Annotated in this window: 47 protein-coding genes and 1 tRNA gene; 19 read left to right on the top strand and 29 right to left on the bottom strand. The window is 70.5% G+C overall.

What is annotated here, in order from left to right; genetic code table 11:
* Positions 1-198 (top strand): HNH endonuclease (locus ABH927_RS32695; protein ID WP_370028069.1); only part of this gene is annotated, 198 nt, incomplete at its 5' end.
* 19 nt (positions 199-217) lie between these two features.
* Here the strand turns inward: ABH927_RS32695 and ABH927_RS32700 are convergent.
* Both ABH927_RS32700 and ABH927_RS32705 read right to left on the bottom strand, forming a co-directional pair.
* The gene (locus ABH927_RS32700; RefSeq protein WP_370028171.1) at positions 218-838 is read right to left on the bottom strand and encodes a response regulator; all 621 of its coding nucleotides are present in this window, start codon (positions 836-838) and stop codon (positions 218-220) included.
* A 5-nt stretch (positions 839-843) separates the two neighbouring features.
* On the bottom strand, positions 844-1,998 hold the full coding sequence (locus tag ABH927_RS32705; RefSeq protein ID WP_370028071.1) for a GAF domain-containing sensor histidine kinase: 1,155 nt from the start codon (positions 1,996-1,998) through the stop codon (positions 844-846).
* 107 nt (positions 1,999-2,105) lie between these two features.
* Here ABH927_RS32705 and ABH927_RS32710 point away from each other — a divergent pair, with 107 nt between their 5' ends.
* The 4 genes from ABH927_RS32710 (at position 2,106) to ABH927_RS32725 (ending at position 5,007) form a co-directional block, all read left to right on the top strand.
* Complete coding sequence (locus tag ABH927_RS32710) at positions 2,106-2,768, top strand: SDR family NAD(P)-dependent oxidoreductase (RefSeq protein WP_370028073.1); 663 nt, start codon at positions 2,106-2,108, stop codon at positions 2,766-2,768.
* A complete protein-coding gene (locus ABH927_RS32715) occupies positions 2,765-3,730 on the top strand; it encodes an S-adenosylmethionine:tRNA ribosyltransferase-isomerase (protein WP_370028075.1) in 966 nt (321 codons plus the stop codon). Before ABH927_RS32710 ends, ABH927_RS32715 begins: the two co-directional genes overlap by 4 nt.
* Positions 3,731-3,844: 114 nt before the next feature.
* Positions 3,845-4,339 carry a hypothetical protein gene (locus ABH927_RS32720; RefSeq protein WP_370028077.1) on the top strand — a complete coding sequence of 165 codons (495 nt, stop codon included), beginning with the start codon at positions 3,845-3,847 and terminating at the stop codon, positions 4,337-4,339.
* A gap of 110 nt (positions 4,340-4,449) precedes the next feature.
* Entirely contained in the window at positions 4,450-5,007 is a 558-nt protein-coding gene (locus ABH927_RS32725) for a hypothetical protein (RefSeq protein ID WP_370028079.1), read from the top strand.
* Between the two features lie 45 nt (positions 5,008-5,052).
* On the opposite strand, the gene ABH927_RS32730 is transcribed toward ABH927_RS32725, so the two are convergent.
* Entirely contained in the window at positions 5,053-5,961 is a 909-nt protein-coding gene (locus ABH927_RS32730; protein ID WP_370028081.1) for a lysophospholipid acyltransferase family protein, read from the bottom strand.
* Entirely contained in the window at positions 5,958-6,665 is a 708-nt protein-coding gene (locus ABH927_RS32735; RefSeq protein ID WP_370028083.1) for a GNAT family N-acetyltransferase, read from the bottom strand. Before ABH927_RS32735 ends, ABH927_RS32730 begins: the two co-directional genes overlap by 4 nt.
* A gap of 135 nt (positions 6,666-6,800) precedes the next feature.
* On the opposite strand from ABH927_RS32735, the gene serB reads away from it, so the two are divergent.
* The gene (gene serB / locus ABH927_RS32740) at positions 6,801-8,009 is read left to right on the top strand and encodes a phosphoserine phosphatase SerB (protein ID WP_370028085.1); all 1,209 of its coding nucleotides are present in this window, start codon (positions 6,801-6,803) and stop codon (positions 8,007-8,009) included.
* Here serB and ABH927_RS32745 read toward each other — a convergent pair.
* The 5 genes from ABH927_RS32745 to ABH927_RS32765 form a co-directional block, all read right to left on the bottom strand.
* On the bottom strand, positions 8,006-10,045 hold the full coding sequence (locus tag ABH927_RS32745) for an FUSC family protein (RefSeq protein WP_370028086.1): 2,040 nt from the start codon (positions 10,043-10,045) through the stop codon (positions 8,006-8,008). The genes serB and ABH927_RS32745 overlap by 4 nt on opposite strands.
* A complete protein-coding gene (locus ABH927_RS32750) occupies positions 10,042-10,503 on the bottom strand; it encodes a histidine phosphatase family protein (RefSeq protein WP_370028088.1) in 462 nt (153 codons plus the stop codon). The genes ABH927_RS32745 and ABH927_RS32750 overlap by 4 nt, the downstream gene beginning before the upstream one ends.
* A gap of 157 nt (positions 10,504-10,660) precedes the next feature.
* On the bottom strand, positions 10,661-12,985 hold the full coding sequence (locus ABH927_RS32755; protein WP_370028090.1) for a sodium-translocating pyrophosphatase: 2,325 nt from the start codon (positions 12,983-12,985) through the stop codon (positions 10,661-10,663).
* A 340-nt stretch (positions 12,986-13,325) separates the two neighbouring features.
* Positions 13,326-13,748, bottom strand: a complete 423-nt coding sequence (locus tag ABH927_RS32760) for an ATP-binding protein (protein ID WP_370028092.1) — start codon at positions 13,746-13,748, stop codon at positions 13,326-13,328.
* 16 nt (positions 13,749-13,764) lie between these two features.
* A complete protein-coding gene (locus ABH927_RS32765) occupies positions 13,765-14,115 on the bottom strand; it encodes an STAS domain-containing protein (RefSeq protein WP_203881757.1) in 351 nt (116 codons plus the stop codon).
* 140 nt (positions 14,116-14,255) lie between these two features.
* Here ABH927_RS32765 and ABH927_RS32770 point away from each other — a divergent pair, with 140 nt between their 5' ends.
* Positions 14,256-16,589 (top strand): DEAD/DEAH box helicase, encoded by a 2,334-nt coding sequence (locus ABH927_RS32770; protein ID WP_370028094.1) that lies wholly within the window; start codon positions 14,256-14,258, stop codon positions 16,587-16,589.
* On the opposite strand, the gene ABH927_RS32775 is transcribed toward ABH927_RS32770, so the two are convergent.
* The 10 genes from ABH927_RS32775 to ABH927_RS32820 form a co-directional block, all read right to left on the bottom strand.
* Complete coding sequence (locus tag ABH927_RS32775) at positions 16,565-17,599, bottom strand: hypothetical protein (protein WP_370028096.1); 1,035 nt, start codon at positions 17,597-17,599, stop codon at positions 16,565-16,567. The two genes, ABH927_RS32770 and ABH927_RS32775, sit on opposite strands and share 25 nt — an antisense overlap.
* 156 nt (positions 17,600-17,755) lie before the next feature.
* Positions 17,756-18,964, bottom strand: a complete 1,209-nt coding sequence (locus tag ABH927_RS32780; RefSeq protein WP_370028098.1) for a cytochrome P450 — start codon at positions 18,962-18,964, stop codon at positions 17,756-17,758.
* Positions 18,965-19,038: 74 nt separating this feature from the next.
* Positions 19,039-19,395, bottom strand: coding sequence for an Rv3654c family TadE-like protein (locus ABH927_RS32785; protein ID WP_370028100.1), 357 nt, complete (start codon positions 19,393-19,395; stop codon positions 19,039-19,041).
* Entirely contained in the window at positions 19,392-19,745 is a 354-nt protein-coding gene (locus tag ABH927_RS32790; protein WP_370028102.1) for a TadE family type IV pilus minor pilin, read from the bottom strand. The genes ABH927_RS32785 and ABH927_RS32790 overlap by 4 nt, the downstream gene beginning before the upstream one ends.
* A 4-nt stretch (positions 19,746-19,749) precedes the next feature.
* Positions 19,750-20,001, bottom strand: a complete 252-nt coding sequence (locus ABH927_RS32795) for a DUF4244 domain-containing protein (RefSeq protein ID WP_370028104.1) — start codon at positions 19,999-20,001, stop codon at positions 19,750-19,752.
* Positions 20,002-20,193: 192 nt separating this feature from the next.
* Positions 20,194-20,952, bottom strand: coding sequence for a type II secretion system F family protein (locus ABH927_RS32800; protein WP_370028106.1), 759 nt, complete (start codon positions 20,950-20,952; stop codon positions 20,194-20,196).
* On the bottom strand, positions 20,949-21,686 hold the full coding sequence (locus tag ABH927_RS32805; RefSeq protein WP_370028108.1) for a type II secretion system F family protein: 738 nt from the start codon (positions 21,684-21,686) through the stop codon (positions 20,949-20,951). Before ABH927_RS32805 ends, ABH927_RS32800 begins: the two co-directional genes overlap by 4 nt.
* Complete coding sequence (locus ABH927_RS32810; protein WP_370028111.1) at positions 21,674-22,846, bottom strand: TadA family conjugal transfer-associated ATPase; 1,173 nt, start codon at positions 22,844-22,846, stop codon at positions 21,674-21,676. The genes ABH927_RS32805 and ABH927_RS32810 overlap by 13 nt, the downstream gene beginning before the upstream one ends.
* Positions 22,843-23,883, bottom strand: a complete 1,041-nt coding sequence (ssd, locus tag ABH927_RS32815; protein WP_370028115.1) for a septum site-determining protein Ssd — start codon at positions 23,881-23,883, stop codon at positions 22,843-22,845. The genes ABH927_RS32810 and ssd overlap by 4 nt, the downstream gene beginning before the upstream one ends.
* A 643-nt stretch (positions 23,884-24,526) precedes the next feature.
* The gene (locus ABH927_RS32820) at positions 24,527-25,303 is read right to left on the bottom strand and encodes an oxidoreductase (RefSeq protein WP_370028118.1); all 777 of its coding nucleotides are present in this window, start codon (positions 25,301-25,303) and stop codon (positions 24,527-24,529) included.
* A gap of 205 nt (positions 25,304-25,508) precedes the next feature.
* Here ABH927_RS32820 and acs point away from each other — a divergent pair, with 205 nt between their 5' ends.
* From acs to ABH927_RS32845, 5 genes are all read left to right on the top strand, one after another.
* The gene (gene acs / locus ABH927_RS32825) at positions 25,509-27,497 is read left to right on the top strand and encodes an acetate--CoA ligase (protein ID WP_370028120.1); all 1,989 of its coding nucleotides are present in this window, start codon (positions 25,509-25,511) and stop codon (positions 27,495-27,497) included.
* 107 nt (positions 27,498-27,604) lie between these two features.
* Complete coding sequence (nhaA, locus tag ABH927_RS32830) at positions 27,605-28,831, top strand: Na+/H+ antiporter NhaA (RefSeq protein WP_370028122.1); 1,227 nt, start codon at positions 27,605-27,607, stop codon at positions 28,829-28,831.
* A gap of 23 nt (positions 28,832-28,854) precedes the next feature.
* Positions 28,855-29,319: a phage holin family protein gene (locus tag ABH927_RS32835; RefSeq protein WP_370028125.1), complete on the top strand. Its 465-nt coding sequence runs from the start codon at positions 28,855-28,857 to the stop codon at positions 29,317-29,319.
* Entirely contained in the window at positions 29,309-30,229 is a 921-nt protein-coding gene (locus ABH927_RS32840) for an alpha/beta fold hydrolase (protein WP_370028128.1), read from the top strand. Before ABH927_RS32835 ends, ABH927_RS32840 begins: the two co-directional genes overlap by 11 nt.
* Positions 30,230-30,258: 29 nt before the next feature.
* Positions 30,259-30,738, top strand: coding sequence for a DUF309 domain-containing protein (locus ABH927_RS32845; protein ID WP_370028131.1), 480 nt, complete (start codon positions 30,259-30,261; stop codon positions 30,736-30,738).
* A 127-nt stretch (positions 30,739-30,865) separates the two neighbouring features.
* Here ABH927_RS32845 and ABH927_RS32850 read toward each other — a convergent pair whose 3' ends face one another.
* Positions 30,866-32,050: a MarP family serine protease gene (locus ABH927_RS32850; protein WP_370028134.1), complete on the bottom strand. Its 1,185-nt coding sequence runs from the start codon at positions 32,048-32,050 to the stop codon at positions 30,866-30,868.
* Between the two features lie 71 nt (positions 32,051-32,121).
* Here ABH927_RS32850 and ABH927_RS32855 point away from each other — a divergent pair, with 71 nt between their 5' ends.
* Complete coding sequence (locus ABH927_RS32855) at positions 32,122-32,673, top strand: HEAT repeat domain-containing protein (protein WP_370028137.1); 552 nt, start codon at positions 32,122-32,124, stop codon at positions 32,671-32,673.
* Here ABH927_RS32855 and ABH927_RS32860 read toward each other — a convergent pair.
* Both ABH927_RS32860 and nth read right to left on the bottom strand, forming a co-directional pair.
* Positions 32,620-33,264, bottom strand: a complete 645-nt coding sequence (locus ABH927_RS32860; protein ID WP_370028139.1) for a CoA pyrophosphatase — start codon at positions 33,262-33,264, stop codon at positions 32,620-32,622. The two genes, ABH927_RS32855 and ABH927_RS32860, sit on opposite strands and share 54 nt — an antisense overlap.
* 12 nt (positions 33,265-33,276) lie before the next feature.
* The gene (gene nth / locus ABH927_RS32865) at positions 33,277-33,996 is read right to left on the bottom strand and encodes an endonuclease III (RefSeq protein WP_370028141.1); all 720 of its coding nucleotides are present in this window, start codon (positions 33,994-33,996) and stop codon (positions 33,277-33,279) included.
* Positions 33,997-34,028: 32 nt separating this feature from the next.
* Here nth and ABH927_RS32870 point away from each other — a divergent pair, with 32 nt between their 5' ends.
* Complete coding sequence (locus ABH927_RS32870; protein WP_261585354.1) at positions 34,029-34,727, top strand: Crp/Fnr family transcriptional regulator; 699 nt, start codon at positions 34,029-34,031, stop codon at positions 34,725-34,727.
* Here ABH927_RS32870 and ABH927_RS32875 read toward each other — a convergent pair.
* From ABH927_RS32875 to ABH927_RS32895, 5 genes are read right to left on the bottom strand one after another with little or no spacing between them, the layout of a single operon-like run.
* The gene (locus ABH927_RS32875; protein WP_370028144.1) at positions 34,724-35,515 is read right to left on the bottom strand and encodes an MBL fold metallo-hydrolase; all 792 of its coding nucleotides are present in this window, start codon (positions 35,513-35,515) and stop codon (positions 34,724-34,726) included. The genes ABH927_RS32870 and ABH927_RS32875 overlap by 4 nt on opposite strands.
* Positions 35,512-36,261, bottom strand: a complete 750-nt coding sequence (locus tag ABH927_RS32880; RefSeq protein WP_370028147.1) for an NUDIX hydrolase — start codon at positions 36,259-36,261, stop codon at positions 35,512-35,514. Before ABH927_RS32880 ends, ABH927_RS32875 begins: the two co-directional genes overlap by 4 nt.
* Complete coding sequence (locus ABH927_RS32885) at positions 36,258-36,722, bottom strand: RidA family protein (protein WP_370028150.1); 465 nt, start codon at positions 36,720-36,722, stop codon at positions 36,258-36,260. The genes ABH927_RS32880 and ABH927_RS32885 overlap by 4 nt, the downstream gene beginning before the upstream one ends.
* Positions 36,722-36,874 carry a DUF4177 domain-containing protein gene (locus ABH927_RS32890; RefSeq protein WP_076440089.1) on the bottom strand — a complete coding sequence of 51 codons (153 nt, stop codon included), beginning with the start codon at positions 36,872-36,874 and terminating at the stop codon, positions 36,722-36,724. The genes ABH927_RS32885 and ABH927_RS32890 overlap by 1 nt, the downstream gene beginning before the upstream one ends.
* A 9-nt stretch (positions 36,875-36,883) precedes the next feature.
* Entirely contained in the window at positions 36,884-37,807 is a 924-nt protein-coding gene (locus ABH927_RS32895) for a slipin family protein (RefSeq protein WP_370028153.1), read from the bottom strand.
* 133 nt (positions 37,808-37,940) lie between these two features.
* On the opposite strand from ABH927_RS32895, the gene ABH927_RS32900 reads away from it, so the two are divergent.
* Together ABH927_RS32900 and ABH927_RS32905 are read left to right on the top strand one after the other, a co-directional pair.
* Positions 37,941-38,957, top strand: coding sequence for an ArsA family ATPase (locus ABH927_RS32900; protein ID WP_370028156.1), 1,017 nt, complete (start codon positions 37,941-37,943; stop codon positions 38,955-38,957).
* 13 nt (positions 38,958-38,970) lie between these two features.
* Positions 38,971-40,101 carry an ArsA family ATPase gene (locus ABH927_RS32905; protein ID WP_370028159.1) on the top strand — a complete coding sequence of 377 codons (1,131 nt, stop codon included), beginning with the start codon at positions 38,971-38,973 and terminating at the stop codon, positions 40,099-40,101.
* 8 nt (positions 40,102-40,109) lie between these two features.
* Here ABH927_RS32905 and ABH927_RS32910 read toward each other — a convergent pair whose 3' ends face one another.
* Positions 40,110-40,406 (bottom strand): WhiB family transcriptional regulator, encoded by a 297-nt coding sequence (locus ABH927_RS32910; protein WP_036326687.1) that lies wholly within the window; start codon positions 40,404-40,406, stop codon positions 40,110-40,112.
* 249 nt (positions 40,407-40,655) lie between these two features.
* Between ABH927_RS32910 and ABH927_RS32915 the strand changes: the two genes are divergently transcribed.
* Positions 40,656-42,893, top strand: coding sequence for a transglycosylase domain-containing protein (locus ABH927_RS32915; protein ID WP_370028163.1), 2,238 nt, complete (start codon positions 40,656-40,658; stop codon positions 42,891-42,893).
* A 42-nt stretch (positions 42,894-42,935) separates the two neighbouring features.
* Here the strand turns inward: ABH927_RS32915 and ABH927_RS32920 are convergent, their stop codons facing one another.
* Positions 42,936-43,391, bottom strand: a complete 456-nt coding sequence (locus tag ABH927_RS32920; RefSeq protein ID WP_370028166.1) for a GatB/YqeY domain-containing protein — start codon at positions 43,389-43,391, stop codon at positions 42,936-42,938.
* A gap of 80 nt (positions 43,392-43,471) precedes the next feature.
* Between ABH927_RS32920 and ABH927_RS32925 the strand changes: the two genes are divergently transcribed.
* Together ABH927_RS32925 and ABH927_RS32930 are read left to right on the top strand one after the other, a co-directional pair.
* Positions 43,472-44,374 (top strand): metallophosphoesterase, encoded by a 903-nt coding sequence (locus tag ABH927_RS32925; protein ID WP_370028168.1) that lies wholly within the window; start codon positions 43,472-43,474, stop codon positions 44,372-44,374.
* Between the two features lie 62 nt (positions 44,375-44,436).
* A tRNA-Pro gene (locus tag ABH927_RS32930) sits at positions 44,437-44,510 on the top strand.
* Positions 44,511-44,607 lie beyond the last annotated feature (97 nt).

Genomic DNA, 44,607 nt, shown 5'->3' on the forward strand with positions numbered 1-44,607 from the left:
TACAGCTCCGACCTCGACCACACCCGCCCCCACCACCACGGCGGCCCAACCACCGACGCCAACCTCGCCGCACTCCACCGCCGCCACCACAAGATCAAGGCCCTGCCCGGCACCCACGTCACCCAACCCAGACCAGGCACCCTCCTATGGCGCACCCGCACCGGCGACTGCTACCTCGTCACCCCCGACGAGTTCTAGTAGCCCGGGGGGGCGAAGGTCACGCGAGGCCGTGGCGTACGGCGTAGAGGGCGGCCTGGGTTCTGTCCTGCACGCCGAGTTTCATGAGGACGTTGGAGACGTGGGTCTTCACCGTCTTCTCCGCCACGACCAGCTCTCGGGCGATCTCCCGGTTGGAACGGCCGGCCGCGATCAGGCGAAGCACCTCGCGCTCCCGCTCGGTCAGTACGGCTCCCGCCTCGGCCTGGGCATGGGCCGGGCCGGTCAGCATGGCGTCCGCAGCCTCGGGGGCCAGCAGCACCTGGCCGCCGTGGACCGCCCGGATCGCCTGGACCAGCGCGGCCGGGTCCACGTCCTTGTAGAGGAAGCCCGCCGCTCCCGCCCGCATGGCCGGGGCCACATCGGCGCGGTCGCTCATCGAGGTCAGCACGATCACCCGCACGTCCAGGCCGCTGAGCCGGGTGAGCGCGCCCAGCCCGTCGAGCACGGGCATCTTGAGATCGAGCAGCAGCACGTCAGGCGCGAGGGATGCGGCCAGGGCCACCGCCTCGGCGCCATCGGCCGCCTCTCCGACCACGGTCAGGTCCTCCTGGACGTCGAGGAACGTCCGTAGGCCCTGCCGGACGACCGGGTGGTCATCGGCGATCAGCACGCGGATCAGCGTGGTCACGCGGGCACCTCCAGGCGGACCGTCGTCCCGTGGCCGGGACGTGAGGCCACCGCGAGCGACCCTCCGGCCGCCTCGGCACGGTCGCTCATCGACGGGAGCCCCAGCCCATGCACACCGGCCTCGTCGAATCCCGTTCCGTCGTCGCTCACCTCAAGAGTCAATCTCGCCCTCGCGTGCGAGAGCCGTACGCCGATGTGGGTGGGGTCCGCGTGCCGCAGCGCGTTGTGCAGCGCCTCCTGCGCGACCCGGAGCACAGCGACCTCGATCGGCGGAGGCAGAGGGCCGGGCGTGTCCCCCTCGAACGTGAACGCGATCGTCACGGGATGCAGGCGGTCGAGCAGTTGGACGTGCTTGCGCAGGGTCTCGACGAGCCCGTGCCGGTCCAGCTCTGCCGGGCGCAGCTCCACGATCACGGCGCGCAGCTCGGCGAGGGCCTCTCCGGCCAGTCGCTCGACCCGTTCGATCTCCCGGGCCGCGCGTTCCGGGTCCGAGCGCATGAAGGCGGCGGCCGCCTGGGCGGTCAGCCGCAGCGAGAACAGCTTCTGGTTCACGGCGTCGTGGAGGTCGCGGGCCATCCGCGTGCGCTCCTCGATCAGCGTGAGCTCGCGCCCGCGCTCGTACAGCCGGGCGTTGGTGAGCGCGATGGCGGCGTGCGCGGCGAACATCGTGAGCAGCCGCTCGTCGGCCTGGGTGAACCCGCCGGGCGTCCTCTTGTTGGACAGAAAGATGATCCCCAGCACCTCGGAGCCATCGCGGATCGGCACGCCGATGAAGTCCTTGAGCACGGGATGGGCCCTCGGCCACCACTCGAACCGGGGGTCCTTGCGGATGTCGGCCAGCCGTACCGGCGCGCCCTCCCGGAGCATCGCGCCCAGCATGCCGTGCTGCCGCGGGGTCGGCCCGATGGCCTCCCACTCCTCGTCGGAGATGCCTTCGGCGACGAACTCCTCGAACGCGCCCTGATCGTCCGGCACGCCCAGCGCCGCGTAGCGGGCGTCGAGGAGTTGCCGCGCCGACCGCACGATGACCTGGAGCACCTCGCGGACCGACAGGTGCCGGGTGACCGCGAGCACGGCCGAACTGACCGCGTGCAGCACGGCGTCCCGCTCGTGCGGGCTCATGGTCCCCATGGTCTCGGTACGGTCGGACACGCCTCACACACTAAGGTCTCGGCCGGTGGGCTTAGGCCGAAGTGCCCACCTGTGAGCCGGTCCGCGGGCCGATGTCGGGCCGCCGCCAGGTTCCTAGCGTGAAGCCCATGAAACAGGCGCTCATCACCGGAGCCTCCCGAGGGCTGGGACTGGCCCTCGCCAAGGCTCTCGCCGCGGACGGCTGGTCTCTCCTCCTTACGGCCAGGGGCGGGGAGGACCTGTTCTCCGCGGCCTTCGACCTCGACGCCAGGGCGATCGCCGGGGACGTCACCGACCCCGCGCATGTCGCCCGGCTGGCGGAAGCCGTACCGGAGCTTGATCTTCTCGTCAATAACGCGGGCGGCCTCGGGCCGGTCCCGCTGCCCAGCGTGGCCGGCTACCCGCTCGACGGCCTCCGGGAGCTGTTCGAGGTGAACGTGATCGCCCCGCTGGCGCTGGTCCAGGCCACGCTCCCGGCGCTGCGCAAGCGGCAGGGGGCGATCCTTAACGTCTCGTCGGACGCGGCCGTGGAGGCCTACGAGGGGTGGGGCGGGTACGGCTCGACCAAGGCGGCGCTCGACCAGCTCTCCCACGTGCTGGCCGCCGAGGAGCCGGATATCGCGGTCTGGTGGGTGGACCCGGGCGAGATGAACACGGACATGCTGGCCGACGCCGTCGGACGCGACGAGGCGTCCTCCGCGTCGCCGCCCGGCGAGGTGGCCCCCTCCCTGCTCCGTCTGATCGGCAGCCGTCCGGCCAGCGGGCGCTTCACCCGGGGAACGCTCGAATGACCGGCAGGGAAGCGCCCGAGCCGCCGGAGGCCCGCGGCCTGCGCCGCGACGAGGTCCGGCTGCTCGTCGCGCGCCGCGACACCGGTGAGATCACCCATCGCACCTTCGCCGACCTGCCGCGGATCCTGTCCCCCGGCGACCTGCTGGTGGTCAACAACTCGGCGACGATGCCCGCGGCCGTACGGTTGGACCGCCTCGCCGTCCACTTCTCCAGCCGGCTGCCGTCCGGCGAGTGGCTGGTCGAGCTCCGGCGCCGTACGGCTGTCGCGACCGAGCCCTACTCCGGCGGGGCGCCCGGCGAGTGGCTGCCCCTGCCCGGCGGGGCCACGCTGAGGCTGCTCGGCAAGGAGACGCCGCGGTTGTGGCGGGCGTCCCTGGACCGGGACGTGCTGTCCTTCCTGCGCGAGCACGGCGTGCCGATCCGCTATTCGTACGTGAAGCGGGACTGGCCGCTCTCCGACTATCAGACGGTGTTCGGCGTGGTGCCCGGGAGCGCCGAGATGCCGAGCGCCGGCCGGCCGTTCACGCCCGAACTGGTCACGGCCCTGGTCTCGCGCGGGATCTCGGTCGCCCCCATCACCCTCCACACGGGCGTGGCGTCCCCGGAGAAGGACGAGCCGCCCTATCCGGAGCGGTTCTCCGTCTCCCCTCACACGGCCCGCCTGGCGGCCCTCACCCGCGAGAGCGGCGGCCGGGTCATCGCGGTCGGCACGACGGTCGTCCGGGCCTTGGAGACGGCGGCCCTGGGCCGCACCGACGGGTGGACCTCCCACATCGTCACGCCGGCGGAGGGAGTCCGGGCCGTGGACGGGCTCATCACCGGGCTGCACGAGCCGCGGTCCAGCCACCTGCTGATGCTGACCGCGGTCGCGGGGCCGGAGCTGCTCTCCCGCTCCTACGAAGCCGCGCTGCGGGAGGGATATCTGTGGCACGAGTTCGGCGACACTCATCTGATCGTTTAGCGAGCGGTCCCACATCTGTGATCTGACCGCAATGAAACGCTGATTTTCGACGTAAAAGCTGACCGCATGCGAACCCTCATCGTCAGGCTCACGACACTTATCGCGGCCCCGCTAATGGCTGCCGCAGTCCTCGCTCCCAGCCCTGCCGCGGCGTCGCCCGCAGCCGCCCCGTCCGCGACCACGGCGTCGTCGGCCCCCGTCCGGATCCTGGTGAACTACCCGTTCCGGGTGCGTACGGGGCAGGTCGTGTCCTACAAGGTCAGGCTCATCAACAAGCTCCAGACCAAAACGCATCCGATCTTCCTCGCGGCCAAGTTCCCCAAGGGCGTCTCGAAGGTCCGGATCTACGTGCCCAGCGGCTCCCACTACCGCGAGGGGTGCACCCGCGAGCAACTGCGGGCCCTGTGCCTCCTCCCGGGCCTCAGCAAGGGCAAGAGCTACACCTTCTGGGTGAAGGCATGGGTCAGCGGGTCGGCCCGCGGCAAGCTCTACGGCTATTTCGGCGGCGCGGTGACCGACGCCTCCCTGGACACCGACCCCAAGGAGTTGCTCAGCGAGTTCGGCGGCGACATCAGCTGGATCAAGACGCACTCCACAATCGTGCGTTAGGCGGCGCCAGAATAAGATCTTTACGGACAAGGCAAAGAGATGGTAAAAACTTTCTCCGATTAACGGGGGTTTATCCGTTTCCCCCCTCGTCCTCAGGGAGACATGCGCACATGCGTCACCCGATCACCAAGATCGCCAGCCTCGCGCTGGTCGCGCCGCTCGCGGGCGCCACGTTCTTCGCCGCCGCCCCGGCCTCGGCCGCTCCGGCGTCGGTGAAGACCGCGGCCACCAAGGCGGACGACCCGTACTCCGTGTTCAAGGTCAAGGTCAGCGTCCCCAAGGTCGCGAAGGTCAACCGGAAGCTGACCTACAAGATCGACGTGACCAACACGGGCCCGTTCGACGCCAACTACTACTGGCTGGGCGGCACGCTGCCCAAGGGCGTCAAGAAGCTGTGGTTCTCCGGCCCCAAGGGCACGGAGTGCGACTACGCCGGCCGCACGATCGTCTGCTGGACGCCGTACGTCCTCGAGGTCGACGACTCCGACTACCTCGACATCACCGTGCAGTTCAAGAAGGGCTACACGGGCAAGGCCACGGCCAAGCTCGGCGCGATCGTGTTCGACGTGCCGACCGGCGCCGAGGACCTCGACCGCCGCGCGCTCAAGGAACTGGGCTACAAGAGCTGGTTCTACAGCCGGACGGTCACGACCAAGATCGTGAAGTAAGGCAGGGAAACGCCCGCCTGGACCTCCAGGCGGGCGTTTTCGCTTTCAGGCGGCCGCCACGGTCTCCGTCTCCCGGTGCGGCTCGACGACTCCGGCGCGGACCTGCGCCTCGGCGACCCTGGCGAGCGTCCTGCGGGCCTCGTGCGGCCGCCCCGAGTGAATATCGCGGCGCCTGAGCCGTACACCGGGGAAGAAGGTCACCTCGGCCCTCAGATCCCTGATCGCGGTGACCCGCAGGATCGACGCGAGGAGCGTGTCCTCCCCGACATAACCCGGCGCGGTCGACAGCCCCTCGCCCTCCAGGAACCGCAGCGCCATCGGCTGTACGGGCACACCCGCGTCGATGGCCGCCTGGAACACCGCCGGGCGGAAGGGGCCCATCTCCCGCCCGCACCACGTGGTGCCCTCGGGGAAGGCCACCACGGTGTCCCCCGCGCGCAGGGCCTCGGCGACGGCCTCGACCGCCTCCGGAAGGGCCGACAGCCGGTCCCTGTCGATGAACAGCGCCCCGCCGCCCGTCGCGAGCGTGCGGATCAGCGGCCACTCACCGACCTCCCTCTTGGCCAGGAGGCGACCCGGGGTGGTGGCGGCGACCACGAGCGGGTCGAGCCACGAGACGTGGTTGCCGACGAGGAGCGTCCCGCCGTCCGGTACGGCATGGGCCTCCACGGCCCCGCCGACCGAGCCGCCCATGAACGCGAACCCCCGCCGGGTCTCGATCCGGATGCCCAGCGCCCTGACGAGCAGCCGCGACCAGATCATGGTGACCCGCGCGCGCCGTGCCGTACTGACCCAGCGGGCGCCGAGGGCGAGCGGGACGCCCGCGAAGATCACCGAGATCGCGCCCAGGAGCCGCGCCGCGCGGCGGACGGGGCCCGCGAGGACGGCGGGCTCGTCCACGCACGCGCCGGGCGTGCACGGGGAGACGGGGAGCCAGGGAGACGTGGCGTTCACAGCGTGTCTCCCAGGAAGTACCGCAGGTAGCGCATGTCCACATTGGCCATGGAGAGAAGGACGAAGAAGTCGGCGGTGCCGAAGTCGGGGTCGTGCGCGGGGGCGCCGCAGATCCAGGAGCCGAGGCGCATGTAGCCGCGCAGCAGGGGCGGGAGCACGAACCGCTCGGGCGGGGCCGCTCCGGCGGCCCGCCACGGGTTCCGGGGGGTGACGCGGTAGTCCTCGGGGCCGAGCGGCACCCGGTCGACCACCCCGGCGGCGACGGCGCCGCCGTCGTCCAGCGGGACCGAGCAGCACCCGGCCAGCCAGCCGTACCCGCCGTTCACCATGTACTGCGCTATGCCCGCCCACATGAGGCCGACGACCGCCCCGCCCCGGTGGTCGGGGTGCACGCAGGTGCGGCCCACCTCAACCAGGTCGCGCCGGATTCCCGCGAGCCCGCGGAGCTCGAACTCGGTGTCCGAGTACAGCCGGTCGGTCCGTCCGGGCGGCAGCAGCCGGTAGGTTCCCACGACCGTGCCGCCCTCCCGGATCAGGAGGTGGTCGCAGTACGCGTCGAACCGGTCGGCGTCGAGCCCGCTCACCGGGGAGTCGAGCCGGGCGCCCATCTCCTCGGCGAACACCTGATATCGCAGTCGCTGGGCGGCTTGGACATCGGCAGCGCTCTCGGCCAGCCCGATCGTGTATTGCGCGGTGATCGTCATAGTGCGCGTCCTTCCTTCCGCACGGGGCCGCTCCACCATGACGACATGCGGAAATGGCCGAAACCTGGCAGTGAGACGTCCGCATGGTGAACCTCATGCACAGTTGGGACGAGGCGCCCAGTAACCTCAAACAACGTGAACCAGCGCACGCTCCTGATCACGCTGACCGGTCCCGATCGTCCAGGTGTCACTTCGCGGCTCTTCACCGTGCTCGCCAGGTTTCCCGTGACGGTCGCCGACGTGGAGCAGGTCGTCATCCGCGGCCGGCTCACGCTCGGCGTGCTGGTCGCCTACGCGGGCGGACAGCCCACCGGCACCGGCAGCACCATCGGCGGCCTGTGGACGGCCGTCGAGCAGGCGGCCGCCGACCTCGACATGGATCTAGAGATCGCGACCGGCACGACGTCGCAGGAGAAGCGGCGCCGCGGCCGGCTGCACGTCACCGTGCTGGGCGCGCCGCTGCTGCCCGCCGCGATGGCCGGCATCGCGGGCCGGATCGCGGCGAGCGGCGGCAACATCGACCGCATAGAGCGGCTGTCGAGCTACCCGGTGACCTGCATCGAGATGGGGGTCTCCGGCGCCGATCCGCAGGCGATGCGGGTGGAGCTCGCCGCCGAGGCCGCCCTGCAGCAGGTCGACGTCGCCGTCCAGCGCAGCGGCCTGCACCGCCGCGCCAAGCGGCTCATCGTCATGGACGTCGACTCGACGCTGATCCAGGACGAGGTCATCGAGTTGCTCGCCCGGCACGCTGGCTGCCTCGACGAGGTCGCCCGGGTGACCGAGCAGGCCATGCGCGGCGAGCTCGACTTCGCCGAGTCGCTGCACAAGCGCGTGGCGCTGCTCGAAGGCCTCTCCGAGGAGGTCTTCGAGAGAGTCGTCAAGGAGGTCGTCCTCACGCCGGGCGCGCGGACGCTCGTGCGGACGCTCAAGCGGCTCGACTACCGCTTCGCGATCGTGAGCGGGGGTTTCACCCAGATCACCGACGCCCTCGTCCAGGATCTCGGCATCGACTACTCCGCCGCCAACACGCTGGAGGTCGTCGACGGCAGGCTCACCGGCCGGGTGGTCGGCGAGATCGTGGACCGGCCGGGCAAGGCGCGGGCGCTGGAGCGGTTCGCGGCCGAGTCCGGCATCCCCCTCAGCCAGACCGTGGCGATCGGCGACGGCGCCAACGACCTCGACATGCTCGCCGCCGCCGGGCTGGGCATCGCGTTCAACGCCAAGCCGGTCGTACGGCAGGCCGCCGACACGGCCCTCAACGTGCCCTACCTGGACTCGATCCTCTACCTGCTCGGAATTTCCCGCGAGGAGGTCGAGGCCGCCGACGCCGAGGACGGCGTCTAGGCGGTAGCCGCCTCGCAGAGGCGGGCCGCGTCGTCGCGAAGGGAGCGCAGCACCTGGTCGGCGGCGGTGGTGCGGAGCAGGGCCCGCCGCACCTCGGTCCGCGTGTCCCCCGGATCCTCGTCGAGCTCCGCGAGACGCCGCTCGGCCAGGGCCCCGAGCGACGCGGACACGTCGGCCAGCCTCTCGTCCACGTCTCCCGTGAACTCGTGCGGCTCCCCCGCCTGTACGGCTTCCGCCGCCGCCTCCAGCCGGTCCGCGACCATGTCGAGGACCTCGGGGACGGGGCCGCCCTCACCCGGCTCCTCGTGAAGGACGGAGGTGAGCGTCATGAGGTCGTCGCGCACCCGCTGCGCCGCCTCGACCGCCTCCTCGACGGCGCGGGGAGCGCTCCCGCCCGGCTCGTGCGCGATGTAGCCCAGTGAGCCGGTGACGACATCGGCCGCCAGCGCCGCCTTCCCGATCTGCTCGGCCCCCTTCTCCGCGGCGGCCTTCCCGCGGCTGATCTGCCCGAGCGTCCGCGTCGCCGCGGCGTGGGCGGCGAGCATCCGGGCCACCCGGTCGGCCAGCCTGACGGTCTCGCCGCGTGGCCACAACAAACGCGTGCAGGCGATGGCGATGAGCCCGCCGAGGATGGTCAGCACCGCCCGCGACTCGGCCACCCTGGCGGTCTGCGGCACCTGGAAGTCGAGGAGCAGCAGGACGCACATCGTCATGAACGTCGCCCAGTAGGCGTGGTGGACCGACGACAGCCCGAACGCCAACGCGGCGGCGAGGCCGATCAGCGGCACGAGCACCCAGTGGCCGGGCGCGAAAGTGAGGATCCCCGCCGTGATGATCGCGCCGACCGTGCTGCCGCCGACGCGGGCCCACACCCTGGCCCGCGTCTCCCCATAGGTCGGCTGCAGGGTCACCAGCACCGCGATCACCAGCCAGTGCGGAAATGCCGGCCGGTAGAACACGATGATCAGCGAGGCGAAAGCCGTACCGAGGAAGACTCGCAGCGCGTGCCTGACCTGGGGATCGTCGAACGACAGCCGGGGCCGCGCGGGCAGGGTCGGCAGGGCGAGGCCGGGCACGCACATCTCGCGGGCGGCGTCCCACGCCCCGGACAGGGCCTCCCTGATGCGGTCGGCGGAGTGGCCGATCTGCCGCAGGAGGACCACGACGAGCAACTCCCGCTCCCCGTGCGGGCGTTCGGCGCGGAAGTCGTCGACCCGGGCCGTGAAGTCGACGCCCGGCACGGGAGGGCGGTTCGCCATGAAGGACCGCAGCGCGTGGGCGATGGAGCCGGCCAGCTCCTGGAGGCCGACCTTCTCTCCCGCGTCCGGCGCCTGACGGCGGAGCGCCGTGCACAGGCCGCGCAGCGCGACGATCTCGTAGAACACCCGCCGGAGCGCCGCGGCGGCCTTCTCTGCCGCCCGGGAGCGCTGCTGCCAGCTGCTGATCCGGGTCGTCCGGGCCTCCCTGAGAGCGGCGGCGGCCTTTCGGCGGAGCTCGTCCCACTGCTGGGGCTCGGCGCCGGGAGCCGCCTCGGCCAGCGCCGCCAGCGCGTGGGCCGCCTCCTCCAGCGTGGTGGCCGGCGGGCGGGTCCGCCGCCACGGCCACGGCACCGTCAGCATCACGGCGGACAGCAGCCCCCCGAGCAGCTGCAGGCCCGTGTGCGGGACGGGATCGATGGGCAACGGGTTGGAGGCCGTCAGCAGCAGGGTGAGCGCGGGCGTGATGCCGATGGGCCGCACGAAGACACCGAACCCGCCCACCATCGAGGCGACCAGCACCATGAGCCAGCTATGGCCCGAGAGCAGGACCCCGAGGGAGGTGCCCACGCCGACCGAGACGACCACGCCGAGCAGGTACGGCGTGCTCACCCCGGACGGATCCGTGATGGCCCGTGCGGCCACCAGCCAGGCGCCGAGGCCGACTATCGCGCCGCCCGCCGGATGGCCGGTGACGACGCCGACGACGAGCGGAATCACGAGGCACGCGGCACCCGCCAGGCCGAAGCCCAGCCCGAGACGGGTATCGCCGAGCCTCATGGAAAGTGAGTGCTGACCAGACGCCCCTCTCCCGGAGCGGCCTCCGGCCAGGGGCCCGGAAGCTCGATCACGGCGAACGCCCCGGGCGGGAAGTGATCGCCCGCCGTTCCGGTGAGGGTGAGCACGAGCTGGTGGACGCCCGGATTGTGCCCCACGAGCACGACCGTCTCCACGTCCGAGTCGGTACGGCGGAGCAGGTCGAGCAGCTCCTCCGGGTAGGCCTCGTAGATGTCGCGCTCGAACTCGATGGGCGCGTCCAGGCCGAGCAGCTCAGCGGTCTGGCGGGTGCGGACCGACGGCGAGGCGAGGATGAGGCCGGGGGCGAACCTGCCGATGAGGTCTCCGGCTTCGCGGGCGTTGCGCTCGCCGCGGGCGGTGAGGGGGCGGTCCCAGTCGGCCAGGCCCCCGTCGTGCGCGGCCTTGGCGTGTCTCAGCACGATCACCGTGAGGCCGCTCATCCGGCCGCCCATACCGCCAGGCCGATGATCACGGCGAACATGGCGACCATGGCCAGCAGGATCAGCGCCAGGGTCCTGCCACCGGTCGGCTTGTCCATAACTGGAAAGTTTAAGGGCCCCCCACCCCCGGTGGGTGGAGGGCCCAGGGCTGAACGGATCAGCGGCCGACGGGCTCCGAGGTCCGCTCCTCCTGAGTGTCGCCCGCCGCCGGGGCGATGCTCGTCGACCGGCGCTTGGAGACGACGACCGCGCCCACGACGACGGCCACGGCGACGACCGTGGCGCCGATGCGGACCGCCGGGTTGCCGGCGTACGTGACGACCGCGGGGGCGATCAGCAGCGCGACCAGGTTCATCACCTTGATCAGCGGGTTGATCGCCGGGCCCGCGGTGTCCTTGAACGGGTCGCCGACGGTGTCGCCGATGATCGTGGCCTCGTGGGCCGGAGAACCCTTGCCGCCGTGGTGGCCGTCCTCGACCAGCTTCTTGGCGTTGTCCCACGCGCCACCGGAGTTGGCCAGGAACACCGCCATCAGCGTGCCGCAGGCGATCGCCCCGGCCAGGTAGGCGCCGAGCGGCGCATACCCGAGGGCGAACCCGACCGCGATCGGCGTGAGGACGGCCAGCAGGCCCGGGGTGGCCAGCTCCCGCAGCGAGTCACGGGTGCAGATGTCCACCACGCGGCCGTAGTCGGGCAGCTCCGTGCCGTCCATGATCCCCGGCTTGGTCCGGAACTGTTCGCGCACCTCGTAGACGACCCGCCCTGCCGCTCGGCCGACCGCGCTGATGGCCAGGCCGGAGAACAGGAACACCACAGCCGCGCCGATGATCAGCCCGACGAGGACGTTCGGCGAGTCGACGGACAGGCTGAAGTTCGCGAACGATCCCAGCGCGTCCTTGACGCCCTGGGACGCCTTGCCCAGCTCGCTCTCGACCGCCGTGCGGAAAGAGCCGAACAGCGCGGTCGCGGCCAGTACGGCTGTCGCGATCGCGATGCCCTTGGTGATGGCCTTGGTGGTGTTGCCCACGGCGTCCAGGGAGGTGAGCACGCGGGCGCCCTCCCCCTCGACGTCGCCGGACATCTCGGCGATGCCCTGGGCGTTGTCCGAGACCGGCCCGAAGGTGTCCATGGAGACGATCACGCCGACGGTGGTCAGCAGGCCGGTGCCGGCCAGGGCGACGGCGAACAGCGCCACCGTCACGTTGCCGAAGCCGAGCAGGAACGCGCCGTAGACCGCGCCGCCGATCAGCAGCGCCGAGTAGACCGCGGACTCCAGACCGACCGAGATGCCGGACAGGATGACGGTCGCCGGGCCGGTGAGCGAGCTCTCGCCGATGTCCCTCACGGGGCGGCGGTTGGTCTCGGTGAAGTAGCCGGTGAGGATCTGGATCGCGCTGGCCAGAACGAGGCCGATCAGCACGGCGCCGATCGCGATCAGGCGCGGGTCGGAGCTGAGCGCCTTGATCTCCGTGCTCGCCCCGGAGAGCTGGGCGAAGCTCGACGGCAGGTAGGCGAAGGCCGCGCCCGCGACCAGCACGGCGGAGATGCCCGCCGAGATGAAGAAGCCGCGGTTGATGGCCGACATGCCCGACCGGTCGCCGCCACGCGGGGCGGTGGCGAAGATGCCGATGATCGCGGTGATGACGCCGATCATGGGGACGATCAGCGGGAACACCAGGCCCTCGGTGCCGAAGGCGGCCTTCCCGAGGATCAGGCTGGCGACCAGCATGACGGCGTACGACTCGAACAGGTCGGCCGCCATTCCGGCGCAGTCGCCGACGTTGTCGCCGACGTTGTCCGCGATGGTGGCCGCGTTGCGCGGGTCGTCCTCGGGGATCCCCTGCTCGACCTTGCCGACCAGGTCGGCGCCGACGTCGGCGGCCTTGGTGAAGATGCCGCCGCCGACACGCATGAACATCGCGAGCAACGCGGCGCCGAAGCCGAAGCCCTCCAGCACGTTCGGCGCGTCGCCCTTGTAGACGATCACGACGATGGCGGCCCCGAGCAGGCCGAGGCCGACGGTGAACATGCCGGCCACACCACCGGTGCGGAACGCGATGCGCATCGCGACCTTCTCACCGGACTCGCGGGCGGCCGCCGCCACGCGGACGTTTCCGCGGACGGCGAGCCACATGCCGATGAACCCGGTCAGCGCCGAGAACACCGCGCCGACCACGAAGAAGACCGATCGGCCCACCGCCACGCTGGTCGAGTCCGACGGCAGCAGGAGCAGTAGGAAGGGAATGATGACGACAAATACGGCAAGCGTCCGGAATTGCCGCGTTAGATATGCGGCGGCGCCTTCCTGTACGGCTCGCGCGATGTTCTGCATGCGCTCGGTGCCCTGGCCAGCGGCGAGCACCTCACGGACAAGGCCGCCTGCGACGGCGAGAGCCAGCAGGGCGACGGCCGCTACGACTATGACAAGTGTGAGATGAGAACCGCTAAGAGCTACCGCTGCGCCTTCTTGTGGGGCAGACATCCGTCCTCCTCGGCCAGACGGGGTTGGTCCTGCCCGGAGGGCGCTGCTGACGACGTCTCTACCTTGGCCTAGCGGCGCACTTCCGGGTGATTGGCAGTGCCGCTTCCGGTTGCATCCGCAATACCTTGGCCGGTGCGGGGGAGTCTACGCAGCGACGCGGCGGATATGAAAGGCCCTTCGGGCCGCTAATTAGGGCGTCGTCCAGTAATGGACCAATATTTGCCCGGCTTTGTTGGTGGTTTGACCAGGCGAGTCAGGAGAGGCCGTCGACCTTACGGCGGGGCCGAAACCCAGGTTTTGGATCGAGTGCCACTCACGGGGGGCGGCACCCGATCTCCGTTCAGACCGCGCTGGGGAGCGCGGGCCAGCTCATCCTGATCCGCATGCCCTTGGGCCCGGGGTAGACCTCGACGTCATCCGCGAGGCCCGCGATGACCGCGATCCCGAGACCGCCCAAGTCGTCGGGCATGAAGTTGCCGTTCGCCTCCATCACGTGAGGCTTCAGGTCCTCGCTCGGGGCGGCGTCCGTGACGGTCACCTCGAAACGGCCCGCGTCATCACGTAACTCGATGCGAACCGGCTCTCCCGGGCAGTGGAGGCGGTGCGCCTCCACAGCCCGTGAGCACGCCTCCCCGACGGCGAGCCGCACCTCGTCCAGGAGCGCCTCCGCCACACCGGTGCGCCGGGCGATGGCCGTCGCGACCAGCCGTGCCGTACGCACGTGTGCCGGCAGGGCGCTGAACGTCAGCTCGACGGTGGCCATGTTGGCTCCTCGGCCGTCACTTGTCCCGGCCGTGGGCTTCCTTGGCCTCTTCCACGGAGGCGTAGATCCCGAACACCTTCGTGAGACCGGTGATCCGGAAGATCTTGAGAATGCGCTCCTGCGTGCAGACGAGCTCCAGCGACCCGTCGTGCGCCCGGACCCGCTTGAGCCCGCCGACCAGCACGCCAAGGCCGGTCGAGTCGAGGAAGTCCACCTTCTCCATGTTGACGAGGAGGTGGAAGTTGCCCTTGTTGACCAGGTCGATCAGCAGCTCACGCAGTCTGGGCGCGGTGTAGACGTCGATCTCACCCTCAACATCCACGATGGTGAGACTGTCCTCGGAATGGTGGTCCAACTTCAGATCCACAGATCCTCCAGCGCCTTACTTGCGTAGGTCTCGATGCGGGTCGTGCATCCTGGTGAACGACGACCCTGACGCGCGGCATTCAACCACGCGCCGACTCCGTGTCTATACGAAATCACGACTCCGGGCGACTCTCCCCGCAGATGCCAGACTGGAAACCAGTGACTCCGTCTTCTTCACTCTCACACCGGACAGGCCCACTCCTCGCCCGCCTGCTCGCGGTCCCCGCACGCCAGCGGCGGGTCACCCATGTGGAGCATGTTCCAGCACGTCAAGCGGGTCAAGTCCGGTGGCCGGATTGGGCCCCTGAACTGCTCATAAGCCGTCTGGCGAATCAGGGCATTCCGGGCCTTTGGCAGCACCAATTCGAGGCGGCCGAGCACGTTCACCGTGGCCAAAACGTGATCATTGCCACAGGCACCGCCTCTGGAAAATCCCTGGCCTACCTGCTTCCGGCGGTCACGGAGATCTTCTCGGGCGGCACGGTGCTCTACCTGACCCCCACCAAGGCGCTCGCCGCCGATCAGCTCAGAGCGGTGAGAGGGCTGAAGCTGGCCCAGGTCCGGGCGGCGACCTTCGACGGGGACACGCCGGTCGAGGAGCGCCAGTGGGTCCGGCAGCATGCCAACTACATCCTGACCAATCCCGACATGCTCCACAGGTCGGTCCTCCCGCGCCACGGCTCGTGGTCGTCGTTCTGGCGGCGACTGCGGCTGGTGGTGGTCGACGAGTGCCACGGCTATCGCGGCGTCTTCGGTTCCCACGTCGCCCAGATCCTGCGCCGGCTCCGCCGCGTCTGCGCCAAGTACGGCTCCCGCCCGGTCTTTCTGCTGGCGTCGGCGACGGCCAGCGACCCGGCCGTGGCGGGAATGCGGCTGACGGGCCTTGAGATGGCCGAGGTGACGACGGACGCGTCTCCCCGGGGTTCGACCACCTTCGCCCTGTGGGAGCCCCCTCTGACGGATCTACGGGGCGAGGGCGGCGCCCCCGTCCGGCGTACGGCGACCGCCGAGACGGCCGACCTGCTGTCGGATCTCGTCATCGAGGACGTCCGGACGCTGGCGTTCGTCCGGTCCCGGCGGGCCGCCGAAACCGTCGCCCTCACCGCCAGGCGGAACCTGGAAGAGGTCGACGGCGGGCTCGCGGACCGGGTGGCGGCCTACCGGGCCGGTTATCTCGCCGACGACCGCCGCGTCCTGGAGCGGGCCCTGCGCTCGGGCGAGCTGACCGGGCTGGCCACCACCAACGCGTTGGAACTGGGCGTGGACGTGTCGGGGCTCGACGCCGTCCTCATCGCGGGGTGGCCGGGCACCCGCGCCTCGCTCTGGCAGCAGGCCGGGCGGGCCGGCCGCACCGGGCAGGACGCCCTCGCCGTGCTCATCGCCCGCGACGACCCTCTCGACACCTACCTCGTGCATCACCCCGAGGCGCTTTTCGGCCGGCCCGTGGAGGCCATCGTCCTCGATCCGGACAATCCGTACGTCCTGGCGCCTCATCTGTGCGCCGCCGCCTCGGAGATCCCGCTCACGGACGACGACCTGGAGATCTTCGGCCCCTCCGCGCCGGAGGTGCTCGACGACCTGGTCGGCCAGGGGTTGCTGCGCAAGCGGACCACGGGCTGGTTCTGGACGAGCCGGGAGCGCGCCGCCGACCTCGCCGACATCCGCGGGTCGGGCGGGCCGCCCATCCAGGTGGTCGAGTCGAGCACCGGACGGCTCCTGGGCACCGTGGACGAGCCCTCGGCCCACACCAACGTCCACACCGGCGCGGTGTACCTGCACCAGGGCGAGACCTTCGTCGTCGAGACGCTCGATCTGGACTCCGGTGTCGCCCTGGTCGCGGCGGCGGAGCCCGACTACTCCACCTTCGCGCGGGATGTGACCGACATCCAGGTCATCGAGTCGCTGCGCTCGCAGCCCTTCGGCCCCGGCGAGCTGCATTTCGGCTCAGTCGAGGTCACCCGCCAGGTCGTCTCGTACCTGAAGCGGCGCACGCAGAGCGGGGAGGTCCTCGGCGAGGAGCCGCTCGACCTGCCACCCAGGACCCTGTGCACCCGGGCGGTGTGGTGGACGCTGCCCGGCTCCGCCCTCGCCCCGCTGGCCGAAGGGGTCGATCTCGGTGGCGCGGCGCACGCGGCCGAGCACGCCTCGATCGGCCTGCTCCCGCTGTTCGCCACCTGCGACCGATGGGACATCGGCGGCGTCTCCACCGAGCTGCACCCGGATACGGGGCTGCTCACCGTCTTCGTCTACGACGGGCACGACGGAGGGGCGGGCTTCGCCGAACGCGGCTACGCCAGGGCGTCCGACTGGCTCGGGGCGACCCGTGAGGCCATCGCCTCCTGCGAGTGCGAGCGCGGCTGCCCGTCCTGCATCCAGTCGCCCAAGTGCGGCAACGGCAACGAACCCCTCGACAAACCGGGGGCCCTCCGCCTTCTCGGCGTGCTGCTCGACTACAAGCGGGTGTCCTCCTCGTAGACGTCGTGCGCCGGCTGCCTGGGCGACGGCCCATCGAGGTCCGGCGCGGGCTTGACGCCCTGTGGGGGCTTGACGGCCTGTGGGGGCCGCCGGGTGAGGATGACGACGGGACGGCGAACGCTCGCCGTGGCCGGGCGGCTGGGGACCGGCGTGGCGGGGACGGGTCCTGAAGTGGGGGCCTCGTCCGCGTCCGTACGGCGCCGCATCCACCACGTGCCTGTGTGGATCCCGAGAAGCAGCAGGGCCACGGCCACCGCGATGAGGATGCCGTAGTTGAGCCCCCCGAGCGCGGACGACTCGGCCACCGGGTCAGCGGCCTGGGTCTTCGCGGGCGCGACCTCCGGCGAGGCATGGCCGCTGCCACCGGCCACCTTGGGCAGCCTCAGCTCGGTCTTGGGGACCTTGGGGAAGGCCGTCAGGGCCCAGGGAACGGACGGCCCAGGAGCCACGGACCCGCCGGTTTTGGCGCGCGGCCTGGCGGTGACGGTGGGCGTGGGCTCCGCCACGGCCGGGATCTTGACGTGGGCGGCCGAGCCGGGAGAGGCCACCGTGCCTCCCCGCCCGTCCGGACGGACCGCCCGGACGGAGAAGCCGACCTCGTGCCCGGCGACTTTGGCGGGCGCCGCGAGGGCGGCCCGGCAGGCGGACCCGGAGCAGACGGCGTCGACCGGGAACGCGCTCGCCTCGCCGCTCGTGGAGATCTCGTAGGACCGAAGGTCGGGCTCGGTCCCCTTGGCCCATGAGACGACGACCTCCGCCTTGCCGTCCTTCTGGCCGCCCTTCTGGCCGGCCTTCAGCCGGGCTTCGACGCCTGACGGCGCGGCGGGCGGCCGGCTGAGGGTGAAGGTGGAGGTCTTGTAGGTCTTCTGGGTGACCTCCCCGAACAGGCTCACGGTGAAGGTGCCGTTCGGGGCGTCACCCGGGTCGAAGGACCCGCTGATCGTCTGGCTGGCGCCACCCCCGCCGACCTTCTGGCGAGAGACGGACGGGCCTTCGACATACAGGCCCATGCTCACCTGGAGCCAGTCGGTCTGACAGGATTTCGCCGCCCGCCGCGCTCGCCGGCGCCGCCAGAGCGGCCACCATCGCGAAAGGCGTGAACACCGCCGCGAAGGCCAGCCTGCGAACCGTCGTCAGCATGCCATCCCCTTCTTCATGCGACTTCCTCACCAGCGGACAGGGAGCGTGGTGAGCCCCCGGACGATGGAGCCCGTCTGCTTCCAGGTGAGCCGGTCGGGCGGGCAGGCCAGCTCGATGCCGGGCAGCCTGCTCAGCAGGGAACCGAAGGCGATCTGCCCCTCCAGGCGGGCCAGCGGCGCGCCGAGGCAGAAATGGATGCCGTGGCCGAACGCCACATGCCGGCTGTCCTCCCGGGTGATGTCCAGCCTGTTGGGATCCGCCAGCCCGTCGGGGTCGCGCCCCGCGGCGCCGAGCGAGACGTGGACCATGCTGCCCTTGGGGATCGGCGTGCCCGCGATTTCGAGGTCCTCCATCGCGATGCGGATCGAGGATCTTTCCACCGGACCGTCGTAGCGGAGGAACTCCTCGATGGCCGGCGGAAGCAGATCCGGCCGGTCGCGGAGCAGGGCGAGCTGATCCGGATGGCGCAGCAGCGCCGCCATGCCGTTGCCGATGAGGTTGACCGTGGTCTCGTGACCGGCGATCAGCAGCAGCGAGAGCAGCGACAGGAGCTCGTCCTCGGTCAGCAGCCCGTCCTCGTCCCTCGCCACGAGGAGGGCGCTGATCAGATCTCCCTCGGGCTGGGCACGCCGAGCCGCGATCATGCGGCGGAAGTAGTCCCACATGTCGTTGCCCGCCTGCTTACGCCGCCGATGGATCTCCTCGGTCAGGTCGGGGGTGATGAGCAGGGTGGACCATTCGCGGAAGCTCTCCCGGTCCTCCGCCGGGATGCCGAGCAGTTCGCAGATGACGATGATGGGCAGCGGGAAGGCGAACTCCTCGATCAGGTCCGCCTCACCCTTGGAGGTCATGGCGTTGATCAGCTCGTCCGTGATCTCCTGGACCCGTGGGCGCAGATCCTCGACCCGGCGCGGCGTGAACGCCTTGGAGACCAGCCGCCGCAGGCGTGTGTGATCCGGCGGGTCCGAGGTCAGGAGCGAGGTGCCGAAAAGGATCTTGTCCTCCGCGGCCCGTGCGCGGAACCACTCTCCGGCGTTGCGCATGTCCTTCGACATCCGGGGATCCGCCAGCGCGGCGCGACCGTGCGCGTAGTCGATGACGAGGAACGAGTTCGTGCCCGGCGGAAAGTCGATCGGGTGCACCGGCCCCTTTTCCCGCAGGTCCGTGTACAGAGCGTACGGATCGGCGCCGAACTGCGGCGAGAACAGGATTTCCATCGGGATTTTCTCCGGCACGGTTTCCTCCCTTTCTGGATTGCTTCACCAAGATCCACCCCAAGTATGGCCGGATTACCGGTTTTATGGCCCCTTCAGATCTCCGCGCTGACCGGACCGGCCCTCGCGCTCGCGGAAGCGGTGTGGAAACCGAACCGGACGGATACGGAGACGCTCACCGTGCCCCCGGCGACGGAACAGGAGTCGACCCGGGCGCCGTTGGCGGCGGCCACCGTCTCCGCACGCGCGCAGGCGTCCCGCGGCGCCGAAAACGCCCTGGCCGCCGCCGCGAGCGCGCTGAGATCGGCGGCGTTCTCCGCACGGTGACGTGCCACCCGGGCGACGCCGACGAGGACGACGGCCATCGTCATCGCCCAGATCATGGCCATGACCGCCACCATCCACACCGTCGCCGATCCCCGCTCCCGGTCGCGCGGCGGCATCGGCCTCATCGGAACACCCCCGGTTCAGTCGCGGACACGGCCGATGCCCTCACCTCGACGGCGGGAAGCATGAGACCCCAGCGCGGCTGGACGGCCACGGAGACATCGACGCGCGTAAGCTCCGCTCCCGGGGAGACCACGACCCGCGCTCCTCCGGGAGCCGCCCTGACGACGGCGGAGCGCACGGCCTCAGGGGCCTCACCTCGGGCCGCGGCCCGGGCGCCCGCCCGAGCCGCGTCCACGCATTCCAGATGAGCGCCGACGACCGCGACCACCCAGAGCGAGGCCGCCAAGACCACCACCAGAGCCGGAAGCGCGACGGCCGTCTCCGCCGTCACCGACCCGCGCTCGTGCGTCACTCGCTCACCCCGCCAGCTTGAGAGCCTTCTGGATGAGTGCGGCGAGCATCGACCTGACCTCCGCACTCGTGACGATCTTGAAAAGCAGGGCGGCGAAGCCGCAGGCGGCGATGGTGCCGACGGCGTATTCGGCGGTGGACATGCCCGCCTCCCCCCGTGTGCGCGCGAGCAGCGTCCACTGCACCCCCGCGAGGCGGGCTCGGGAACGGACGGCGAGAATCAGCCGCTTCATTGGGGTGACTGTCAATGTGGTCATCGGGCCCTCCTCGGGGGCGGACCATCCGCCCGTGGACCCAGGCTGCTGGATTCACCGCCGCCATCCGCGAGGCCGGCCCTGATCTGTGGATGGGACAACCACCTGTGGATTACGCGAAGGCCCAGCTGATCCGCCTTGAGCCGCATCACCGTCACCCTCTCTATCCACAGGTGTGGATAAGACTGTCCACAATCACGGGAGGAGGATCTGGGCGGCCAATCCGGCGACCACCGGGACGATGCCCATGAACACGAACGCCGGGAGGAAGCACAGGCCCAGAGGCGCGACCGCCTGGACGCCGACCCGGCGAGCGGCGGCGGCGGAAGCGGCACGGGCGGCATGGCGCGCGTCGTCCGCGAGCCGCGTGAGGACATCGGCCACGGGAGCCCCGCTGCGCGCGGCCCGGATCATGGTCCGTGCCAGAGACGCGAGCGGCGGCTCATCGGCGAGCACCGCCCACGCCGCCTCCGGATTGGCGCCGAGCCTCACCTGGGCGCCCACCCAGGTCAGCCGCTCTCCCAGAGGACCTCCGACAGCCTGGGCGGCCGTGTCGATGGCCCCGCTCAAGGGCTGACCGGCGCGCAGGCAGGCCACCATGAGATCGGCCGCGAACGGGAGGTCGGCCGTCAGCCGTTCCCGGCGACGCCGGACGTCGGCGGGCTCCCGCCGGTTGATCAGCACGAACGCGCCGACGCCGAGCAGCCCTCCCACCGCGAGCCCGGGAAGTCCGCCCACCAAGAGGAAGCCGGCGAAGCCCACGGGCACGGCGACGACCACCCCCGGCAGGGGAGCTTTCCGGCTCTCGGCGCCCCCGGACCGATCCCCGCCCGCCCGTGAGCCTCGAACCGCGCCTGAGCCTCGAACGGCCTGGAGCCGGTCTTCTGGGGACACCGGAACCGGCCAGGCCCAGACCGCCAGCGCGGCCAGCACAGCGGCGGCCAGGGAAATCACGGCCCCGGCCCTCGGGTGCCCTGCCCTTGGGCGACCGGTGATCCTTCCGCTCGGGCGACGAGGCGGTTGGTCCACCAGACTCCGGCCGCGTTGAGGGCGAGGCCCACCACGAGGCAGGCGAAGCCGGCAGGACCGCCCAGCAGGAAGGACAGCGGGTTCATGCCGAGGCCGGCCCCCATCAGGAGGCCGAGCACGGGCAACCCGGCCAGCATGCGAGCCGTCGCCCGGGGACCGGCGAGCTGAGCGGCCAGGTCCTGCCGGTGTGCCTCGGCCTCGCGAAGCGACGCCCCCACCCGCTCGACAAGGGCCGCCAGACCACCGCCCACCGTCACGCTCACCCGCCAGCAGGCGGCCAGCCGTACGAGACCCTCGCCACCGAGTGCCGGGGCGGCGCGGAGGAGGGCGGCGGAGACATCGCCGCCGTCCCGCGCGATGGCGGCCACCGGTGCCAGGGCGGCCGGATCAGGCGGACTGACGGACAGGACGGCCCTCGCCAGCGCGTCGCCCGGAGTCTTCCCGGCGGCGAGCTCGGCCACGATGATCTGGCACAGCTCGATGGACACCGCGCGCCAGGCAGCCGCCTTGGCCGCCGGTCGCGGGCGCTCGGGAAGCAAGCGAGGACGCGGCCGGCGGCCACGCCTTTCGGTGAGCGCCGCCAGCCTCACGGAGGCGGCGTCCGGCGCGGCCCACGCCCAGACGGACAGCACCGCCGCCAGGACGGCTACGGCGACCATGCGGCACCGCCCTCCAAGGGCGACGGGAAACGGGCCCTCAACGCCTCGAAGGACGGACCAGGGATCATGCCGCCTCCGGGCGCGAACCTCAGCGCGGGGAGCGCGATGACCAGGCCGGAGGTCTCCCGTTCGAGCAGGCAGATCTCCGCCACTCGGCGCGGCCCTCCGGCCGGACCCCGGACGAGATGGACGACGACGTCGAGGGCGGCGGCGATCTGGCTGTGGACGGCCTCACGGGAGAGCCCGGCCGCGCAGGCGAGGGCCTCCAGACGGGCGGGCACGTCCGTCGCGTTGTTGGCGTGCAACGTTCCGCACCCGCCCTCGTGGCCGGTGTTGAGCGCGGCCAGCAGGTCGACGACCTCCGATCCGCGCACCTCTCCGACGACGAGACGGTCGGGGCGCATGCGCAGGGCCTGCCGTACGAGATCGCGGAGGCCGACCCCGCCGGCGCCTTCGAGGTTGGGGGGCCGCGCTTCCAGACGGACCACGTGAGGATGCCGGGGCCGCAGCTCGGCCGAGTCCTCGACCAGCAGCAGGCGTTCACCGGGGTCGGCCAGGGACAGCATCGCCGAGAGCATGGTCGTCTTGCCCGTGCCGGTCCCGCCCGTGACGAGGAAGGCCAGCCGGGCCGCCATGATGGCGCGCAGCACCGCCGCGCCGGGGCCGTGGACGAGCTCCTCCATCGTGAAGGTGCGGCGTGGCGGCAGCCGGAGCGAAAGGCACGTGCCCTCGGGGGCGATCGGCGGCAGGACGGCATGCAGCCGGACCCCGCCCGCCAGACGGGCGTCCACGTAGGGGCAGGCGTCGTCGAGACGCCGCCCGGCCGCCGCGGCGAGGCGCTGGGCGAGGCGGCGGACGTCGTCGTCACCGGGGAAGGTCACGCCGGTGCGGCGCAGCCCTTGACCGTCGTCGACCCAGACCTCCCCCGGCCCGTTGACCAGCACATCGGTGACCCCGGGCGAGGCCAGCAGCCCTTCGAGCGGACCGGCTCCGATGAGATCGGCGCGGAGAGTGCGCGCGATGGCCAGCACCTCGGCATCGCCGAGCACCGCCCGCTCGGCGCGCAGGGCGGCCGCCACCTGAGCGGCGGTGGGCGGCGCCCCCGCGCGCGACAGCCGTACCCGGACGGCCTCGACCAGTTCCGCCGAGACCACACTCACGGTGCGCCGGCCAGGGTGGAGAGCAACTGGGCGCAGAACCGGCCGAGCGGGGCGCGGCCGAGCGGAGGCGGGTCGCCTCGGTCGAGGGTCCGGGCCAGGCCGCGCAGCTCGGGAAGCACCCCCGCGCAGGGAACGCCGACCGAGGCGGCGACGACGTCCGGGGCCATGCTCCCCGTGCGGAGCACCGCCCGGAGGTCGCCGGTGTGCCGACGGAGAATCGCGAGCGTCTGGGTGGCGGCAAGCGCTCCCCTGACGTCGGCCTGGATCACCACGAGGGTGGACGTCGCCCGGGAGAGGGCCTCCGACTCGCCGTCGCCCACATGCCGCGGCAGATCGACGATCACGAGGTCGCACCCGCGCCGCCCGGCGTCGAGCACGGCCCGCATCGCCTCGCGGGGAATGGGCGTGGGCTCGCCGCGATGCCAGGACAGCACGGTGAGATCGCCGAAGGTCGGCAGCGCGTCCTGAAGGGCGGCGAAGCTGACCCTGCCCTCGCGGCCGGCGATGTCGGGCCAGCGGGCTCCCGTGGCCTGCTCCTGGCCCAGAACGACGTCGATGCCGCCGCCCAGCGGGTCGGCGTCGATCAGGAGCGTCCGAAGCCCGTGGCGGGAGGCGGTGAGGGCCAGCGAGGCCGACAGAACCGTGGCGCCCACGCCTCCCCGGCCGCCGGCGACGCACAGGACCGTGCCCGCCCTCGTCGCGGGCTCGGCTGCTTCCCCCAGTTCCTCGACGAGCAGCCGCTCGGCCTCGGGGAGCTCCAGCACGGTCTGCGCCCCGACGGCCACGCACCTGCGCCAGATGTCCGGATCGCCGGGCCCGCGCGTGACCAGCAGCACGTCGCGCCGAGGTGCGGGGCCGGTGGCCGCGAGGTCGTCGGCGAGGTCCGCGCCGACGACCACGAGCGGGGCCTGGCTCCAGTAGGGCCGGGCATGGGCCGCCGCATGGGCCACGTCGATCTCCACCCCCGCCGCGGCGGCGATGCGGAGCAGGTCGTCGAGGAGTTCCTGATCGTCGGTGATGGCCAAGGGCCGGTGCATCGGTGTCTCCCAGTAGCTCGGGGAGACCACCTTGCGTGAGTCCGCGACCGCCGCCGGCTCCCGAACGCGGCTCTGGGGATGAACGCCAGGCTGTGGATAAAGAGGGGCGACCCCCGCCGGGGGGGAGAGCGGGGGTCGCCGACCGGTCCGGCTCTGGGGGGGTAGAGCCGGTCCCGTATTAGAAGAAAGCTTTAATCACTGGACCGCGGCGTGGCAAGGGCTTGGCAAAGGCCCAGTGGAGACACACCGTATGCTGCCTGATCGATGTGACCTTCGTCGAGCACCATCCCGCATCTGAGTCAGGTTTTTTTATTGAGTCAGTGATGTGCGTGGACGGCGTGCCCCGGCTCCGATACGACAGCCCCCGGTAAAGGTCTTGTTCCACGGGGTTTCCAAGCGCTGGATTCGGACGTAGAAAGGGGTTACGGACTTAAGGGTCCGCGTACGGACACCGGGCACCCACGCGCGACCAGCCGCGGGAGGCGTGTCGAGACGGGCTTGACCCGCTCCGACAAATTTGAGGTGCACGCTTGGTAACCCGGTGACACGTGCGGGCAGCGGCGTTCCATTCCAGGAACGCCGTCTGCTGTCTCCGGGCCCTGTCTCCAGGGTTCAGAGCGACGGTTCAGAGCGACGGTTCGGGCTAGCGCGACAGCGCCTCGCAGATCGCCGTGGTCTCGCGGGCCCCCAGCACGACGGCCCCCGCGCAGTGCCTCACCCACGCGCCCACGCCCTCGGCCGTTCCCTTCAGGTAGGCCCGCAGGCTCTCGGCGTACGCGTCCCCGAGGTCGACGTGCCCCACCTCGACCGCGATGAGCGATTTGGGGTCCAGCCCGTGCTCCACGAGGGTGAGCCGTCCGGCCGCCCGGGCGACGACGCCGTCAGCCGTCCCGAACGGCCGGAGCACGGCCAGCTCGGCGTGCGTTATCGCGGCGAGAACCAGGGCCGGCGCCTTCGTGGTGCCGGTGACCAGGCCCGCCAGCGCGGACATCCGTACGGCGGTCTCCTCCGGACCGGGAGCGGGGCCGAGCCCGAGCGGGTCGGCGCCGGTCGGCGCGGTGCGCGGCCGGCCGGGCTCGGCGCTCAGGCCGGCCGCGGCGAGCGTGTGAAGCCGCGCGAGGACCTGGCGCGGCGCCGACCGCCACGTCTTGCCCAGCCGTCCCAGCTCGGCGGAGACCCGCAGCGCGCCCTGGACGACCGGGTCGGTCACCTCGCCGAGCCTCACCGGCTCAAGCGGCACGTCGACGCCTTCCAGCGCGGCGGAGGCACGCGCGCCACGCAGAGCGGACTCCGCCGAGACCTCGGGGCTCCGCCGTCGCAGCACCCGGTGCCCGTAGAGGCGGTCGACGGCCTCGCGGGCCTCCTGTACGGCTTCGGGCACTCCGGGGAGTTCGGCGATGGCAGCCAGTGGGTCATTCACAGAGCGACCCTACCGGCGGGTAAGGGACTTCCCGCCGCCCGACTCCTCACTAGTCACTACATTGCCCAGTTATAGCGCCATTCCCACCGGCGACATGGCAACCGCTCACGACCGCCCGATTACTTGTACTTGACGCCCTTGGCCTGGTGAAGTGGGACACGCAAACTTGGCCGAGGCGGCCGACAGAAACGTAAAGGAGTACGGAGTGGCCACGGAGACCCCCGGTCAGACCCCCGGTCAGGAGACACAGGAGACTCTGTCGAACCTGCTGAACGAGACGCGGCGGTTCGCCCCACCAGCCGACCTGGCGGCGGCCGCGAACGTCACGGCCGGCGCCTACGAGGAGGGGGCCGAGGACCGGCTCGCCTTCTGGGAGCGCGCCGCCGAACGGCTGGCATGGGCCCGGCGCTGGGAGACCACGCTGGAGTGGAAGGCCCCCTTCGCCAAGTGGTTCGTCGGCGGCAAGCTGAACGTCGCGTACAACTGCGTCGACCGCCACGTCGAGGCCGGGAGGGGTGACAAGGTCGCCTACTACTGGGAGGGGGAGCCCGAGGGCGACAGCCGTACGATCACGTACGCGGACCTCCAGAAGGAGGTCTCCAAGGCGGCGAACGCGCTGGAGGAGCTGGGCGTCCGCAAGGGCGACCGGGTCGCGATCTACATGCCGATGATCCCCGAGCTGCCCATCTCGCTGCTGGCCTGCGCCCGCATCGGCGCGATCCACTCGGTGGTGTTCGGCGGCTTCTCGGCGGCGGCGCTCAAGAGCCGCATCGACGACGCCGACGCGAAGGTCGTCATCACGGCCGACGGCGGCTACCGGCGAGGGGCGCCCAGCGCGCTCAAGCCGACGGTGGACGAGGCGGTCGCGGAGTGCCCGGGAGTCGAGCACGTGCTCGTCGTGCGCAGGACCGGGCAGGACGTCGCGACGACCGGCAAGGACGTGTGGTGGCACGACCTCGTGGACCGGCAGCCCGCCGAGCACGAGCCACTGCCGCACGACGCCGAGGACCCGCTGTACATCCTCTACACCAGCGGCACCACCGGAAAGCCGAAGGGCATCCTCCACACCACGGGCGGCTACCTCACCCAGACCGCCTGGACCCACCACGCGGTCTTCGACCTCAAGCCCGAAACCGACATCTACTGGTGCACGGCCGACATCGGCTGGGTGACCGGGCACTCCTACATCGTGTACGGCCCGCTCGCCAACGGGGCGACCAGCGTCATCTACGAGGGCACCCCGGACACGCCGCACAAGGGGCGGTTCTGGGAGGTCGTGCAGAAGTACAAGGTCACGATCCTCTACACGGCCCCGACCGCCATCCGGACGTTCATGAAGTGGGGCGACGACATCCCCGCGAAGTTCGACATGTCGTCTCTCCGGGTGCTCGGATCGGTCGGTGAGCCGATCAACCCCGAGGCGTACGTCTGGTACCGCGAGCACATCGGCGGCAGCCGCTGCCCGGTCGTGGACACCTGGTGGCAGACCGAGACGGGCGCCATGATGATCAGCCCGCTCCCCGGCGTCACCGAGGCCAAGCCGGGCGCCGCCATGCGGCCGCTCCCCGGCATCGTGGCCGACGTGGTCGACGACGAGGGCAAGTCCGTCCCCAACGGCGGTGGCGGCTTCCTGGTCGTACGGGAGCCGTGGCCGTCCATGCTCCGCACGATCTGGGGCGACGACCAGCGCTACATCGACACCTACTGGTCGCGCTTCGAGGGGATGTACTTCCCCGGCGACGGCGCCAAGCGCGACTCGGACGGCGACCTGTGGCTCCTCGGCCGGGTCGACGACGTCATGCTGGTCTCCGGCCACAACATCTCGACCACCGAGGTCGAGAGCGCGCTGGTCAGCCACCCCAAGGTGGCCGAGGCAGCCGTGGTGGGCGCGACCGACCCGGTGACCGGCCAGGCCATCGTGGCGTTCGTGATCCTGCGCGGCAGCGCGGAGGAGAGCGAGGACATCGCGACCGAACTGCGCGCCCACGTGGCGAAGACGCTGGGCCCGATCGCCAAGCCGCGCCAGATCATGGTCGTGCCCGAACTGCCCAAGACCCGCTCCGGCAAGATCATGCGACGTCTGCTGCGCGACGTGGCGGAGAACCGCTCCCTCGGCGACGTGACCACGCTGACGGACAGCTCGGTCATGAGCCTCATCTCCGAGAAGCTGCCGACCGCCAAGAGCGAGGACTGATCGAGTAGAAGGCGCGGGCGCATGCGGCGCCCGCGCCTTTCGCGTACCCGGGTAGCCTTGTGGCGGGTGTGCCGGGAAGTCTGGTCGGCGAGCAGGCAAGTCGCCCCATGACGTCCCACGCCACCGAGGAGATCATGCGCCGCACCGCCAAGAACTGGCCGCTGAGACCCACTGCCTGGTACGCCCGCCAGCTCGCGGAGGCCCTCCGTACCGAGACGATCGGCGGCGTGATCATGCTGATCGCGACAGCCGCCGCGCTCATCTGGGCCAACTCGCCCTGGTCGGCCGCGTACGAGACGCTCAGGAACGCCGTCCCGGGCCCATTGGGTCTCACGGTGTACCAATGGGCCGCGGACGGGCTGCTCGCGATCTTCTTCTTCGTCGCCGGGATCGAGGTCAAGGAGGAGTTCGTCCATGGCGAGCTGTCCAGGCTGAAGGACGCCGTCCTGCCGATCGTGGCGGCCATGGCCGGCATGGCCGTACCCGCGATCCTCTATCTCGCGGTGAGCCACGGCGTCCCCGGGGCCGCGAGGGGCTGGGCGATCCCGACGGCCACGGACATCGCGTTCGCGCTGGCCGTGCTGGCCGTGACGGCCTCGGCGATGCCGGACGCGTTGCGGGCGTTCCTCCTCACGCTCGCCGTCGTGGACGACATCGGGGCGATCACCATCATCGCCCTCTTCTACAGCGATCAGGTCCATCTCGTGCCGTTACTCGGCGCGGCGCTCATGCTCGCCGTCTACTGGTTCCTGCAGCGCAGAGGGCTCAGGAGCCCCCTCGTGTTCATCGCGCTCGGAGTGGGCGCATGGGTGCTGCTGCACGAGAGCGGCGTGCATCCGACGGTCGCCGGCGTGCTGTGCGGGCTGCTGACGAGCGTCCACGGCGAGGAAGACGGGGAACGCTCCCCCGCCGCGCGGGCCGACCACGTCGTCCGGCCGATCTCCGCGGGGGTGGCCGTGCCGGTCTTCGCCTTCCTCGCGGCCGGAGTACGGCTCGACCCGCAGTCACTGGGGTCCGTCTTCACCGACGGGATCGCCCTCGGTGTCATAGTGGGGCTGGTCGTGGGCAAGTTCATCGGAGTGTTCGGCGGCGCCTGGTTGTCGGTGCGGCTCGGCTTCGCGAGGATCAGCGAGGACCTCTACTGGCGCGATCTGGCCGCGGTCTCCGTGCTCGCCGGGATCGGCTTCACGGTCTCCCTGCTCATCGGGGACAGGGCCTTCCAGGGAGCGCACCGGGTGACCACGGCGGTACTGATCGCCAGCTTCGCCGCCTCGGTGCTGGCCGCGGCACTGCTTCACGTGCGCGTACGCAGGCGGACACGAGATGATGTCTGATAGTCGCAGATAGGAGATCGCCGATGCCCGAGGAAGAATCGCTCGGTGCGCTGGTCGCCCAGGCCAGTCATCACGTCTCGACCCTCGTCCGCGCCGAGATCGAGCTGGCCAAGGCCGAGCTCAAGTTCGACGCCAAGCGGGTCGGCATGGCGGCCGGGCTTTTCGGCGCCGCCGCCTTCATCGCGCACCTGTGCCTGATCCTGGCCTCGTTCGCGATCGCGTACGGCCTGGTGGCGCTCGGGCTGGCCCCGTGGCTCGCGTTCCTCATCGTCACCGTGTTCTACCTGGTCGTGGCCGCGCTCCTGGTGTTCGTCGGCTACCGCCGCCTCAAGGGCCTGGCCGGGATGAAGCGCACCGCCCGGACCCTGAAGAGCCTCAAGACGGGCGTCGAGGAAGAGGTCGCCGAGCTGGGCGCGCCGAAGCCGCCCGCCCCGCCGACCGCCGGGCAGGTGGGCGCCCACCGAGAGTCCGTGACCGATGTCACTTGACGAGTCGCTCGTAGAGGTCGAGGGCCCCTGGACCCACCGCGCCGTGCATGCCGGGGGCACCCGGTTCCATGTGGTCGAGGCGGGTGAGGGCCCTCTCGTCCTGCTGCTGCACGGCTTTCCCCAGTTCTGGTGGACCTGGCGGCACCAGCTCGTGTCGCTGCCGAAGGCGGGTTTCCGCGCGGTGGCGGCCGACCTGCGGGGATACGGCGCGAGCGACAAGCCGCCTCGGGGATATGACCTGCCGACCCTCGCCGCGGACGCCGCCGGGCTGGTCCGCGCCCTCGGCGAGACCGGGGCCGTCGTGGTCGGCCACGACTGGGGCGGGCTGCTGGCCTGGACGATGAGCGTGCTCGACCCGAAGGTGGTGCGCCGGCTGGTGCCGGTGTCCGCGCCGCATCCGCTGCGCATGCGCTCGGCGCTGCTCACGGACCCCCTCGGCCAGCTCAGGGCCAGCGGGCCGAGCCTGGCCTTCCAGCTTCCGGTGCTGCCTGAGCACCGGCTGACGGCCGACGACGGCGCGCTGGTGGGACGCCTGATCGACGAGTGGTCGGGGCCCGAGTGGCCGCCGGAGGATGTCGCCCACCGCTACCAGGAGGCGTTCCAGATCCCCGCCGTGGCGCACTGCGCGCTGGAATACCACCGCTGGTTCGCGCGGTCGCAGTTCCGGCCGGACGGGGTCCGCTACGTGCGGCGGATGCGCACGGAGATCGAGGCGCCGACCCTGCAACTGCACGGCGCCCTGGACACGCGCGTCCTCCCCCGGACGGCTCAGGGGTCCAGCCGTTTCGTGGCCGCGCCGTACCGGTGGAGGCTGATCGAGGGGGCCGGTCACTTCCCGCACGAGGAGCGGCCGGAGCAGTTCGACAGCGAGCTGATCGCCTGGCTGTCCGACCCCGAACCGGACCGCTGACTCGTGATCATGCAATGTGGAGAGAGATCATGCGTGACCGTGACGAAGCCGGCAGGCCGCGCAGTTCACGTCCCCGCGACGAGTACGGCAGGCCGCTGCCCCACGGGGCGGAAGGCGTGCCCCGCGTCCCGGACGACTACGCGCCGGATGCCCGGGAAGCGCTCGACGAAGCCAGCCGGCTGCTGTCCACCGGACGACCGTTCCACGCACACGAGGTGCTGGAGGCGCGCTGGAAGACCGGCCCCGCCGACGAGCGGGAGCTCTGGCAGGGGCTCGCCCAGATCTGCGTCGGGCTGACCCATGTGCAGCGGGGCAACCTGTCGGGAGCCGCCGCTCTCCTGGCGCGCGGGTCCGCCCGTCTCGGTACGTACGGCTCCCGCCGGCCGTACGGACTGGATTTGAAGGCGCTGGCTCTGGCCGCCGACCGGATCATCGTCGACATCGACACAGGAGTCGTCGATCCACCTGCGGCCATCGGCCTCGTCCTGAGCCACCTGCATGATCACTGAGGGGACTCGGCCAGGTCAGGAGCATTGATCGGGAGTTCGTGCATGATCACGACCGAGGCGGGCGCTGGTCACGGCGGCGACGAGGGAATCCATGCGTGATCACCCCCATCCCATGCATGGTGAGGGGTCAGTCGCAGTCCTGGGTGTCCACCCGGACGACCGCGCCGCTGCCGTCCTCCGCGTCGGGGAGAACCTCCTCGGCGGTCAGGGCGTAGCCCGTCTCCGGCTGGTCGGTGGCCGCGGCGAAGATCACTCCATAGACCTTGCCGTCGGGGCTGAGCAGCGGGCCGCCTGAGTTGCCCGGCTGGACCTTGCCCCGGATCGCGTAGACCTCGCGGTCCACCTTGTGCTGGTTGTAGATGTCGTACGACTCCGCCCGCTGCTTGACCCGGATCCTGGCGGCGAGCGGCGTGAATCCGTGGCCCTTGGGATATCCGGCGATGATCGCGCTGTCCCGGCTCTGGGCCGAGTAGTCGAAGCGCAGCGACCCCGTCTGGAGGTCTGGCACGTAAAGGACGGCGATGTCCCTGTCCGGGTTGTAGAGCACCACGCGGGCGTCGTGCGAGGTTCCGTCCGAGTCCGTGACCCGCAACTCCTGTGTCACCCCGGCGACGACGTGGGCGTTGGTCATGACCTTGTGCTGCGCGTAGACGAACCCGGTGCCCTCGATGCGCTTGCGGCAACTCGGAGCGGTGCCCTGCACCTTCACGATGGCCCTGCGCGCCCGGGTCAGGCCGGCGCTCCCGGTGAGGACTCCCTCGTCGGGCGGCGCCACGTTCTGGCCGCCGATCGAGGTGATCACCTGGGGCCATTCCGAGGAATCCACAAAGTCCCGGAACGGCTTCTGCAGGGCCCGCACGCCGTTCGGGATGGCGTCGTCCACGGCCTGCCAGACCAGCGAGCCGTTGACCTGCTCCTTCGGCAGGGGAAAGCTCATGGACACGATCAGCGACCCGAGCAGCCACGCGATGAGCAGGACGGACAGGCCGCTGGCCACCGAGCCGCCGAAGGCGTCCACCATGCGCGCCGGCTCCCAGGTCACGTGGCTGCGCACCACCGCCCCGATGGTGGACGACGCGAACTGCCCGATCGTCGCGGTCAGGAAGACGATCACGATGGCCAGCAGCGCCTTCTCGATGTCGCCGCTGACGATCGCCCCGGCGATCGGCGGCGCGATGAACATGCCGAGGAAGGCGCCTCCGACGAAACCGACGAAGCTGAACGCCCCGATGATGAAGCCCTGCCGGTATCCGGACACAGCGAAGGCCAGCACCAGGCCGATCAGGATGAGGTCGAGGAGATCACCGCGCACAGCCTCAACGGTATCCAGCCACGCCCGTCACCGTGCAGACGTCCCGGAGGTCCGCTCGATATCGTGACGTCATGGGGGGCGAAAGCGTCGACGAACTCATCCAGATGGCGCTGAACGACAGGGATCCAGACGGCGCCGTGCGCTGGCAGGCGATCTCCGTCCTGCAGGGACGCGGTGACCTGGAGACCTTCACCGTGGCCAGGCGGCTGTGCGCGAGCGCCACGGCCCCCGAGCGGGTGCTCGGGGTGGACATACTGGGAGAGCTCGGGCGCGACCGGCCGTTCGCCGACCGGACGCTTCCCATTCTGCGCTACCTCGCCGCGAGCGAGACCGACTCCCAGGTCCTGTACGCCGTACTGATCGCGTTCGGCCACCTGCGGGATCCGCGGGCGCTGCCGTCGGTGATCGAGCTGTGTACGCACGACAAGGCCACCGTCCGGTACGGCGCCGCCTACGCCCTGCCGAACGTCCTCGGCAAGCCGCCGGACCCGGCGGGTCTCGCGGCGCTGCGCCGGCTGGCGGACGACCCGGACGAGGACGTCGCCGACTGGGCGTCGCTCGGCCTGACGCTAGCCTCGGGCGGCAAGATCGAGGACCTCGGGGGGCAGGTCCTCGATCCGTGACCGGTCCCATGGCTGCTCGAACCCGGCGGCCGTGAGCACGCCGTCGAGCACTCCGGCCGTGAATCCCCACACGAGCAGGCCGCGCACGCGGAACGCCGGGGAAGGGAGGGGGTGGCGCAGCCGGAGCTGGAGCCGGTTGGCCGGGTCGACGAGCTCGGCGATGGGGATCCGCTCGACGGACTCGACCTCGTCGGGGGACGCGGCGTGGACCTCGCAGGGAGTGTGCCACCAGGCCAGGACTGGGGTGACCCGGTTGTCGCTGCGCCACACATAGAGCTCCGGCATGGTCCCCACCACCTCGACGCCGTGCGGGTCGAGGCCGGTCTCCTCCTCGGCCTCGCGCAGGGCCGCGCCGATCGGGCCGTCGTCGTCGGGGTCCACGCCGCCGCCGGGGAACGCGGGCTGGCCGGCGTGCACGCGGCCCCTGGAGCTGCGCTGGATCAGCAGGATGTCGGGCCCGTTCGGCCCCTCGCCGAACAGCAGAAGCACGGCCGCGTGCCGCCCTCCGCCGTTCGCGGGCGGCCGCAACGCCGTCGGCACGGGGGTGTGCGCGGCCTTCGCCGCCAGACCCGTCAGCCAGTGGGGAACCACGACGACGACCTCCTATGAGAACGGACCGGTCCTGATGAGTTTCTTGGCCTCTTCGGGATCCGTGGGGCCCGTGCCGTACGACGGGCAGAGCGCGGCGACCGGGCATACACCGCAGGCGGGCCTGCGGGCGTGGCAGATGCGGCGGCCGTGCCAGATCAGCCGGTGGGACAGCATCGTCCACTCCGGCTTGGGGATCAGGTCGCCGACCTCGTGCTCGATTTTGACGGGATCGGTCTCAGTGGTCCAGCCAAATCGTCTCGTGAGCCGCTGGAAATGGGTGTCAACGGTGATGCCGGGGACGCCGAAGGCGTTGCCGAGCACCACGTTGGCGGTCTTGCGGCCGACGCCGGGCAGCTTGACCAGTTCCTTGAGCGTGCCGGGCACCGCGCCGCCGTGGCGCTCGCAGAGGGCCTGGGCCATGCCGATGATGCTGGTGGTCTTGGCCCGGAAGAACCCGGTGGACTTGATGATCTCTTCCACCTCGGCGCGGTCGGCCCCGGCGTAGTCGGCCGCTGTCCGATACTTCGCAAAAAGCACCGGAGTAACCATATTGACCCTTTTGTCCGTACACTGCGCCGAGAGGATCGTGGCGACCAGCAGCTCAAGGGGGTTCCCGAAGTCGAGCTCGCAATGGGCGTCAGGATAGGTTTCGGCCAGGATTCTGTTGATCCGCCGGGCACGGCGTACGAGAGCGAGCCGGGACTCCCCAGCCGATGGGACTTTGCGGGGCACCCCGTAAGCCTACGCGGACCGGGTGGGTCACAATGGCGAAGGGAGGCATCGTGAGCACCGAAGACGTACTGAGCAAGGCGCCCCTGTTCTCCGCACTCGACCGAGAGAGCGCCGCGGCGCTGAGGACCAGCATCACCGAGGTCGAGCTGTCCAAGGGCCGGACGCTGTTCAGCGAGAACGAGACCGGCGACCGGCTCTACGTTGTGCTCGAAGGCAAGATCAAGCTTGCCCGCACCGCTCCCGACGGCCGTGAGAACCTGCTGAGCGTGCTCGGCCCCGGGGAGATGTTCGGCGAGCTGTCGCTGTTCGACCCCCGCCCCCGTACGGCCTCCGCCATCGCCCTGACGGACGTACGGCTGGCCGGGCTCGGCCATGACGACCTGCGGCCCTGGCTGACCGGCCGTCCCGAGGTCGCCCTGCACCTGCTCCGTGCCCTGGCCCAGCGGCTCCGCCGTACCAACGACGTGCTGGCCGACCTGGTCTTCACCGACGTGCCGGGCCGCGTGGCCAAGCAGCTTCTCGACCTGGCCGACCGCTTCGGGCAGAAGGTCGACGACGGCGTCCGGGTCCACCACGACCTCACCCAGGAGGAGCTGGCCCAGCTCGTGGGCGCCTCGCGGGAGACGGTCAACAAGGCCCTGGCCGACTTCGCCCAGCGCGGCTGGCTGCGGATCGAGGCCAAGGCTGTAGTGATCATGGATATGGAGCGGCTCTACAACCGCTCCCGCTAGAGCGTCTTGAGGTAGTTGAGCTGGGCCGCCACGGACATCTCCGCGGCGGGCCACAGTGACCGGTCCACGTCGGCGTAGACCATCTCGACGATCTCGTGCGCGTCCCTGGCCCCCTGGCGGATGGCCTCGCGGATCTGCTCCAGCCGCTGCCGCCGGTGCGCGATGTAGCCGTCGAGGACGCCGATCGGGTCGGGGAGCACGGGCCCGTGGCCCGGTAGCAGCGCCTCCGCCTCCAGCATCTCGGCACGCTGCCTGAGCTTGTCGAGGCTGCGCAGGTAGTCGGCGAGATCGCCGTCGGGCGCGATGACCGTCGTGCCGCGGCCCAGGATCGTGTCTCCCGTCAGCATGGCCCGGTCCTCGGGGAGCCAGAAGCACAGCGAGTCGAACGAGTGCCCCGGCGTGCCGACCACCCTGAGCTCCAGGCCGTCGACGGTCAGGACGTCCCCGTCACCCAGCCCTTCGTCGCCCAGCCGGTGCTGGGGGTCGAGGGCGCGGACCGGCGCGCCGACCATCTCGGCGAGCTTCCCGGCGCCTCCGCTGTGGTCGGGGTGCCCGTGGGTGAGCAGGATCGCCTCGACCCTGCGGTCCGACAGGTGGCCAGCGACCCGCTTGAGGTGCGCGTCGTCATCCGGCCCCGGATCGACGACGAGCACGGCCTCCGCCCGCCCGATGACCCAGGTGTTCGTTCCGTCGAGCGTCATGGGCGACGGGTTGGGGGCGAGCAGGTTGACGGCGTTGGCCGTACCCGACCCGTCCGGCCCGTCCACGGGGATGCGCAACCCGCTCACGCGATGTCCTCCGGGGCGGCGGTCACGATGATCTCACCGTCCTTAGCGATGGGCATGATGGTGATGATCTTCCGTTCGTGCGCGAACACGTGGTCGATCGTCTCGAACGCCGCCACCTCGGTCAATGTCTGGAACGTCGGCGGCATGATGAGGATGTCCCCCGCCAGGGCGCGGGCGAGTGCGATCTCGGGCTTCATCCACGCCACGGCGTCGGCCTCGCCTCCCACCTCACGCGTCCGCTGGCCGGGCGGAAGGGCCGCCACGAAGAACCGGGTGTCGAACCGCCGCGTCTCGACCTCCGGCGTGATCCAGTGCCCCCACGCCTTGAGCAGGTCGGACCTGAGCACGAGCCCCCGGCGGTCGAGGAACTCCGCCAACGAGAGCGTGCGGCCGATCAGCGCCAGCCGGTCGGCCTCCCAGTCCTCGCCGGTGGTGTCCGCCACGACGGTCGCGGCGTCCGGCCCGGCGAGGAGCACCCCCGACTCCTCGAAGGTCTCCCGTACGGCGGCGCAGACGAGACCGCGCGCCGTCCTCTCGTCGGCCAGGAAGGCCTCACCCCACTCGGCGGGTGAGGGACCGGCCCAGGCGACCGCGTGGTCGCTGTCCCGGGGGTCCACCGAACCCCCGGGAAAGACGTACGCCCCCGCCGCGAAGGCCATCGTCGCCGTCCGCTTGAGGAGGTAGACCTCAAGCGGATCCTCACGGAGCAGCACCACGGTCGCCGCGTCGTGGGCGGGGGATATCACGCGCGGACTTCGGCGACGATCTCGACTTCCACGGGAGCGTCCAGGGGCAGTACGGCGACGCCCACGGCGCTTCGCGCGTGCGTACCGGCCTCCCCGAAGACCTCTCCCAGCAGCTCGCTCGCGCCGTTCACGACCTGGGGCTGTCCCGTGAAGCCCGGCGCGCTGGCGACGAACCCGACCACCTTGACGATCCTGACGACCTTCGAGAGGTCCCCCACCACGGACCTGACCGCCGCCAAGGCGTTGATCGCGCAGATGCGGGCCTGCTCCCGCCCCTCCTCGGCCGAGACCTCCGCGCCGACCTTGCCGGTGACGCCGAGCTTCCCTCCCACCAAGGGGAGCTGGCCGGAGGTGTACACGTAGTCACCCGTCCGTACGGCCGGCACGTAGGCGGCCAACGGGGGCACGACGTCGGGCAGCACGAGCCCGAGCTCCTCGATCCGCTGCTCCGGCGTGCTCATCACTTGGGCCGCTTCATGTAGGCGACAAGCTGCTCCGGGTTGGGCCCCGGAATCACCGAGACGAGCTCCCAGCCGTCCTCACCCCAGTTGTCCAGAATCTGCTTGGTCGCATGGGTGAGCAGCGGCACCGTGACATATTCCCACTTGGTCATGCGGACAGGCTATCGAGGCTGGACGCCCCGCCGCTCCTGTCCTTCCAGGAGCTCAACCGGGGGGTCGATGGCCGGCAGCTCCTCGAGCGCCTTCTCCACCGGCTCGGGCTCCTCCATCGGCTCGGGCTCCTCCACCGTGGGCTCGGACGCCGCCGCGGGCCGCTCGGCCGCCGGAGCCATCCGGTCGAAGAAGCGCAGCAGCTCGACCGGCATCGGCATGACGAGCGTGCTGTTCTTCTCCGCGGCGACCTCCACCACGGTTTGCAGCATGCGAAGCTGCAGCGCCGCCGGGTCGGACGACATCTCGCGTGCCGCGGCGGCGAGGCGCTTGGACGCCTGGAACTCGCCGTCCGCCGTGATGATGCGCGCCCGCCGCTCCCGCTCGGCCTCGGCCTGGCGGGACATCGACCGCTTCATGCCCTCCGGCAGGGCGACGTCCTTGATCTCGACTCGCTCGATCCGGATGCCCCACGGGCCCTCGGTCGGCTCGTCGATGACCCTCTTGAGCTGGGCGTTGAGGGCGTCCCTGTCGGAGAGGAGCTGGTCGAGCTCGGACTGGCCGATGACGGAGCGCAGGGAGGTCTGGGCGACCTGGGAGACGGCGAACAGGTAGTTCTGGACGTTGACGACCGCCTTGATCGGGTCGATGACCCGGAAGTACACGACCGCGTCGACACGCACCGAGACGTTGTCACGAGTGATGCCCTCCTGCGCGGGCACGCCCATCGTGATGATTTGCATATTCACTTTTTGCATGCGGTCGATCAGCGGCACGATCAGATGCAGGCCGGGGCCCCGGACGCTCGGCTGGATCCGGCCCAGCCGGAAGACGATGCCCGTCTCGAATTGCTGCACGATTCGCACGCCCCGGGCCACCGCGATGAGTAGCAGAAAGCCCAGTACGAGAACCAACGCGATCAGCACCGACTCCATGGTCGGTACCTCCTTTGTGGGGGGAGCGCCCTTAATCGGGTCTTACCCAATCGACGCGTGAGCCGTACCACAAGGTTCCCCTCGGACACCACCCCTGTGAATCAGGATGTGACCGTTGGGTAGCCTTCGGAACGTGGGCGCAGAAACAGCTCGTGACATCGACTGGGACGGCGTGCGACTGCACGTCGTGAGCGGTAAGGGCGGCACCGGGAAGACCACGGTGGCCGCGGCGCTCGCGCTCGCCCTGGCCGCGGGCGGCCGCAAGGTGCTGCTCATGGAGGTCGAGGGACGGCAGGGCATCGCCCAGATCTTCGACCTGCCGCCCCTGCCGTACGAGGAGCGGAAGATCGCCGTGGCGCCCGGCGGCGGGGACGTGTACGCGCTGGCCCTCGACCCGGAAGAGGCCCTGCTCGAATACCTCGAGATGTTCTACGGCATCAAGCGCATGGGCAAGGCGCTCACCAAGATGGGCGTGGTCGACTTCGCTACGACCATCGCCCCCGGCCTGCGCGACGTCCTCGTGACGGGCAAGGCCAGCGAAGCCGTACGGCGCCGCGACAAGTCGGGCAATCGCGTGTACGACGCGATCGTCATGGACGCTCCCCCGACGGGACGGATCGCCCGGTTCCTCAACGTCACCCAGGAGGTCGCCGGACTCGCGAGGGTCGGGCCGGTCAGGAACCACGCCGACATGGTGCGCGGGGTCGTCGCCTCCCCCGACACCGCGGTGCATTTCGTGACCCTCCTGGAGGAGATGCCCGTCCAGGAGACGCTCGACGGCATCGCCGAGTTGCATACGGCGAAGCTGCCGGTCGGCGGGATCTTCATCAACATGGTGCGGCCGGCGGTCCTGCCCGCCTCCGTGCTCGACGCGGCCTACCACAACCGGTTCGACCATTCCGAGCTGATGCTGGGGCTGAAGGCCGCCGGCCTCGCGGACGGCAAGGCCGACGCCTCGAATGTCGCCGAGGCTCTGGCCCAGGAGGTCTCCGAGCACGCCCGCCGCACCGAGTTGGAGAAGCGCGAGCGTGGCTCGCTGGAGGCCGCGGGCGTGCCATGCTACGACCTGCCGCTGCTGCCCGAGGGCGCCGACGACCTGGCCGGCCTCTACGAGCTCGCCGAGGCCATCCGCAAGCAGGGCGCCGCATGAGGGAGGTTCACCTGTGAGCAGGAGCACGCCCGCGCTGGACATCGACGCCATTCTGGACGACGACAACACGCGGATCATCGTGTGCTGCGGGTCGGGCGGCGTCGGGAAGACCACGACGGCGGCGGCGCTGGGGTTGCGCGCCGCCGAGCGCGGCCGGTCGGCCGTCGTGCTGACCGTGGATCCCGCCAAGCGGCTGGCCCAGTCGATGGGGCTCACCGAGCTCGACAACACTCCCCGCCGGGTCACGGACGTCAACAGCGCCGGCGGCGAGTTGCACGCGATGATGCTCGACATGAAGCGGACCTTCGATGAGATCATCGAGGCTCACGCCGATCCCGAGCGTGCCCAGCAAATCCTGACAAATCCCTTTTATCAGTCGTTGTCGTCGAGCTTCTCCGGCACGCAGGAGTACATGGCCATGGAGAAGCTGGGCCAGCTCCGCCGGTCCGGCGACTGGGATCTCATCGTGGTGGACACGCCGCCGTCACGGTCGGCGCTCGACTTCCTCGATGCCCCCGAGAGGCTCGGCCGGTTCCTCGACGGACGGCTCATCCGCATCCTGACGGCGCCCGCGAAGGTCGGCGGCCGGAGCGCGTTCAAGGTGCTCAACGCGGGTTTCGGCATCGTCGCCGGAATGCTGACGAAGGTGCTCGGCGCGCAGGTGCTGAAGGACATCCAGATGTTCGTGTCCGCGCTCGACGCGGTCTTCGGGGGCTTCCGGCAGCGCGCCGACCAGACCTATCGGCTGCTGCAGGCGCCCGGCACCGCCTTCCTCGTCGTGGCGGCCCCCGAGCGCGACGCGATGCGGGAAGCCTCGTACTTCGTGGAACGGCTCGCCGAGGAGCGCATGCCCCTCGCCGGAGTCGTGGTGAACCGCGTGCACCTGTCGCGGGCGCAGGGCCTGTCGGCCGCGCGCAGCTCCGCGGCCGCCGAAGACCTGGAGGCCAAGGGCGAGCACGAGCTGACGGCCGCCGTGCTTCGCCTGCACGCCGCCCGCATGCAACTGGCCGCCCGGGAACAGCGGGAGCAGGAGCACTTCACCTCGGCGCACCCCACGGTGCCCATGGCGCAGGTCCCCGCGATGCCGGAGGATGTGCACGATCTGGCGGGTCTCCGCCAGATCGGACAACTCCTCGCGTCATAGGAGGCGCATCAGCCAGCGATCAGCTCGTTGGTGCGCTCGTACTCTTCCTTCGCCGACTCCAGCAGGTCGCGCCAGGAGTCGACGTCGGGCCGGCGCCTCAGCAGCGCTCGGCGTTCCCGCTCTGTCATCCCGCCCCACACCCCGAACTCGATGCGGTTGTCCAGCGCATCGGCGAGGCACTCGGTTCGGACAGGGCATCCTCGGCAGATCAGCTTCGCCCGGTTCTGCGCGGCGCCTTGCACGAAAAGCGCGTCAGGATCCGCTCCTCGGCAGGCGGCACGGGAGGTCCAATCCGTGATCCACATGTTCGACCCCACTCCCCTTAGGTGGTCAGTCGTCATTTCGGCCGACGGGCGCGGGCGTCGAGCCTCCTTGTTGCAGTAGCCGCAGAGGAGAAAGTACGCAACGAGACGATCGATCCGACAGACCCCGGGGGGACCAATTTCTTGCATGGTCATGTCAGGCCATGTGGCCGGGAATGACTAGTCCCCCCCGTGAATGGGTAATGCGTGCCGATGCTGATCGAGCGCCTCTTCCGACGTACCCTTGGTTTCGTGCAAGCGAGAGGCAAAGCTGAGGGGTCGGCGTTCGCGAACGTCCTGCGGCTCATCGCCGCGGCCGGCGTGGCGGGGCTGCTGGCCGCCGCGATCGCGCTGCCCGGCGTCGGCGGCGCCGGCGTGACGGTCAAGTCGGCCACCGAGGCTCTGCGCCTGGCGCCCGAGGACCTGGCTGAACCGCCGCTCCCCGAGAAGACGACGCTGCTCGACGCGAACGGCAAGCAGATCGCCCAGTTCTACTACCAGAACCGGGAGTCTGTGCCACTGGACAAGGTCGCGCCGATCATGCGCAAGGCCATCGTCGCGATCGAGGACTTCCGCTTCTACGAGCACGGCGCGCTCGACCTCGAGGGCACGAGTCGCGCGCTCGTCAAGAACCTGACCAGAGGCGGCGTGACCCAGGGCGGCTCGTCCATCACCCAGCAGTACGTCAAGCAGGTCATCTTCAACAAGGCCGAGACCGACGAGGAGAAGGCCGCCGCCATCGCGCCGACCTTCTCGCGGAAGCTCAACGAGATCCGCTACGCCATGGCCGTCGAGAAGAAGTACAGCAAGGACGAGATCCTCAACCGCTACCTCAACATCGCCTACTTCGGCGCGAGCGCGTACGGCATCGAGGCCGCCGCCAAGCGGTTCTTCGGAAAGCACGCCTCCGAGCTGGACCTGACCCAGGCGGCCACGCTGGCGGGAGCCGTACAGAACCCGAACGCGACCGACCCGAACCTGGGTAAGGACAACAAGCAGCGCCTCATCGACCGGCGCAACACCGTGCTCGACCGGATGGCCGAGCTGAAGATCATCACGCCGGCGGAGGCCGCTGAGGCCAAGGCGAAGAAGCTCGGATACAAGGACAAGCCGATCCCCGGCGGGTGCGAGGAGAGCGAGTTCCCGTACTTCTGCGTGTACGTCCAGAACGAGATCCTGCACGACACGCGGTTCGGTAAGACGGAGAAGGCCCGGCGGGAGTTCCTGAACCGCGGCGGCCTCACGATCAGGACCACGATCGACCGGGACATGCAGAAGGCCGCCGAGAAGGCGATCAAGAAGTACGTCCACCCGTCGGACAAGCCGGTGGCGTCCGAGGCGCTCGTCGAGCCGGGCTCCGGCGCGATCCGGGCGATGGCGTCGAGCCGGAAGTTCGGCACCAACCGCAAGAAGAACGAGATGTCGTTCAACATCGTCGCCGACAGCGAACACGGCGGCGGCACGGGCTTCCAGGCCGGTTCGACCTTCAAGGTCTTCACGCTGATCACCGCCCTCAAGGAGGGCATGAAGTTCAACGACGGCTTCAGCATCGGCAGTTCGTTCCGGGCCAACGGCTACTCGGACTTCAAGAACTGCAAGGGCGAGAACGTCGGCGACCCGACCGCCGACCAGCACAACTCCGAGGGCGGCGGCGGATTCAAGACCCTGCAGACCGGCACGTGGGGCTCGATCAACACCTTCTTCATGACGCTGGAGCGGAAGGTCGGCCTCTGCGACGTCGTCAAGACCGCGAAGGACCTCGGCATCAAGCGCGCAGACGGCCAGAAGCTCCGCGAGTTCCAGACCTTCACCCTCGGCTTCAACGAGATGGACCCGGTGACGGTCGCCACCGCGTACGCCACACTCGGCGCACGCGGGAAGTACTGCCCGCCGATGGCGATCACCGAGATCACCGACCGGTTCAACAAGGTCACGCCGTTCAAACCGGACTGCAAGCAGGTGCTGGAGCCCGAGATCGCCGACGCGACCAGCAACATTCTCCAGGGCGTCTTCACCAAGGGCACCATGGCGCAGGTGGGCGGCATCGGCAGAGACGCCGCCGGAAAGACCGGAACGGGCGACCAGTCACGGACCGTCTGGTTCGCGGGCTACACCCCGGACCTGGCCGGAGCGGTCAGCCTCGGCGACCCGCGCGGCCCCGTGCGGTATCCCCTCAGCAACCAGGTCATCGGCGGACGGTCGTACGGCTCGGTCTTCGGCGCCAGCATCCCCGGCCCCATCTGGAAGGCCACCTTCCTGGCGGCGCTCAAGAACACCGACCCGACGTCGTTCGTCGCGCCGGACATGTCGCGGTTCGGTGGGTGTAGCCAGCAGTGCGCCCCTCCCCCGCCGAAGCGGCCCGACCACGGCGACCACGGAGACGGCGGCGACCATGGAGACGGCGGAGATGGCGGTGATGGGGGCGACGGCGGCAACGGCCATGGCGACGGCGGCGACAACCCCTTCGGGATCGTTCCGGCCACCCACTGACGCGGAAGTCCTCCCCTCACGCCGAAGGGGAGGACTTCGAGGTCAGCTGGAGAGGCGGGCGCGGACGGCCTGGGCGACGCGGCCGCCCTCGGCCCGGCCCGCGACCTTCGGGTTCAGGACCTTCATGACCTGGCCCATCGCCTTGGGCCCCTCCGCGCCGCTCTCCGCGATCGCCTCGTCCACGAGCCGGCCCAGCTCCTCGTCGGAGAGCTGGGCGGGAAGGTACTCCTCCAGGACGGCCTGCTCGTCCAGCTCCGCCTGAGCCTGCTCGGCGCGGCCCGCGTCGGCGAAGGCCTCGGACGCCTCCCGGCGCTTCTTCGCCTCGCGGGTCAGCACCTTGACGACCTCGTCGTCCGAGAGTTCCCGCGCCTGCCTGCCCGCGACCTCCTCCACGTTCACGGCGGCGAGGGCCATCCGAATCGTCCGAAGACGCACCTCGTCACGGGCTTTCATCGAGGCCGCGAGGTCGGCCTTCAGCTTGTCCTTCAACGCACTCATAGGTCCATCTTGCCGCGTCAGCCGCCCGATTCTCGCCACGTTATGCCGGAGCAGGAAGGAGCGTCAGGCATGATGGCTGTGTGAGGAAAGCTGCCGCGGTGCCCCTGTCCCTCCTCGGTCTCGGCGTGGCCGGTCTTGGCTACGCCTCCATCGTGGAGCGCAACTGGTTCCGCCTGCGGCGTTTCGACGTGCCCGTGCTAGCTCCGGGACACCGTCCGATCCGCATCCTGCAGATCTCCGACCTTCATCTCACACCTGGACGTTCCAGGCTGATCAACTGGGTCCGGTCACTGGCGTCCCTGCAGCCCGACCTCGTGGTCAACACGGGCGACACGCTGGCGCACCCCGACGCGGTCGGGCCGTACATGCGCGCGGTGGAGCCCCTGCTCGACCGGCCCGGCCTGTTCGTCTACGGGTCCAACGATCTCTACGCCCCCAAGCCCAAGAATCCCGCTCGCTACCTGTGGCGTACGTCGAAGAACGACGCCCGGCAGCACATCCCCAACCTGCCGTGGGATGAGCTCGGGTCCGCGATGACCGCGGCCGGCTGGCTGGACATGAACAACCGGACCGCCCGCCTGAAGGTCGCCGACCTGGACATCCACGTGGGCGGCATCCACGACTCGCACATCGACCGTGACCGGTACGACGAGATCGCCGGCCCGGCCCCCGAGCGCGCCGACCTCCGGCTGGGCGTCATGCACTCGCCCGAGCCGCGGAACATGACGCGGTTCGCCGATGACGGCTACCAGCTGCTGCTGGCGGGGCACACGCACGGCGGCCAGCTCTGCATACCCTTCTACGGCGCGCTGGTGACGAACTGCGGCATCGACCGAGCCCGCGTCAAGGGCCTGAGCCGGCACGAGAGCGCGTGGCTGCACGTGTCGGCGGGGCTCGGCACCTCGCCCTACGCGCCGGTCCGCTTCTCCTGCCCCCCGGAGGCCACGCTGCTCACACTCGTGCCCCGCCGCCCGGCTCGCTGATGGCACAAGCATGGCCAAAGTCCGCTAGACTTGCCGAGGCGCAGGGCGATTTCCTGAGCCACCGGGGTGTAGCGCAGCTTGGCAGCGCGCTTCGTTCGGGACGAAGAGGCCGTGGGTTCAAATCCCGCCACCCCGACCCATGTGATGTCGCAAGACATCGGAAACCCTCGAACCTACGGGTTCGGGGGTTTCTTTGTGTACTGGGGTTGGTAGTCGCGTGTGGGGTCGATGAT

Source organism: Planotetraspora sp. GP83, from assembly GCF_041262585.1.
Classification (GTDB): Bacteria; Actinomycetota; Actinomycetes; order Streptosporangiales; family Streptosporangiaceae; genus JAOEGB01.

Coding starts and splice junctions, on each gene's coding strand:
- ABH927_RS32795 (WP_370028104.1), bottom strand. CDS start 20,001: ATGACCACATTGACAGTCACCCCAATGAAGCGGCTGATTCTCGCCGTC.
- ABH927_RS32710 (WP_370028073.1), top strand. CDS start 2,106: ATGAAACAGGCGCTCATCACCGGAGCCTCCCGAGGGCTGGGACTGGCC.
- ABH927_RS32845 (WP_370028131.1), top strand. CDS start 30,259: ATGCGTGACCGTGACGAAGCCGGCAGGCCGCGCAGTTCACGTCCCCGC.
- ABH927_RS32760 (WP_370028092.1), bottom strand. CDS start 13,748: ATGGCCACCGTCGAGCTGACGTTCAGCGCCCTGCCGGCACACGTGCGT.
- ABH927_RS32805 (WP_370028108.1), bottom strand. CDS start 21,686: ATGGTCGCCGTAGCCGTCCTGGCGGCGGTGCTGTCCGTCTGGGCGTGG.
- ABH927_RS32855 (WP_370028137.1), top strand. CDS start 32,122: ATGGGGGGCGAAAGCGTCGACGAACTCATCCAGATGGCGCTGAACGAC.
- ABH927_RS32890 (WP_076440089.1), bottom strand. CDS start 36,874: ATGACCAAGTGGGAATATGTCACGGTGCCGCTGCTCACCCATGCGACC.
- ABH927_RS32755 (WP_370028090.1), bottom strand. CDS start 12,985: ATGTCTGCCCCACAAGAAGGCGCAGCGGTAGCTCTTAGCGGTTCTCAT.
- ABH927_RS32895 (WP_370028153.1), bottom strand. CDS start 37,807: ATGGAGTCGGTGCTGATCGCGTTGGTTCTCGTACTGGGCTTTCTGCTA.
- ABH927_RS32775 (WP_370028096.1), bottom strand. CDS start 17,599: ATGGGCCTGTATGTCGAAGGCCCGTCCGTCTCTCGCCAGAAGGTCGGC.
- ssd (WP_370028115.1), bottom strand. CDS start 23,883: ATGCACCGGCCCTTGGCCATCACCGACGATCAGGAACTCCTCGACGAC.
- ABH927_RS32715 (WP_370028075.1), top strand. CDS start 2,765: ATGACCGGCAGGGAAGCGCCCGAGCCGCCGGAGGCCCGCGGCCTGCGC.
- ABH927_RS32840 (WP_370028128.1), top strand. CDS start 29,309: ATGTCACTTGACGAGTCGCTCGTAGAGGTCGAGGGCCCCTGGACCCAC.
- nhaA (WP_370028122.1), top strand. CDS start 27,605: ATGACGTCCCACGCCACCGAGGAGATCATGCGCCGCACCGCCAAGAAC.
- ABH927_RS32750 (WP_370028088.1), bottom strand. CDS start 10,503: ATGAGCGGCCTCACGGTGATCGTGCTGAGACACGCCAAGGCCGCGCAC.
- ABH927_RS32770 (WP_370028094.1), top strand. CDS start 14,256: ATGCCAGACTGGAAACCAGTGACTCCGTCTTCTTCACTCTCACACCGG.
- ABH927_RS32745 (WP_370028086.1), bottom strand. CDS start 10,045: ATGAGGCTCGGCGATACCCGTCTCGGGCTGGGCTTCGGCCTGGCGGGT.
- ABH927_RS32725 (WP_370028079.1), top strand. CDS start 4,450: ATGCGTCACCCGATCACCAAGATCGCCAGCCTCGCGCTGGTCGCGCCG.
- ABH927_RS32885 (WP_370028150.1), bottom strand. CDS start 36,722: ATGAGCACGCCGGAGCAGCGGATCGAGGAGCTCGGGCTCGTGCTGCCC.
- ABH927_RS32735 (WP_370028083.1), bottom strand. CDS start 6,665: ATGACGATCACCGCGCAATACACGATCGGGCTGGCCGAGAGCGCTGCC.
- ABH927_RS32870 (WP_261585354.1), top strand. CDS start 34,029: ATGGCGAAGGGAGGCATCGTGAGCACCGAAGACGTACTGAGCAAGGCG.
- ABH927_RS32720 (WP_370028077.1), top strand. CDS start 3,845: ATGGCTGCCGCAGTCCTCGCTCCCAGCCCTGCCGCGGCGTCGCCCGCA.
- ABH927_RS32910 (WP_036326687.1), bottom strand. CDS start 40,406: ATGTGGATCACGGATTGGACCTCCCGTGCCGCCTGCCGAGGAGCGGAT.
- ABH927_RS32835 (WP_370028125.1), top strand. CDS start 28,855: ATGCCCGAGGAAGAATCGCTCGGTGCGCTGGTCGCCCAGGCCAGTCAT.
- ABH927_RS32785 (WP_370028100.1), bottom strand. CDS start 19,395: ATGAGGCCGATGCCGCCGCGCGACCGGGAGCGGGGATCGGCGACGGTG.
- ABH927_RS32920 (WP_370028166.1), bottom strand. CDS start 43,391: ATGAGTGCGTTGAAGGACAAGCTGAAGGCCGACCTCGCGGCCTCGATG.